The sequence below is a fragment of the Marinifilum sp. genome, from assembly GCF_965230805.1.
GTDB lineage: Bacteria > Bacteroidota > Bacteroidia > Bacteroidales > Marinifilaceae > Marinifilum.
Genome location: NZ_OZ246019.1, coordinates 922,744 through 980,414 on the forward strand (window position 1 = coordinate 922,744; position 57,671 = coordinate 980,414).

The window sequence follows — 57,671 nt, forward strand, 5'->3', positions numbered from 1 at the left end:
AAAAAGTAGTTTGATTTGGAACATAGCGATTTTTCAACAAAGGCATATCACTTTCTGTTGTGCTTCCTGCTATTATTACATTGGGCAAGAACAAAGATTCAATTTTTTGTTTCTCCTTCACAGCATTATCTCCTGTAATCACGATTTGGTAAGTTGAATTTGTCAAGCAAAAAAACAATTGTCCCCAATTGGAATGATAGGCCTGAGATTTAACCAATCGATCTTTTACATTGGATATCATCTGCTTTGCTCTTTGCAGATAAAGCTCGTTTTCAAAATAGGTTCCCAACAAATATAAGGACTTCGCCATTGATGAATTGGATGATGGAATTACATTGTCGATCAATTCCATTTTTCTCGCAATTAAATCAGGATCTTCATCGGAAGTGTAAAAGAACATTCCGGATTTTTCATCAGAAAAGTGTTTCATTACCTTCTGTACCAGCTTGTCTGCCTTTAACAGATACTCTTCCTTAAAACCCGCTTGGTACAATGCAATGTATGCTTCAATTGTAAATGAATAATCATCTAAAAACGCATTAATTTTGGAGTTTCCATCCTTATGGTTTCGATACAATTTCGATTCTCCTTTGAACAAATTAGCCTCGATAAAAGCCATGGCTTTTTCGGCTCTTTCGAGATATTTATATTGTCCCAAAGCTTTGTAGGCATCAACATATCCTTTTATCATTAATGCATTCCAGCTGGTAAGGCTTTTATCATCCAAACCTGGTTTAATCCTGCTTTCGCGATATTCCAAAAGCAGGTCTGAACAATGCTTCAATTTGCTCTCAAACTCCTCTTGCGACATTCCATATTTGGCAATCAATTCCAGCCTATCGGCGGATATCATTAAGATATTACCTTCTTCCCAATTTGCTTTTTCTGTTACGCCATAAAACTCACAAAACCATTCTGAGTCCTCTTTTAGCAATTCATCTATTTCTGATTTTTCCCACACATAAAATTTTCCTTCAACACCCTCGCTATCTGCATCCAAAGAAGAAAAGAAACCACCATTTGGCAGACTCAGCTCCCGATCGACAAATTCCAATGTTTCTTCTATCACCTTTTTAAATTCCGGAATTTTGGTCAGGCTGTAAGCGTCGGCATACAAGCTAATCAATTGAGCATTGTCGTAAAGCATTTTTTCGAAGTGTGGAACTTTCCAGATGGCATCTACCGAATACCTGGCAAATCCACCTCCAATCTGATCGTAAATTCCTCCTGCCGCCATTTTATACAGCGTAAGCACCACATGATCCAAACTTGATTGTTCCTTAGTAGCATGGTAATATCGCAGCAAATACTGCAAGGAATTTGGAAGTGGAAACTTTGGAGCTCTTCTATCTCCTCCGTGAACAGCATCAAATTGTTTCTCCCAATCCACATAGCCTTTCCGAAGCTCATCCAAGTCAAAGCCTTTCGCTTCAGATTTACTCTCTATCAACTCATTGGATCGAACACCTTCGGAAATTTGCCTTGCCACTTTCTCTACTTTATCTTTTTCGTTCAGCCAAGCATTCTGAATTCCCTGTAATACCCTAAGCCAATCGTTTGGACGAAAATACGTTCCTCCAAAAAATGGTTTCCCATCGGGCATGGCAAAACAATTTAATGGCCACCCACCACTGCCAGTCATTAATTGCACGGCATCCATATAAATTCGATCGATATCGGGCCGTTCTTCCCTGTCAACCTTTATACAAACAAAAAAACGGTTCATGATCTTGGCAATTTCTTCATTCTCGAAACTCTCGCGTTCCATAACATGACACCAGTGACAAGCTGCATAACCAATACTTACCAAAATTACTTTATTCTCATCGTTTGCTTTTTGCAAAGCCTCTTCTCCCCAGGGATACCAATCAACCGGGTTATGCGCATGCTGCAGTAAATAGGGACTGTTCTCTTTCGACAAACGATTTGTATGTTGTGCTTTCATTTTTTTCTTATTAATCTGAGAGAAAGATTTTATAGAGAACAAACAAGTAACAATAACGAACAAGTAAATAAGCCTATATCTTTCTATCGTTTTTGACATCTATTAAAGATAGAATTTATTCTTAACAATTCTAAATAACGTGAGTTCGACGTTAAATAAAAAAAGCAGCAATACCATAATGTGTACCGCTGCTTTTAAACCAACATTTTTTTCTTTTTATCCACCAAGGCTTGCTGAGATTCCAAACCCGGCAAATATTTTTTGTGCTCTTTCCAGTTCCTCTTCACTTGGCACTTCAAGATCCTCAACCAGGTATTCAGAACCTAATTTTGTGTGCTTGTGTTTTCCCACATCGTGATAAGGCAACAGATTCACTTCCTTGCGTTTCCAAGGAATTGCCGACAAGAAATCCGCCATTCTTATTATTGTTTCTTCATCAGTGTTTACGCCCTTAATAAAGGGAATGCGAATGATAAAATCGATATTGTTTTCTGCCAGGAGCTGAATATTTTGTAATATCAACTCATTGTTCACCCCAGTATATTTTTTGTGAACCTCCGACTCGAAAGCCTTAAAGTCCACCAAAAACAAATTGGTTCGTTTGGCAACCTCCAACACAATTTCAGAATTGGCAAACAAGGTGGTATCCACTACTCTGTGAATGTCCCTCTCTTTGCACTTGTCCAAAATTTCAATCAAACTTTTGTGATGCATTAATGGCTCTCCTCCCGAGAAAGTAACACCACCTTCCGAATGATCAAAGAAAATGGTTTCTCTTTCGATGATTCTCACCAATTCCTCACCCGAGTACACTTTACCCGACATTTCGATGGCCTTGGTAGGACATACCACCGCACACTTTCCACACAATGTACACTTTTCAATATCAGTAACTATACCTTGCTTTGTGAGCTTCAAAGCTGATTCGGGACATACCTCTATGCATTTTACAGAGCCAATGCATTTCGACTCGGCATACATTTTTTGCGCAAATGGTGATATGCTTTCAGGATTATGGCACCATACACAAGATAAGGGACAACCTTTGAAAAAGATTGTCACCCTGATTCCCGGTCCATCGTTAATTGCGTACCTTTTAATATCAAAAATTAAAGTCTGGCTCATTAAAACGATTCATTTTCTGTTCTGTCGATTACTTCCTGCTGCAGATCTTCATTCATATCATTGAAATAATCACTGTATCCTGCCATTCTCACCAATAAATCCTTGTAATCTTCCGGACATTTTTGTGCTGCCAATAAAGTTGCTGTATCAACAATATTAAATTGGATATGATGCCCCCCCAACGAGAAGTAAGATCTAATTAGTTTTGCCAATTTACTGATGTCTTCTTCCCGTTTTAGCAAACTTGGTAAGAAACGCTGATTCAGTAAGGTTCCACCTGATTTTGTATGATCTATCTTGGTAAGCGAGCGAATTACTGCTGATGGTCCATGAGTATCACATCCATGCGATGGAGATGTTCCATCAGATATCGATTTTCCTGCCAGCCTGCCATTTGGTGTGGCTCCCATTACCTTGCCAAAGTAAACATGACAAGTAGTTGACAGCATATTCAGGTGGAAAGCTTCTCCTTTTGTATTTGGTTTTCCATCAATGGCAGCCAATAAATCATTGTACACGCTTACTGCAATATCATCGGCATCATCCTCATCGTTTCCGAAGAATGGCGTATTGTTCAGAATGGTTTGACGCAGCACCTCTTCGCCTTTAAAATTATCAGCTACAGCATCAAGAATGGTATCCATACTAAAATTCTCATCCTCAAAAACATGTTTCTTTAAAGTTGATAAACTATCGGTAACAGTTCCCAATCCGGTACACTGAATGTAGTTGGTATTGTAACGCGGCCCGGCATTGTAATAGTCTCTGCCTTTTGCAATACAATCATCAGTTAATACAGAAAGCAAAGGAGCTGGTGCATATTTGGCAAACATTCTGTCGATGTAATTGCTCACCCTAATTTTCTGATCGACAACAAAATTTAATTGTTTTAAAAATGCGTTGTACAACTCATTGTAGGAAGAAAAAGTCCGTGGATCACCAGTTTCGATACCCACTTTTTTGCCGGTAAGCGGATCGATTCCGTTGTTTAATGTTACTTCCAATATTTTTGGAACATTCAAATAACCAGTCAGTACATAAGCTTCCTTTCCAAAGGCTCCCACTTCGATACAGCCACTGCATCCTCCTTCACGAGCATCTTCAATGCTTTTTCCATGTCCCAACATCTCCATGATGTAAACATCCGGATTGAAAACCGAAGGATAACCATGTCCCTGTCGAATTACATTACAGCCAGCTTTTAGAAATCTTTCCGGAGTACGAGCACTAATATGAATTGAGCTACCCGGCTGCAAAATGTGCAAATCTTCAATAATGTCGAGCATGATATAGGAAACCTCGCTTACACCGTCTGATCCATCTCTTCTTACCCCACCAATATTGATATTGGTAAAATCGTTATATGTGCCACTTTCGCGTGCAGTAATACCCACTTTTGGAGGTGCCGGCTGATTGTTCACTTTAATCCAAAAACAGGAAAGCAACTCTTTGGCTGCCTCTCTGCATAGAGTCCCTTCAGCCGTTTCTTTAATGTAGAAAGGCTCCAAGTGCTGATCGAAGTGACCGGGATTCATTGCATCCCAACCATTCAGTTCAGTAATGGTTCCCAGGTGCATCCACCAATACATCTGAATGGCTTCCCAAAATGTTCGGGGGGCATTGGCAGGAACCCAACGACAAACCTCTGCAATTCTTAACAGCTCAGTCTTTCTTGCCTCATCGTTTTCATTTGCAGCCAATTCTTCAGCCAGTTCGGCATGACGTTCCGATAAGAGAATGGCAGCATCGCAAGAAATTGCCATTGCCTGAAGCTCCTCTAACTTATCGGTAGCTTCGGAATCGTTCATATAATCCAAACGCTTGATGTGATCCTGAATATCCTTTTTAAAATCGAGCAGTCCTTTCTGGTATATCTTTCCATCTAAAGTAGTATGTCCTGGTGCACGTTGTTCCATAAACTCGGTAAACAAGCCGGCTTCATAAGCTGCTTTCCACTCCTGTGGAACATGATTAAAAATACGTTCTCGTTGAGTTCGTCCTTCCCAATAGGGAATTACCTCTTTGGCGTAGGTATCAATATCTTCCTGCGAAATGGTGTAGCGTTGCAATTCACGAGTGTTTAGAACAGTTAAATCATCTACGCTGTGGCAAGTCAGTTCCGGAAAAGTTGGAACCGATTTAGGTGAAGGACCACGTTCTCCAACAATCAATTCTCCATCGCCAATGTATATGGTTTTCTGCTTACAGATTTCAAAAAAGGTTTTGGCACGAAGTACAGGAATGGAGTACTTGCCATAGTTTTCTTTGTAAAATTCAGTCTCGATTAAGGCACGCTCAATGGAAAGGGATGGTTCTGTATCTACACTTATCTTTCTAAGCAGCTCAATTCTATCGTTCATGCCTGGTCTTTCTCCCTTATTTCTGTCGAAGTTACTTAAAGATTTGGCCGTTCTTTGCGGAATACTTTTATCTATTGTCATTGTATTTTCTATTAATCTGTTCTACACAAAGCTTTTAGGTACTGCGTGCTATTTCCCAATCAGAAATTCAGCACTAGCAATTTAAATATAGATTGGATTGGCAATATGTATCAATACATTGCCCGGAAAGGATGAATTGTTTAGGAATAGATGATTAAACAACTAAAAAGTCTGCGGTAACTGTATGTTAAAGTATGATTAAAGCACATGATAACATCTTTTGACTGAACCAAATTTACGAAATATTATCATCTGAGAAACAAATAAAGTAAATTGTTAGCAATCTAAAGTTAATCTATAAACTCCTCCAAAACATTTCGGCACAATACTTGTTTTAAAAGTATGGCAACACTATTAATTCTATTCCAGATGTTAACGAATGCTGACACAAAAGTTTTGGCCGATTTCACCAACTCTTCGAATCTATCGGATTGGTACATTGTAAATGATGTGGTTATGGGTGGCAGGTCGGATTCGGGATTTTTCTTGAATGGTGACAGCTGTGCCGTGTTTAAAGGCTATGTTTCTCTCGAAAACAATGGAGGCTTTGCAATGGTAAAGCATATGTTTGATCCGATTGAAATCGAAAAGCATTCTAAAATCATTATGAAGATAAAGGGAGATGGCAAGCGTTATCAGATTCGATTAAAATCACAGCTTTCTCAAGCTCATTCGCACATCAACTACTTTTCAACAACAGGCGATTGGCAAGTTATTGAGATCCCTTTCAAAGATTTCTATGCCAGTTTTAGAGGCAGACGATTAAGTTATCCAAATTTTTATGCCGCACAATTGTCGGAGCTAGCCTTTTTAATTGTCAACAAAAAAGCAGAAGATTTTAAATTAAAAATCAAGTGGATTGCCTTGAAGTAAAATCAATTGATAATGGAAGATGGTTTTTAATATTTGTCCATTAGCGTCTGGTGAATATTAATTTTCGCTTCTCAAAAACAATCTGATAAATGGCATTTTACATCGGTAGATAGAAATAAATCCCCAAGCCATTGGTAAAAAGAATATTCCCATAAAGAGAATGCTCCAAAAACACCGCATTTAGCGACTTGTTGCGCAAATAAGTGTAAGAGAATATTAAACTTCCTACAAAAGTAAAAATCAGTGCCACCCAGTTACGGAAGATGATGTGAGCCATGGCAAAACAAAGCGCGTTAACCAGTAGCATTACCACAGGATTTGAGAATAATTTCTTGTATCGGTGATAATAGAAAGCCCTAAAAATAAATTCCTGAGTATAAGCCGACCATATGGGATAAGTCACAATTACTGCCAGCCAAATCCAGAAATTGTTACGGGGCAGGTGAAAAAACACATCGGCTCTAAATACATAAACCCAAATGGAGGTAATGATTAAAAGAATCGAGCCTTTAAGCAGAAAGTCCTGCCACGGATAATCTCTTTTGATTCTGAAAATTTCACGATCAAATTTTTTGTCTTTGATAACAATGTAAAGACAATATAAAAAGACAAGCACAAGAGGAATTGCCTTGTGAACCGGAATCATTTCGAAATAATACAATAATGGCAAACCAATAAACAAGAACAACATTTCCGTCCACAAATACAATCTTCTCATATCACCCCCAATTTTAAAACAGAAAACAAAAAAACAATCAGAATAAAAAGATTCTTCTTATTAAGATTCGTTCTATATAATTTACAAAAAAAGAGGCAAATTTGTTTTAAAAATGCCTCTGGAATTTAGGAATGTTATGATTTTATTGACAAACGTAAATCTGTCATAAAATTGCTACTGTTTTTGTGGATTAAATGACCATAAATCCTGATAAAAAATCATCAAATCGAGATGAAATCTGACCATTACCTGATGCGGGTTAAGAATTTCTTTTTTGTGCTCTTCTGGCAGCAACAATCAGTAAATATCCGGCTATAACCGGTCCGTATGCAATAATGTAATATCCTTTAACATCAAACCAATTAAAATGTGTTCCTAAGGTTGCAATTCCACCAAGAATCATTAGTGTCCAACCAATTAGTCTTAATTCTCTTGCCTTTAGTTTTCCTGATTTCTTTACTTCGCCCGAAAGAATTTTATTATCGATTTCTCTAACCACATTTTTAATGGTATCCTCTTCAATACCTTTCTCTTTCATTTCTTTTCGGATTTGAGAGAAATCCATTCCATCAATTTTCTTTTCGTGATAAAAATCGACTAAGTCATTAAAATCTTGTGCCATGATTGTAGTTTTGAATGCTGCAAATCTAATCAGAGAGAAATGATTTTCAAAATCTACTTTATATAAATTGTAAAGGACTGGCAGTGCTGCGCCTCGAACGAATGTATTATTGCAAACATTCCCTTCGCCCTTAGCAATGTATAACTTTTAGCTATCATTGGTCAACTCCTGATGCCCGATGTCAAAGTAAATCCTGTTATTGGTACACTACGAGTTGGCATTTGCATTGTTCTACCTGTCATTGCGTGCGTATTTCCTGCCAACTGCATCGTTCTACCTGCCAAAGGTGTCGAGAGACCTGCGAAATGCATTGCATTTATTAACAAAGAGCGTGCAGATGGTCACCCGAACGATGCGGATAGCAGGTAGAACGAAGAAAAAAATCACTATAACAAACTAAATCTCCTAAATTTTATGAATTGTTAGATACAAGGCAATCTGCGCTCCTGTGTATTTAAAATTAACAAGTTTAGAGTATGAGATATTTATCTCAACAGCTAATAAGTGAGATTAAAAATCTCATCCTCCAAGCTCCTATGATTGCAAATCTTAGGAGCATAAAAAACAGGCTCCTAAATTTAGAAGCCTGCTTGAATAATATTGTTATATCAGAAAATCTATTTGTAAATCTCTTTTTTACTTGCCAATAGAGTGTTTTGAAGCAATGAAACAATTGTCATTGATCCAACACCACCTGGAACAGGAGTAATAAATGATGCTTTAGGTGCTACCTCATCGAAGTTTACATCTCCTTTCAATTTCCATCCCGACTTGGTTTTATCAGACTTCACACGGTGGATACCTACATCAATAATTACAGCACCTTCTTTCACCATATCACCGGTAAGGAATTCCATCATACCTAAAGCCACAATTACGATATCCGCTTGACGGGTAATTTCTGCAATATTTTTGGTTCTGCTGTGACACAAAGTAACGGTGCAATCGCCATAAGCGGCTTTGCGCGACATTAGCACACTCATTGGTGTACCAACAATATTCGAACGACCAATTACCACACAGTTTTTACCTGATGTTTCAACATTGTAACGCTTCAGCAACTCAACGATACCTGCTGGTGTTGCAGGAAGGTAAGTTGGAAGACTAGCTACCATTTTACCTACGTTCATTGGGTGGAATCCATCAACATCTTTTTCGGGACGAATGGTTTCAATCACCTTAGTTTCAGAAATGTGCTTTGGAAGTGGCAACTGAACAATCAAACCGTCGATGTTATCGTTGTTGTTTACCTTACGGATTTCTTCTAAAAGTTGCTCTTCCGTAATGTCATCCTCGAAACGAAATTCTGAAGATTCGAAACCTACCGCATGACAAGCTTTCACTTTAGCTGCAACGTAAGTTTCGCTTGCACCATCGTGTCCAACAATCATAGCAGCAAGATGTGGTGTTTTTCCACCTGCTTTTTTAATTTGTTCTACTTCGGCTGCAATTTCCTGCTTCACCTCGTTCGAAATTTTTTTCCCGTCGATTAATTCCATGTCTGTTAGCTTTGTTGTTAATGTTAGTTCGATCTAAGTTGACACTGCAATTGACTACAATACAATTAGTTTTATCTTATAAAAAAGAAGTATCAAGAATAATATCGTATTTGCCTTTTATCTTGATACTTTGCACTTGATACTTTTTTGATTAATCCAATGTAATAATTAAAAATTTACAAGCTTCAATCAAATTCTTATATCAGGTACAGGTTATTTAAAAAAAATGCCTGACCGCAGAGTCAAGCATTTGGGGTTTTCAATTTATTATCTTCTGCGTCCCATGTTACCCATCGCTTTGGTCATGTTTCCGCCTTTAGACATCATTTTCATTAATTTCCTGGTCTCGTCGAATTGCTTAATCAGTCGGTTCACATCCTGAATGGTAGAACCGGAACCATCGGCAATTCTTTTTCTTCTCGAACCATTAATCAATTTTGGATCTTCACGTTCTGCGGGAGTCATTGAGAAGATAATCGCCTCAACACCTTTAAAGGCATCATCATCGATATCGATATTCTTTAATGCTTTTCCTACACCAGGAATCATAGAAGCCAAATCTTTAAGATTACCCATTTTCTTGATCTGAGAAATCTGAGACAAGAAATCGTTAAAGTTGAATTGGTTTTTGGCAATCTTCCTTTGAAGTTTCTTAGCCTCCTCAGCGTCGAATTGTTCTTGAGCACGCTCTACAAGCGATACGATATCACCCATACCCAAAATACGATCGGCCATACGTTCGGGGTGGAAAACATCAAGAGCCTCCATTTTTTCGCCTGTACCCACAAATTTAATTGGCTTGTTAACTACCGAACGAATTGATAAGGCAGCACCACCACGAGTATCACCGTCTAATTTGGTAAGAACAACACCATCGAAATTCAATCTGTCGTTAAACTCTTTGGCAGTATTAACCGCATCCTGACCAGTCATCGAATCAACTACAAAAAGAGTTTCGCTTGGATCGATTGCTTTTTTAACCGCTTCGATCTCATTCATCATGTCCTCATCGATTGCCAAACGGCCGGCCGTATCGACAATTACAAGATCATTACCCTTTTCTTTGGCTTCTTTAATGGCAGCTTGGGCAATTTTAACCGGATTCTTATTTTCTCTATCAGAAAATACCGGAACGCCGATTTGCTCTCCTAACACATGCAACTGATCAATCGCAGCAGGACGATACACATCACAGGCAACCAGCAAAGGATTCTTAGAGCGTTTTGCTTTTAACAAGTTCGCTAATTTCCCTGAGAATGTGGTTTTACCGGAACCTTGCAATCCGGCAATTAATATAACGGCAGGTTTTCCCTGAGTGTTGATATCAACATGAGTTCCACCCATTAACTCAGCCAGCTCATCGTGAACAATTTTCACCATCACCTGGTTTGGTTTCAGAGCAGTAAGTACGTTTTGTCCTAATGCTTTTTCTTTTACGGTATTGGTAAACGACTTGGCAATTTTAAAGTTCACATCGGCATCCAATAAAGCACGTCTTACATCCTTCAATGTTTCGGCCACATTGATTTCTGTAATTTTTCCTTGTCCTTTTAATATTTTGAACGACCGCTCAAGTCTTTCGTTAAGATTTTCAAACATTATTGTACGTATTTATATTTCCCTGCAAAAATAAAAAAATATGCGTAGAGCTAAAGTGAATCAGATAGAAAAGTCAAGAAAAGTGTAAACAAATTGAAATGTGGAATCTGAAGTCAAATAAATAAAACAAGCACAGGATGACACAGAGAAACATAGAGGTTAATTATTTCTCTGTATTTCTTCGTGTACTCTTTGGTTTATTGAAACCCCTCCTTATTTGAAACGCATCATACAACTAAGTATAAAGAAGCAGGAAGATTGGGTGAGGTAAAGAATACTAAAAAAGCAGATCCTCAATTTGAAGATCTGCTTTGCCATATCCTGTATTATAAAATTACATTCTTTCCGGAACACCAATTCCCAGCAGGCTCATGCCTGATTTAATTATTTCTCCGATTTGCTTAGATAAAACCAAACGGAAAGCTCTTAGGTCGGTATTTTCCTCTTTAGCAATTGGATGATCGTGATAGAATTGATTGTACTCTTTCACCAAATCGTATACATAGTTCGAAATTTGAGCAGGACTGGTTTCTTTACCCGCATCTTTAATCACAGTTGGGTAATTTGCAAGCATCTGAATTAAGAATGATTCCTTTTCGGAGATATTTAAATTAGATGAAGCCGCTTCGGGAATTTCAAAACCAGCATCAACTGCTTTTCTTACCACCGATTGAATTCGAGCGTAAGTATACTGAATAAAAGGCCCTGTATTCCCGTTAAAATCGATAGATTCCTTAGGATTAAACATCATGTTTTTCTTGGGATCAACTTTAAGGATAAAGTATTTTAAAGCACCCATAGCCACTTTCTCGAAAACATCTTCTGCTTCTTCTTCTGAGTATCCTTCGAGCTTACCAAGCTCTTTAGATGTTTCGCGAGCCGTATTTATCATTTCCTGCATTAAATCATCAGCATCCACAACAGTACCTTCACGCGATTTCATTTTACCTTCGGGCAATTCAACCATACCGTATGATAGATGCTGAATTTTATCGTGCCACTGGTATCCTAGCTTGCCAAGAATTAATGACAATACCTGGAAGTGATAATTTTGCTCGTTCCCAACCACATAAATGTGCTCGTCGATATTAAACTCGTCGAAACGTTCGAAAGCGGTTCCAATATCCTGAGTCATGTATACCGATGTTCCGTCATCACGAAGCAGTAGTTTGTGATCCAGTCCATCCGCTTCAAGGTTGGCCCAAACCGAACCAGTATCTTTTTGGTAGAGTACACCATCAGCCAATCCTTTTTCAACAATTGCCTTTCCTTGCTTGTAGGTATCTGATTCGAAATAAACTTTATCGAAATCAACGCCCATTTTCTTGTAAGTAATATCGAAACCTGCCAATACCCAATCGTTCATCTTACGCCAAAGTGCCACAGTTTCTTCATCGCCTGCCTCCCAATTGCGCAACATCTCTTGAGCTTCTAGTAATAATGGAGCTTGTTTCTTGGCTTCATCAGCATCCATTCCATCAGCAATTAAAGCTTCAATTTCTTTCTTATATTCCTGATCGAATTTCACGTAGTATTTACCTACCAAGTGATCACCTTTAATACCTGTTGATTCGGGAGTTTCGCCTTCACCAAAACGCATCCACGCCAGCATCGACTTACAAATATGAATTCCACGGTCGTTTACCAGGTTCACCTTGATTACTTCGTAACCATTTGCTTTTAAAATCTGGGCTACTGAATAACCTAACAGGTTGTTACGAATGTGTCCCAAGTGAAGTGGTTTATTAGTATTAGGAGATGAATATTCAATCATCACCTTCTTGGCACCTTCTTTTAAAGGAGTAAATCCGTAGTTTTCCGTCTTTACAGATTCATTCAGTACAGAAATCCAGTGTGAATTATCAATTACCAAATTCAAGAATCCTTTAACAACATTAAATGTTGATACCGCCTGTATATTTTCAGTTAAAAACTGTCCCAAATCATTTGCTGTTTCCTCTGGCGACTTTTTAGAAAAGCGCAGGAATGGAAAAACAACAACAGTTAAATCACCTTCGAACTCCCGCCGGGTTTTTTGAATCTGAACGGTTTTTTCCTCTATATCTTGTCCGTAACAAGAACTAACGGCTCCAACTACTTTGTCTTTAATAATACTTTCAATACTCATTTGGAAATTCTGTATTTCGAATTCTACTTAAAACTCTTCCTTAAAATAGGACCTATTATCCATTTACCATTCTCAAGCAAATTCAGTCGATATTAAGTCCCTCAATCTGAATCGGCAAAGATAATAGGATTAAAATGAATTGCTATCCGTAATATAAAAAAAGTCATTCACACTAAACATTATTCTGTCTCTCAAAAACAAGAATTTATTTAACATCAATATTAGAGACATTGTTTACCTTTGAAAAGTTATTATTTTCAAGCAATAGGATTGTATTAAATTGCGTTTAAATAATTGTTCCATTACTCTCTTAACCATAGATGGTTATATAATTGAAAAGAATCTAAACATTCAATATGCCCAAACGAATGAAGAAATGGCTCCTTTTGGTGATTTGCATTGCATTTGCGATACATGCTTACTCATTTTCTCACTACGCCCCTTCAGAAACAAAAATCTCCGATCTAAACAAATTGCTTGCTGAAGCTGAATCATTCTATTATAAAAACAATCCCAAAGCCTTACGAAGTGCAAAATTACTAGCCAATAAATCCTTGGAGCTAGAGCAAATGGATAAGTTTGCATTTGCCAACGAACTAATGGGAAGAATTTATATGCACCAAGGCGATCTTGAATTGGCTCAAAGTTGTTTCAATTCCTCATTTGATTACTGGGAAAGCGTAAGAGATACAGCTCGAATGAGCTTTTTATATGGCTATTTTGGCGAATTGAATTTCTTTAAATGCGATTACTCCAAAGCCAATCAGTTTTACAACAAAAGTTTAGATTTAAAAAAGAGCATTAAAGATACCCTTTCCTTTGCTTATAGCTTCAATGCCTTGGGAAATGTTCAATTTGAAACTTGTAATTACGACACAGCCTTAAGTTTTTATCAAAAAGCACTTCAGCTATACGAAAAGTATAATAATCTATCCGGAACGTGTTATTCCTTAAATGCGCTTGGCACCACTTACAAAGAAATAAACAATTCGGATTTGGCAAGCAAATACTTTAAAAAGGCACTAGCCATAGGTGAATCTAATAAGCTGGATAAAAATGTTGCATACAGCTTGAATCAACTGGCTTCGCTTCAAAACAATTTAGGAAACCGAAATACTGCAATTAACTTATACACCAAGTCTTTAAATTTAAATTTTGAACTTGGATCGAAAAATGGAATAGCCTCTGCTTACATGGGAATGGGAGAAGTTTTTCAATCCATGGCTCAAAACGACAAAGCCATTGAGTATCATCACAAAGCTTTGAAGCTTTTTAAAGAGTTGAAAGCAAAGAAAAACATTGCCAAATGCTACGAAAACCTTGGTTTGATTATTTATTCAATGCGAGATTATGCATCAGCAATCGAAAACTATAACCAATCCATAGAAATTTATCACAAAATAGGATATCTGAAAGGTGAAGCGAATGTATTAAGAAAAATAGGAAATGCCTATATTAAAGAGAATAAACTCAGCATGGCGCTCACCAATTACGAAAAATCCTTACAAATTCAAAAAAGCATCAACAACCAAAAGGGTATGGCATCATGTTATACCAATATGGGATTAATTCATGTCAAAAAGAAGAATTTTAATCAGGCAGAATATTATTTCAATCTATCGGTTAGAATTAATAATAACATCAGAAATCTTGGTGGCCTGGGTTCGGTATATAACAACTTGGCTGCACTTTACAAAGCTAAAAATGAAATAACTAATGCCATCCATTATTTGGAAAACAGCTTAAATCTTGCCAAAAAAATCAAGAGAAAAACTTTAATAGCAGAAAACTACAAAAACCTGTCAGAAATTTATGAGCAAACGGGAAAGTTTGATAAATCGCTTAATTATTATAAAGATTACGTAACAGTTTACAATCAATTGTATAATGCCCAAGCTGAAAATAGAATTGGTTGGATCCAAATGCAAAATGAAAAAGAAAAAAGAGAAAATTTAGTTCGCCTTCATGCAAAAGAACAATTTCTGAAAGAAGAAAAACTTAAAAAAGAAAGATTAACCAATACCTTTTTAGTCGTTATCGTTGGGCTAATTGTTATATTCTCGGGCTTTGTATACAGGTTTTATATCATTGTAAAAAAATCCAATATAAATTTAAATAAACAAATAGAAGAACGTAAAAGAGCAGAAGCTCTATTAGCCGATCATCAAAGAAACCTTGAAAGTTTAGTGAAAATTCGAACTCTCGAACTTTTACAAGCCAAAGAAAAGGCAGAACAAGCAGACCGATTAAAGACTGCATTCCTTGCTAATATGTCGCATGAAATTCGCACTCCAATGAATGCGATTATTGGCTTTTCAAAACTAATGTCCTTTACAAGTTCAAAAGCTAAACACGAGTATTATACCAACATGATAAATGATAATGGTCAAATCCTTCTTACATTGGTTAACGACATCATAGACATCTCGATGATCGAATCGAAGCAACTAAAAATTAAAAAGTCTAATTTCTATATATATCCTATATTGGAAGAACTTAGACAGATGTTTGAAGAAGAAAAATGTAAATCTGAGAAATCGGATGTTCAAATTAACCTGCATATACCGAAGCAAATAGAGAATATTTCTATACATTCCGACCAGATTAGGCTAAAACAAATTCTTATCAACTTACTTCGAAATGCCATGAAATTTACCGAAAAAGGTAAAATTGATTTTGGTATTGAGATAGTGGAAAACTATATTCGATTTTTCGTTAAGGATACTGGAATTGGTATACCTTACGAGGATCAGGCGTTGATATATGATCGTTTCAGGCAGGCCAGCAATAATGGGGTTCAGCACGGAGGAACAGGCTTAGGGCTTACCATTTCGAAAAACCTGACCGAACTTTTGGGTGGTAAAATTTGGTTTACCTCCGATCCGGATAAAGGGAGCGAATTTTATTTCGAGTTTTTGATTGATGATGACACGGTAATTCAATCCAAAACAGTAACAGAAGAAAGTAATCCACTTGATTTTTCAGGAAAAAACATACTTGTTGCAGAAGATGTTGAGTCTAATTTCTTATACATTAATGAAGTATTGAAAAAAGTAAATGCCAATGTAACATGGTCGCAAGATGGTATTGAAGCTGTTGAAAAATTTCAAGATGATCATTTCGATTTGGTTTTAATGGATATTCAATTGCCTAGAATAAATGGTTATCAAGCTGCCAAAGAAATCAAAAAACAAAATCCTTCGGTGCCAGTTGTGGCTCAATCGGCTTACGCATTTAGAGATGAAAACAACCAAATGAACGAAACTGCTTGCGATGCATTTATTTCCAAGCCATATACCGAAGAAGAATTATTAACAATCATCAGGAAAAATATGAATCTAAAGTTCTAACTGAACGCTTGTTAAAATATATACCTGTAAAAAACTATTTTTAGTGTCAATCTTATTTTGACACTATTTTTTTATCTAAAACTAACCAAACATGAGAAACCTAAATTTGTTAATGCTACTACTGGCAATTTACTTTGTCTCTTGCAAGACCAATTCGAAAAAACCTGAAAAACTTGACTATGCTCTTTGCATACATGGTGGGGCTGGCACGATTTTAAAGAAAAACATGACAGCTGAAAAAGAAAAACAAATTTACTCTAAGCTTGATGAAGCCTTAAGTATTGGCGATTCTGTATTAAGAAATGGTGGATCGGCTCTGGACGCTGTTGAATTAAGCATTCACGTTTTGGAAGATTCTCCATTGTTTAATGCAGGAAAAGGTGCAGTTTTTACAAACTCAGGTAAAAACGAATTAGATGCTTCCATTATGTGGGGAAAAGATTTAAATGCCGGAGCTGTTGCTGGTGTAGACGATGTAAAAAATCCGATTAGCGCAGCAAGAAAGGTAATGGAAAACTCAGAACATGTTTTATTAAGTGGTAAAGGCGCCTCGAAATTTGCAAAGCAACAAGGATTAAGCATAGTAGATAGCTCTTATTTTTACACAGCAAAAAGATGGGAATATCTACAGAAAATCCGAAGTAAAGAACAACAAATGAAGCAAAGCGATAGATATGGCACTGTAGGTTGTGTAGCACTAGATAAAAATGGCAATTTAGCAGCGGGCACTTCTACGGGTGGGATGACCAATAAAAAGTTCGGACGCATTGGTGATTCTCCGATAATTGGTGCTGGTACCTATGCAAACAATGCTACTTGTGCCGTATCGTGCACTTGTCATGGCGAATATTTTATTAGATTGAGTATTGCCAAAGACATTGCGGCCATGATGGAATATAAAAATATGAGCCTTGATGAGGCCACAAATGCGGTGATTGAAAAACTCAATCAAATTAATGGAACAGGTGGTTTTATATCATTGGATAAATATGGTAAACCAGCCATGAAAATGAACACCCCGGGTATGTATCGAGGCTACATAAACTCTAAAGGTGAAAAAGAAAAATACTTGTACAGGTAAGCGGAAATATTTTGCCGATTAATAATTTCATCCTAAATTAAGTATGGCGTAAATGTTATCAACTTTAAACCTAAAGCAACATGACGATAAATTTAAACGGTAAATGGAAGAATCAGTACAATTCAGAAATGGAGATTGCAATTGTTGACAATAGAGTTAGCGGTACATTTCAAACTGCAATTGGACAACCTAAATTTGAAGAAAAATTCCAGATCAGTGGCAAAATCAATAATAATGTAATTGCCTTTATGGTTGATTTTGGAAAATACGGATCGATTGCCTGTTGGACAGGACGTTTTGAACTTGATGAAATAGGCCCGGTTATACATACCATGTGGCACTTATCTCAAAGTGAAGGTAGCGACGAAGAACAACTCGCAAAAGCCATATTAACAGGTGTAGGAACTTTTAGGAAAGCTTAAAAACAAAAAGAGGAGTTTGGTCATCAAACTCCTTTTCAATTAGTTAATTTCAATATCTAAACTATCAATCTTTTCAAGTAAACCATGAGTAGATTTAAGCAAATCATCATATATTAATTTAAAGTGAGATTTAACCTCTTTGGCACTTTTATCTTTTAATCGATAATTAATCCTGGATATGTAATCATTTCGCTTTGTAACAGCATCATTCATTATTTCAAATACTTGATTTGAATTCTTTTCCCCGAAAAATTCAAGGTGAATCATTCCTCTCATTAAGATCTCATTAGTTAGAAAATTCACATCCTTTTTGAATTCTTTTTTGCTTGCCATAATCTAATTTTTTTTGATATAGGCTAAAATACAAATTATACTTAAAAAGCCATCAACTAATGATTGATTAAATAATGCGAGTTTTATTACGAATAAAATAATTTATAATGACTTTAATACTTAAATTTTGATGCAAACAAAAACTGATGGTTTTATAATTGGAAGCATACTTACAATTGCATAAACTGGCTAAATAAGCTTTATTTGTAAAACCTGAATTCGATAAAAATATTTATCTCAGAAAATCAGATTCATTAAAGCTTTGTTTAAAAAATCTGAAAGAATCCAAGGAAATTTTTAAGAACTTTTAATGTAAGAGTTTGATGAAAATGACCTTTTAAAAGCATATGACTGTCTTTGCATACTGTTACAATGTTTTAATCGAATTAGGCTAATTAATTATTTGATTTAAAGTCATAGAATTATGAACGAATGTTGCCAATATCTTTTCTTGCATAATAATAAACTTAAAGCTGTAGAAAGTTTTAAGGATAGTTATTTAAAGAATGGTACATCATTGTACGAAGTGGTTCGGCTATATAATGGCCGGGCCATTTTTCTATTCGAACATTACTCTCGTCTTTTAAGATCATCACAAAAAGTAGGTTTGAATATTCTTTACGATTTTACTCAAATTGAAGAGAACATTCAGCTTTTGGTTGATAAAAATGATTGTAAAGAAGGTAACATTAAACTGGTTTTTAATTTTAATTCGAAAGAAAAAAATTTCTATGCTTATTTTGTACGCCACTCTTATCCAACAAAACTACAATATCAAAAAGGAGTTAGAACCATTATACATCAGGCAGAACGACCTACACCAACTGCAAAAGTGTACAACCATAGTTTAAGGTCGAAAACCAACAATCTTATTGATGAAGCTAATATGTTTGAAGTACTACTTCTAAATAAACTAGGAAACCTAACCGAAGGCAGTAGGTCTAATTTGTTTTTCATTCAAAACAATGAGCTGTATACAGCACCTAACAATGAAGTACTTAATGGAATTGTTCGTGGAAAAGTTATTGAAATCGCCAATCAACTTTCAATACCAATTCACTTTATTTCCATCCCATACGAAGATCTTCCCAAATACGATGCAGCATTTTTAACGGGGACTTCACCAATGATTCTGCCAATAAAGAGAATTAATTCCTTGAGTTTTTCTGCTGATCATCCTTTACTCTCAAAGATTCTAAGTGAATACAGAAGGGTGGTAAATGAGAATTTAAGTATGGATAGCTAGTACTTGTATTAATTGCAAAACAATGATTTTCTTCTATTTCAGTTTCGGAAATCCAATCTCAGTTATCACTCCGGAAAAGTTAGATTTTGAGTCTATTATCTCATTAATCTTGTATGAATAAGTTCTGCCATTGGTAAGAACTTTATTCAAAAGTTTCATTCTGTCACAAGTAATTTGAAGCGAATTTCCTTTAATCAAGTCCGACACTGAGTTATTTATATCTATCTGTCTATTTACTAATCCATTGTCAATTATTTCGCACTTTAAATATCCATCCTTTTCCAAAACAAAACGAATAACCAACTTTCCTTTTTCCTTTAGTTTACTAATACCATATTTTATTGCATGTTCCAAAAATGGCTGAATCAACATTGGCGGGATTTGAACATCATGATTATTTATATTCTTATCAATGTTGATTTGGAAACTAAATTTATCTTCAAATCGCATTTGTTCCAGCTTTAAATAGATTTTCAGATATGCCAATTCTTCATTTAGAGATATCATGTTTTTATTGGCATTATTAATATTGTTTCTGAGCACCATCGAAAAATCTGATAAGTATTCTAAGGCTTTATCCTCCTCTTCTTCTAAAATATAGCTTTGTATGGCATTCAATGAATTAAAAATAAAGTGAGGATCTAACTGATATTGCAAAGCTTTAATCTTTAGGCCAATTACTCTATTATACTGTTTTGTTCTTTTTTTCTCTTCGAATCGAATTCTACGCTTGTATAACTTAATGCTATAATAAACTAAAAGACATAAAATAAATGATAAGATGAGCCCGAACCAAGTAGTTTTCCACCATGCTGTATCCAGAATTATATCTATTGAATATTTTAAAACCTGCCCGGAACTTAACTTACGCCCCTCTAATTCAAACACGTAATCTCCTCCTCTTAAATTTGAAAAAATTACTTCATTCGATCTTGTCCAATCCGACCAATTTTTATCTAAACCAAGCAACCTACACCTATATTTTACATTCTCCAAGTTATGACAATAAAACATTCCAAAGTGGAAACTTACATTGTTTTCATTATAATTCAGATATATCGGATTATTTGGAATTTTTGTCCACTTGTTTACCTCTGATTTCTTCGATTTCCAGCGATCCTGTCTAATTTTTACTCCAAATAAAGAAGGCTGATAGGATGTTTTATCAGCATCAAAATCCGAAGCTTTAATTTTCATTAAAGAATGATTTGAATGTACCCAAATACAGCCGTATTTATCTATTAACGACTCTTCACCTCGAAATACAACATCTTTAGGAGCATTCCAAAACCTGTATTTCACAACAGAATCAGGATGCCAACTTTCATATTCAAATCGGTGAACTCCTAAATTTGTTCCACACCAAATTGAACCATCCTGCAAATATTGAAAACCATGAATAGTAATACCCTCCAAACCATCGCTATTGTCTAATGAATCCTTAATAACCAATTGATTGCCTTCACTTTTTAATTTATACAGAATTCCATTATTTCCACCTGCAATAATGCTGGAATCAGGCAGAATTAGCATGTCATTAACAACATTATGAATTCCACAGTTATTCCTTCCAAACTTATATACTTTATCCTTATCAAATCTAAAAATCCCCTGATTATCGGTTGAAACCCACACCTTGGAATCAAACTCTATCATATTGGTGATTTCAACTTGCTGTCTTCCCGAAACAGTCTTATAAATCTGCTTTCTTGAATTGAAGCCCAAATCAGAGGTGACAAAATTTCTTCCATCATAATAAAATAGTTTATTATTAGAAAGAAGTATGAAATTTAAGGCTTTTGATATTCCCTTATAGCTTAGTTGAAATGTATTACTATTTATAGTAAAAAACCCATGATTTGTAGCCACCCAAATGATATCTCTATCTATCTCAATATCATTAATAATCACATATTGTTTTTTGGCCAGGGAAGGTAATTTTTCAAAGTCCTTAATGGTTAAAAAACTCTGAATCTTTTCATCTTTTATTCTTGCTACTCCATTACTACCAGCCAAAACAATCGAACCATCAGTTAGAGATATAAAATCTGCAACAGTACCAACTTCAGGCATCTTACTTTCCACACTAAAGATTGAAAAAATTGACTGTTTCAATCGAATCAGCCCATGATTTTTAGTTCCTAACCAAATATCATTTGTATGTTTGTGTTTAAAAATGGATTGCACAAAAACACTTCTTAATCCCCTTTCTTCTTGAATATCTTTACAGAATCCATCCTTTACAGACACTAACGTTCTAGATTCTATGTCATCCTTAAAATATCGCAGCAAAACAAATAACTCATCGTTATTAGACAAACAATTTAATACATCGCATTTGAAATTCTCTTTCTCCCTTTTTAAGATAATTTGATCTCCTATTCTGAGACTACCATTGTATTTCCTATTTACTTCAAGAACATTTTTCTTTTTAAATTCCCGCTTATAAATTCCTTTAAGATCAAAAGAATAGCTTCCCTGTTCTAGTTTTGGAAAAATAATTAAACTCCTACTGCTCAGTGATATTCTTGATACATCGAGACGATTAGAACCATTAACCAATGAGTAATTGAATAATTCGCCATCATTTTCCCTTACGAATACTCCGTTTGAAGCACCAACTACAATCGTTTTTCCGAAAGCTGAAACTGTTTGCATTTCAGCTTGAGAATTATCTTTGAAACCTCCCAACACTTTTAGTTTTTCTCCATCGAATTCACATATGCCAACCCCAGTAGCTGTAATTAGTAGATTACCATTTACATCCTCTGCCAAACATGTAACTTTCTCTCCTTGCAAGCGATCTAATTCTTTTCTGAATCTTATCTCATGTCCATTAAACTCGCATAAACCTACATCGGTTGCTAACCAAATGAGTCCACGAGAATCTTCAAAAATATAATTTACACAATTACTTGGCAATCCATTAACCTGAGTAAAATCATCAGTTCTACTATACCTTGCAAATGAGTTTAGTGCAAAAAATAGAATTAGATAAAAGGCAGTTTGCTTTTTGATTATTAGGCTCATAATGCAATGATACTAATTATCCAAGGAATTTTAAGCTGTCAAATGTGTCAAGTTAAATCAATTCAGTAATCACTACATTAAATAAAACTTAAAATCTTTATAAATCAAGCCCTGTAATAACAAAAACAAATATAACACGTAGACAGTGCTGATGTTCATTAATAATAACCGTTCATTAAAATAGAAGTTTTTACATTAATTTAACTTTGCCAAAATAGTAACCTCAACCAACTAAGTATGCTATTTAAACTCGAAAAAGGAAACATTGAAAAAGCTAGTCAAATATTTGAATACAATCAAAACTTCATCTATTCTGTAAAAGCAAGATTAAAAGTCCTTTATGCAATTAAGAAGGAGTTCAAACATATACCCGAACTCGATTGGCATTTTGAATATGATCACGTAAATGTAAACAAGAACAGACTAATTATAGAGTATAGGCAAGCTAAAAGTCATGATTTTTCATTCTTTTATGAGGTTCCATTATCCACGAATTTTGAGTTAGGTGTGTACTTTGCTAAATCATCGGTTCATTTTATTGATATCTACAATTTCTTATTGTCGAATAACACAATTAACAAAGATCAGTTTCAATTAAAGGCCGAATATCACAGCTTACCTCATCTTATTGTGAATAAAAAAACAAAGCGATATAATACTGGAATCCTTAATAAAATTAATAGTCATAATGATTTAGACACACTGCCTGTGGACCAGGATATAAAGGCTGAATTTGAACTAGGATTCCATTTTTTTAATCCTATTTTCAATCAAATACTAAGTCAATTTAAAATTTGATTTCGTACAACAGCATGAACTCAACCCAAAACAAATCTGTTAAAACCAAGATGAGCATTAGTAGAGCCTACTTTATGCTGTTTTTAGTTCTGACTATTACTTTTTTAGTCGGATTTGGTGGAATATGGATATACACTAAGTTTAATGAATTTAACACAGAATCGGATAACCTAAGAAAAGAATTCATTAAGAAGCAGAAAGACATTTTAGTGCATAAAGCCGATGAATGTGTTAATTTCTTAGACTATCTAAACACACGTGCTGAATCATTATTAAAATATCGACTTGAAAACTTCGTTAATCAAGCACATGCAATAGCAATTCATATTTATAATGAAAACAAAGACAACTTATCAGATCGAGAAATAAAATATCGTATCAAAGAAGCTTTATCAGCCTTAAGAATAAATAATAACAGAGGATATATATTTATAAATAACTTAAGTGGCAAAGGCATACTTTATCCATTTTCAAAACAAAATGAAAATATAAGTTTAATCAACTTAAAGGATATCAATGGAAATTACATTGTCAAAAATGAAATTGAATTAATGAAATACAAGGATAGTGCCTATACCAAATACGAAAATTCCAACCAGCTAAAAAACAAATACAACGCATACACCAAGATTTCTTACATAAAAAAATTCACTCCTTATAATTGGTACTTTGGCAGTTTTGCGTTTTTAGATGATTTGCAGCCTGAAATTCAAAAAGAAGCTCTTATTAGAATTAGCCAAATCAATGCGAATCAAGACAATTACTTTTTTGTGTACAAAAAAGATGGGACTTGTTTATTACATATTGATTCAACAAGTATTGGAAAAAACTATAAGGACTACACAAGCAAATCTCGCAGAGAAAACGTTAAGCAACTAATTCAAGCCGCCGAGCAGGAAGTATCTGGATTTGTGAATTATCAAAATCCATATACAAATGAAAATGATAAAGTTTCCTACGTTAAATTAATTAAAGGATGGGATTGGGTAATAGGCGCAGGACTATTAACTAGTGAAATTGATAAGAATATTGAAATTGCAAGAGCTGAATTAAAAAGTGACGTTAGAAAATACATACTTCAAATTGTATTCCTGATTTTATGCGCAATCATTATTATCTATATAACTTCGAAGATGATTTCTGCAAAAATGAAACAGAACTTCACTTCTTTTAATAATTTCTTTAGGAAAGCATCCACACAATCTTATCAAGTTGACATTAACGAACTTCACTTCTCTGAGTTTCAAGATATGGGAACTACTATTAACCGAATGATTGGCATCCGCTCCCAAAAAGAGAACGAATTGCAAATTGCAAGGGAAAAAGCTGAAGAATCAGATCGATTAAAATCCTCTTTTCTTGCCAACATGTCTCATGAGATTCGCACTCCAATGAATGCAATAATAGGATTCTCAGAATTACTACAAGAAGATGATTTACCTTTTGAAACAAGACAACAATTTTTTACCCATATTAGAAATAGTGGTAATTCTCTATTAAATCTTATCAACGACATTATTGATTTCTCAAAAATAGAATCAGGAAAACTTAAGATTTCAAAAACACATTACAGTTTAAATCAGCTATTTGATGAATTGTATCACACCTTCCAAAAAATTAAAATTAGCAAAGGTAAAGATCATATTGAATTAAAATTCACCAAGGGTCTGGAAGAGTCAGAATCGGTTATCTACACAGATCCCCTAAGATTAAAGCAAATTATTACCAACCTGATTGAGAATGCATTAAAGTTTACAGAAACAGGTAGTATCCATGTTTCCTATCACCTAAATGAAAGCAACTTAATATTTACTGTAGAAGATACAGGTATTGGTATATCTCCCGAAAAACAGAAAATCATATTCAGTAGGTTCCGTCAAGCAGATGATTCTCATGCCAGAAGGTATGGAGGCACTGGTTTAGGTTTATCTATCTCGAAAAAATTAGCAGAATTGTTAAGTGGTGATATGTGGGTGGAGTCTACTGAAGATGTAGGTAGTAGCTTCTTTGTTAGCATTCCCTATTTAATTGATGAAAAAGCGAACATAGCACCAATCAAAAAAGTACGAAAAAGTGGATTCATTAAAGATTTAACCGGCAAAAAAATACTCATCGTTGATGATTACAATGTTAATATTACTCTGATAAAGCAAATGCTTCAGTCCACTGGCGTTACACTATCTTCGGCAGACAATGGAAGGTCAGCAGTAGAAGAATGTAGCACATCTCATTATGACTTGGTATTGTTGGATTTACAAATGCCTGAATTAAATGGATACGACACCTTAAAACTAATCAAAAAAGACAATCCTAATATTAAAATTATTGCTCAAACTGCTTATGCACTAGCAAACGAAAAAGAACAAATCTTGGGTGCCGGATTTGACGGATACATTGCAAAACCAATTCTAAAGAAAAATCTTCTAAGTATTATAAATGAAATGATTTAAAAGTGTGGACACTTTATTCGACCTATCTTTCTTCTACTTCTCAATGCTATTTCCTGACAACTGTTTCTATTCCTTTTGCTATTCTTAAATCTCATTAAAAATGATATTTCATGAGCTCCTGTATTGGTATGAATCAACTTTGAAACAGTTTTATCGTAACTGTAAGCAACCTGCCACCAGTCCCTCATTACTCCCACTTGTAAGATTATTGCATCATATTCTAATTCCAGATTGTCCCTGTACCACATTCCAACAACTAATGATCCTTTAGAAAGGTACAAACCATAATTAAACTGTTTATTAGTTCCCTGCTGTTGATATAAAAAGTTTGGGGCTAATCCAATATCAGACTGATGCAATCCTCTTCTAAAAACTGGAACATTTACCCCACAATGCAAGGTGTATTTTCTTGGTAATTTGGAATAGTCACTTTCATTTTTATACGCTTCATCCGGCTCCGTTAGATGATGAGCTGCAAAACCAATAAACCAATTTTTATGTGAAGCTATCAATCCCGATGAAAAATCAACATAACTTCGATTGAGATGATCAATAGCACTCTCACCTGTAAAAGGGTTGATCAAGCCATTAATATAAAATTCATCAGTTTGATCGGGAAAAGTAAAATTCGAATCATTAAGCCTTCTTTGAATAAACGAAGTTTGAAACCCAGCTTTTACTGCCAAATTCTTAGAAACTCTTAATGTATAGGAATACATCCCACTTACTGTAGTAGTGCTAATCGTCCCATCTCCCTGTTCATCCTGCATCACCTGTAAGCCAATACCGCCACCCAGTTGATTTACATACTGATCGTAAGCTACACTATAAGTTACATATGCAGAACTTATTTCGGGCCATTGGTTTCTATAATTCATAGAAATACGAGTATCAAAATCAGATCCTGCAAAAGCTGGATTTAAGTACACTTTATTTGCATAGAATTGAGAAAACTCGACATCCTGGGCACTCAAATTTAATATATTCATTAATAAAAATAATATGCCTGCTATTCGCCTCTTTCTATTCATTATCTAAATAATGTAACCGTTCCGTGAGCACGTTCTTTTCCTCCATAAAAAATAATCCATACATACACTCCTATTTCGGCGTCTTTGCCTTTGTAAGTTCCATTCCATCCCTCATGCTTCAATTCATTATTGGCAACCATATCCTTCTCCAGTTTAAAGACTTGTTCTCCCCATCGAGTATAAATATACATTTCAAAATCATTAACGATCCCTTTAAAAACAGGATAAAATATTTCATTAGGTCCTTTCCCATTTGGTGTAAACACATTCGGCACAACCATCTTAGGCTCCAACAATTTTACCGTAATTGAAGCTTGAGCCACACAACCATATTCGTTTTCAACTTTAACACTATATTCCCCAACTTCATCAACTTCTATGCTCCTCCAATCTGAACCTGTATTCCAATGATATGAAGAATATCCTGCCCCAGCATCAATGGTTAAACTTTGACCTTTATACATACTAAGTGTATCTACTGACATTTGAATCTTTGGAGATGGATATACCTCTACACTTATAGTATCTGTGCCCATTATGCCAAACATATCCCAAACTTGTACGGTGAAATCACCAGAATTGTTAACTACAATTGTTCTGGTTGTATCTCCTGTATTCCATAAATATTTTTCCCAATTTCCTGCATCCAACATTAAAGATGTTCCTTCGCAAATACCAGCACTAGCTCCTAAATTTATTGTTGGTCTTGGGTTGACAGCAACTTTAACTTTACCATTACCCTTACAACCGTTAACATCAACAACATTTACCGAATACTCACCATCTTTCTCTACTTTTAAGAATTGAGAGTCCTCCTGATTACTCCATTCATATTCTACATAACCACTACCTGCATCTAGAATTATGGAGCTCCCTTCTGCAATAACTGTATCTCTTCCTAGATAAACATCTGGGTTTTCATGGATGAAAATACTGATATCATCTTCTCCTGTACAACCAAACTCGTCGGTTGTTCTCAATGTAAAATCGCCCTTTTCATAAACATAAATTGATTGCCTTATCCCTCCTGGAATCCATTCGGTATAATATCCATCCGGAGCTTCAAGAATTAGCTCTTCTCCCTCACAGATATATAGATCCGGACCTAAATCAACAATAGGTAGATCGTGTACAATTACTTCGACTGAATCGTGCCCAACACATCCATTAATATCCTGAACTCTCACATGATAAATCCCAGCTTCTGTCACTAGCCTGCTTTGAGTTGTAAGGCCATCATTCCAGAAAAATTTTTCTCCTTCTCCGATATCAAGTTTAACGGATTCTCCATAACAAATGTCAACCCTATCGGGTAGAGGGGAGTTGGGTAAGCTTATTACTTCAACTTCAACCTGATCTTTAGCAATACAGCCTTTATTATTTAGAATTTCCAAAGAATATAATCCGGATTCCCCAATCGTAATTGAATATAAATTCTCTCCAATAATATCTACACCATCTTTTTTCCATCGATAAGAATATCCTTGCATGTTTGGGGCTTCAATATAAGTTGAGTCTCCATGACAAACCAAGTTAGTGGAGTAAATCAAGTCAAAATCAAATTCCTGTAAAATATTAATATTTACATCATCTGTTGCCGAACAACCATTCGCATCGGTTACAACCACTGAATAGTTGCCTGAGGCAGAAACTGTAATGCTTTGTGTGCTGGCTCCTGTATTCCAAAGGTAAGTTGATCCTGTATTGCCGGCATCCAAAGTGATACTGCCGCCTGCACAAGTTTCCTGATCCATTCCCAAATCTACTGTTGGATTCGGATGAACCGTAACATTTACATCATCTGTTGCCGAACAACCATTCGCATCGGTTACAACCACTGAATAGTTGCCTGAAGTTGAAACTGCAATGCTTTGTGTGCTGGCTCCTGTATTCCAAAGGTAAGTTGATCCTGTATTGCCGGCATCCAAAGTGATACTGCCGCCTGCACAAGTTTGCTGATCCATTCCCAAATCTACTGTTGGATTCGGATGAACCGTAACATTTACATCATCTGTTGCCGAACAACCATTCGCATCGGTTACAAACACTGAATAGTTGCCTGAGGCAGAAACTGTAATGCTTTGTGTGCTGGCTCCTGTATTCCAAAGGTAAGTTGATCCTGTATTGCCGGCATCCAAAGTGATACTGCCGCCTGCACAAGTTTCCTGATCCATTCCCAAATCTACTGTTGGATTCGGATGAACCGTAACATTTACATCATCTGTTGCCGAACAACCATTCGCATCGGTTACAACCACTGAATAGTTGCCTGAAGTTGAAACTGTAATGCTTTGTGTGCTGGCTCCTGTATTCCACAAGGTAAGTTGATCCTGTATTGCCGGCATCCAAAGTGATACTGCCGCCTGCACAAGTTTCCTGATCCATTCCCAAATCTACTGTTGGATTCGGATGAACCGTAACATTTACATCATCTGTTGCCGAACAACCATTCGCATCGGTTACAACCACTGAATAGTTGCCTGAAGTTGAAACTGCAATGCTTTGTGTGCTGGCTCCTGTATTCCAAAGGTAAGTTGATCCTGTATTGCCGGCATCCAAAGTGATACTGCCGCCTGCACAAGTTTCCTGATCCATTCCCAAATCTACTGTTGGATTCGGATGAACCGTAACATTTACATCATCTGTTGCCGAACAACCATTCGCATCGGTTACAAACACTGAATAGTTGCCTGAAGTTGAAACTGTAATACTTTGACTTGTTGATCCGTTTGACCACAAATAGGTTGATCCTGTATTGCCGGCATCCAAAGTGATACTTCCACCTGCACAAGTTTCCTGATCCATTCCCAAATCTACTGTTGGATTCGGATGAACCGTAACATTTACATCATCTGTTGCCGAACAACCATTCGCATCGGTTACAACCACTGAATAGTTGCCTGAAGTTGAAACTGCAATGCTTTGTGTGCTGGCTCCTGTATTCCAAAGGTAAGTTGATCCTGTATTGCCGGCATCCAAAGTGATACTGCCGCCTGCACAAGTTTCCTGATCCATTCCCAAATCTACTGTTGGATTCGGATGAACCGTAACATTTACATCATCTGTTGCCGAACAACCATTCGCATCGGTTACAAACACTGAATAGTTGCCTGAAGTTGAAACTGTAATGCTTTGACTTGTTGATCCGTTTGACCACAAATAAGTTGATCCTGTATTGCCGGCATCCAAAGTGATACTGCCGCCTGCACAAGTTTCCTGATCCATTCCTGTAACATTTACATCATTGCCGGCATGTGTGCCTGTAAATTGCCGGCATCCAAAGTGATACTGCCGCCTGCACAAGTTTCCTGATCCATTCCCAAATCTACTGTTGGATTCGGATGAACCGTAACATTTACATCATCTGTTGCCGAACAACCATTCGCATCGGTTACAAACACTGAATAGTTGCCTGAAGTTGAAACTGCAATGCTTTGTGTGCTGGTCCAAAGGTAAGTTGATCCATTGCCGGCATCCAAAGTGATACTGCCGCCTGCACAAGTTTCCTGATCCATTCCCAAATCTACTGTTGGATTCGGATGAACCGTAACATTTACATCATCTGTTGCCGAACAACCATTCGCATCGGTTACAACCACTGAATAGTTGCCTGAGGCAGAAACTGTAATGCTTTGTGTGCTGGCTCCTGTATTCCAAAGGTAAGTTGATCCTGTATTGCCGGCATCCAAAGTGATACTGCCGCCTGCACAAGTTTCCTGATCCATTCCCAAATCTACTGTTGGATTCGGATGAACCGTAACATTTACATCATCTGTTGCCGAACAACCATTCGCATCGGTTACAACCACTGAATAGTTGCCTGAAGTTGAAACTGTAATGCTTTGTGTGCTGGATCCTGTATTCCAAAGGTAAGTTGATCCTGTATTGCCGGCATCCAAAGTGATACTGCCGCCTGCACAAGTTTGCTGATCCATTAATCAAATCTACTGTTGGATTCGGATGAACCGTAACATTTACATCATCTGTTGCCGAACAACCATTCGCATCGGTTACAAACACTGAATAGTTGCCTGAGGTTGAAACTGTAATGCTTTGTGTGCTGGCTCCTGTATTCCAAAGGTAAGTTGATCCTGTATTGCCGGCATCCAAAGTGATACTGCCGCCTGCACAAGTTTCCTGATCCATTCCCAAATCTACTGTTGGATTCGGATGAACCGTAACATTTACATCATCTGTTGCCGAACAACCATTCGCATCGGTTACAACCACTGAATAGTTGCCTGAAGTTGAAACTGCAATGCTTTGTGTGCTGGCTCCTGTATTCCAAAGGTAAGTTGATCCTGTATTGCCGGCATCCAAAGTGATACTGCCGCCTGCACAAGTTTCCTGATCCATTCCCAAATCTACTGTTGGATTCGGATGAACCGTAACATTTACATCATCTGTTGCCGAACAACCATTCGCATCGACAAACACTGAATAGTTGCCTGAAGTTGAAACTGTAATGCTTTGTGTGCTGGCTCCGTATTGACCACAAATAAGTTGATCCTGTATTGCCGGCATCCAAAGTGATACTGCCGCCTGCACAAGTTTCCTGATCCATTCCCAAATCTACTGTTGGATTCGGATGAACCGTAACATTTACATCATCTGTTGCCGAACAACCATTCGCATCGGTTACAACCACTGAATAGTTGCCTGAACCTTTGTGTGCTGGCTCCTGTATTCCAAAGGTAAGTTGATCCTGTATTGCCGGCATCCAAAGTGATACTGCCGCCTGCACAAGTTTCCTGATCCATTCCCAAATCTACTGTTGGATTCGGATGAACCGTAACATTTACATCATCTGTTGCCGAACAACCATTCGCATCGGTTACAAACACTGAATAGTTGCCTGAGGCAGAAACTGTAATGCTTTGTGTGCTGGCTCCTGTATTCCAAAGGTAAGTTGATCCTGTATTGCCGGCATCCAAAGTGATACTGCCGCCTGCACAAGTTTCCTGATCCATTCCCAAATCTACTGTTGGATTCGGATGAACCGTAACATTTACATCATCTGTTGCCGAACAACCATTCGCATCGGTTACAACCACTGAATAGTTGCCTGAAGTTGAAACTGTAATACTTTGACTTGTTGATCCGTTTGACCACAAATAGGTTGATCCTGTATTGCCGGCATCCAAAGTGATACTGCCGCCTGCACAAGTTTGCTGATCCATTCCCAAATCTACTGTTGGATTCGGATGAACCGTAACATTTACATCATCTGTTGCCGAACAACCATTCGCATCGGTTACAACCACTGAATAGTTGCCTGAAGTTGAAACTGCAATGCTTTGTGTGCTGGCTCCTGTATTCCAATTCGGTAATGATCCTGTATTGCCGAACCACTGCATCGGTTACAAACACTGAATAGTTGCCTGAAGTTGAATCCAAAGTGATACTGCCGCCTGCACAAGTTTCCTGATCCATTCCCAAATCTACTGTTGGATTCGGATGAACCGTAACATTTACATCATCTGTTGCCGAACAACCATTCGCATCGGTTACAACCACTGAATAGTTGCCTGAAGTTGAAACTCCTGTGATTCCAAAGGTAAGTTGATCCTGTATTGCCGGCATCCAAAGTGATACTGCCGCCTGCACAAGTTTCCTGATCCATTCCCAAATCTACTGTTGGATTCGAATGAACCGTAACATTTACATCATCTGTTGCCGAACAACCATTCGCATCGGTTACAACCACTGAATAGTTGCCTGAAGTTGAAACTGTAATACTTTGACTTGTTGATCCGTTTGACCACAAATAGGTTGATCCTGTATTGCCGGCATCCAAAGTGATACTGCCGCCTGCACAAGTTTGCTGATCCATTCCCAAATCTACTGTTGGATTCGGATGAACCGTAACATTTACATCATCTGTTGCCGAACAACCATTCGCATCGGTTACAAACACTGAATAGTTGCCTGAAGTTGAAACTGTAATACTTTGACTTGTTGATCCGTTTGACCACAAATAGGTTGATCCTGTATTGCCGGCATCCAAAGTGATACTTCCACCTGCACAAGTTTCCTGATCCATTCCCAAATCTACTGTTGGATTCGGATGAACCGTAACATTTACATCATCTGTTGCCGAACAACCATTCGCATCGGTTACAACCACTGAATAGTTGCCTGAAGTTGAAACTGCAATGCTTTGTGTGCTGGCTCCTGTATTCCAAAGGTAAGTTGATCCTGTATTGCCGGCATCCAAAGTGATACTGCCGCCTGCACAAGTTTGCTGATCCATTCCCAAATCTACTGTTGGATTCGGATGAACCGTAACATTTACATCATCTGTTGCCGAACAACCATTCGCATCGGTTACAAACACTGAATAGTTGCCTGAGGCAGAAACTGTAATGCTTTGTGTGCTGGCTCCTGTATTCCAAAGGTAAGTTGATCCTGTATTGCCGGCATCCAAAGTGATACTTCCACCTGCACAAGTTTCCTGATCCATTCCCAAATCTACTGTTGGATTCGGATGAACCGTAACATTTACATCATCTGTTGCCGAACAACCATTCGCATCGGTTACAACCACTGAATAGTTGCCTGAAGTTGAAACTGTAATACTTTGACTTGTTGATCCGTTTGACCACAAATAGGTTGATCCTGTATTGCCGGCATCCAAAGTGATACTTCCACCTGCACAAGTTTGCTGATCCATTCCCAAATCTACTGTTGGATTCGGATGAACCGTAACATTTACATCATCTGTTGCCGAACAACCATTCGCATCGGTTACAGCCACTGAATAGTTGCCTGAGACAGAAACTGTAATGCTTTGTGTGCTGGCTCCTGTATTCCAAAGGTAAGTTGATCCTGTATTGTCGGCATCCAAAGTGATACTTCCACCTGCACAAGTTTCCTGATCCATTCCCAAATCTACTGTTGGAGGTAAATTAACAATAATGTTAGCATCATCCATTCCCATACAACCATTCGCATCCGTTACCACAACTGAATAATTACCTGCTATGGGCGTTAAAATGGCTTGAAGAGTTTCACCATTACTCCAGATGTAGGATGAACCCGGATGCCCAGCATCTAGCATTACAGCTAGTCCATCGCAAGTTACCTGATCTGATCCTAAATCAATAATTGGATTAGGGTGAACGGTAACATTTACATCATCGGTACCTGTACAGCCATTGATATCGCTAACAATAACAGAATAATTTCCTGCCGTTTTTACTGTAATCGACTGAGTTGTTTCTCCTGTGTTCCATAAATATGTACCACTGGCAAAATTGGATGTAAGAATAACTGAATCACCCTGACAAAACTCTCTATCTGCACCTAAGTCAATTAACAAATTTGAATTAATATCCACGCGAAGTGTATCACGATCAGGTGCAGTACATGGAGCTATAGGCTGAGCACTTAACTCAAGATCCACAAATCCATTTGCAATATCTGTTAAACCCGGTGTATAATTTGCATTTAAATTATTGGCGTTATCAAAAGTTCCATCACCTAAACTAGTCCATAAAAACGAAGATGCATTTTCAATAGTGCCATTTACAGAAGCTGCACCGGATTCACAAATTGATAAATCAAGACCTGCATTGGCAATTGCATGTTGAATAACTGTTACCGTAACATCTAATGGTATTTCTGCCAATTTAAACATGCTAATTCCATCAAAAGCGAATGCATTGTTGCTTCCTGAAGTTGCCGTATTGTTAATTTTAATATTAAATTGAGAATCAGTTCCCGAATAGACTAATGTTTTATATTCAGTCCAATCACAAGGATTTGCAGTACTAAACTGCATAGCAAGCTGCCCATTAATTACAAGTTCAAAATCATCCGTGCTTGAGTTCTTCAGGTTAGTTACATTAAGCGAGAAAGTATAATAACTATCTGTATCAACATTTATATCCTGCTCCCAGACAGTACTATTAACATTTCCTCCTTCAACCACCAACACATTATCAGGGCTATTACCTGTTACTCCTCCGCAATTACTTTTGTCTGATCCAAATGTATCTGTATCATTGTCAATTATATATTTACTTCTTCTTGAACGACATGACCACCACCATGTTCTGGTACAATAGTAATAGTCACTTTGGAAGCCTATATTCCCAAGAGAAAAATCACCATTATTTACCAACTCCAAAGTTTTATCTACATAAAACACCCTTAAATTATAGGTTGTTGTAGTATCAGGAGTTACAACAACTCTTGAAGACAATCCATCTACATCCCAATTGAATAGAAAATCGCTACCTGCATATAATTCTACCGATTCATCTTTACAAATAATGGTATCATTTAATGTAACTGGCGGTATTGTTCCAGAAGAACTGGTAATATTAACCATGTCCATGGCAGAACAACCATTCATATCCATTACACGAACAGCATACAAACCAGCTTTATCAACATTTAAATATCTCCCTCTTGATCCATCATCCCAAATGTATAGAAAATGGTTGCCTGCGTCCAATGTAATTACATCACCATCGTTTATTACCTGATCGGGTCCTAAATCAACCGTAGGAGGAGGAACAAGATTCACATTCACATTATCGCTTGCATTACAGCCATAAGAATTTGTTACTGTAACAGAATAATTGCCTGCGCTATACACAATAATTTCTTGTGTTGTTTCACCTGTGCTCCACGAGTAAGTTGCACCCGAAATTCCAGCATTCAAGACAACAGGTTCGCCAGTACAAACAGTTCGGTCTGGCCCTAAATCAATAGTCAAATCAGCATAAAATCCAACATGAACTGTATCCGATTCAACGCAACCAAAGGAATTTGTTACCTCTACCCAATAATCTCCATCTGTAGATACGGTGATCGTTTGAGAAGTTTCTCCGGTATTCCACAAATAGGCTGATCCCGGATTTCCTGCATCCAAACTTACATCTCCACCTCCACAGGAAGCCTGATGATCACCAAATCCGATTTCCGGAACAGGATTTAAAGTTAATATTAGGTCATCTGATATTGATCCGCAAGGAGTGTTCGAAACAGCATTAGCTGTAATCACAACCGAACCACTTACTATATCGTTACTTCCAGGAAGATATGTTGCATTTTGATCATTTGAGTTTGAAAAAGTTCCATCCCCTGAGCTCGTCCAAAAAAATCCGGATTGGTTTGTAATCGATGCAGATAGGTTTGCCTGTAAATTACCACAAAGTGTTTGATCGGGTCCTGCATTTACAGTTGCTGGATTTGCAACATTAACCGTTCTTAAATCAGGAACCTCAAGCAAAGGATTAAACGATATTCCATCCAACGCATAGTCATTACCACTTCTGATCAGGTTTTTGTTAACGATCGATATTTCGATGGATGTTTTGCTTCCGGAATACCATAAAGAGTAAAATTCTTCCCAGTTACAGGTTGATCCGGAACTGGGCTCAATGTAATCCCCCATTAAAACACCATCAATCATAAACTCCAAGCGAGCTGGGTTTGTAGGGTGTACATTACATGCCCATGTTGAAAATGCATAATACTGATTTGGATTTACGGTAATGGTCTGACTCCAAACAACCACATTTTCATCAGGAGCGCCATTAACGATTAAATAATTATCCGGATTATTTCCCGTATGACCTCCACAGGCTGAAAAATTTGCATGATACTCATTGGGATTATTATCAACAGCATATCTTCCTTCCTCCCATAACGATTGAGAGTGAGAATGATTGGATGAAGACAATATTGGATCGGGACAATAAACATACTCGCTGTAAAAACCAGTATTCCCCGAATCGAAATCACCATTGCTGATTAACTCGGTTCCCGTATCAGGGATAAAAACACGAAGTGAATACGATGTAGTTGTACTTGGCGAAACAGTAATGGAATTGGATAAATCACCAGTACTCCAATTGTACATATAGGAACCAAGAGCTGCTTGAAGAGTTACGGATTCTCCAACACAAATTGTAGTATCACTAACAGGACTTATTATTTGTCCTGAAACCAAATGATAACCAAACAGAAAAAAGCACGTAGAACAAAACAGTCGTAAAAGTTTTTTCATTTCCTCTCCTCAAATTGTGCAAACCTACGAATCATTCGCAATATGTCGTTTTGACAAATGGCTATTTTAAGTTCTTTAACTACGTAAATTTAGTGATTAATGTTCTATTTGTTTTTATTTATTTGTAAGAATTTTTAAACAAAAATACATGTGTTTGATTTTAAGCACATTTGATGCAAATATGACCTGATATTCAAAATGAAATTGAAATACAAAGAAGGATTAGCTACCTTAAGAAAGTTAAAGTTAAATAAGCCATTCGCTTAAACCCAGTTTGAGCAGGATTAGATCATCACGAATTATCCTGCGTTTTGCTAGAATCTTCACACAAATTCAGGAGTTCTTTAAGCTCTTTTCTGGTAAACGAACGATACTTCCCTGCTTTCAAGCTTCCGAGTTCAATATTCATGATTCGCAAGCGTTTAAGATTTATAACCTCATAACCAAGATATTCGCACATCCTTCTAATCTGGCGATTCAATCCTTGTGTGAGAATAATTTTAAATGTATGATTGTTTACCTTCCAAACCTTACATTTTTTGGTTACAGTATCGAGAATAGGAATTCCATTGCTCATTTTTCGAATAAAATCATTGGTAATTTTTTTATTGACCCTAACAATGTATTCCTTTTCGTGATTGTTTCTCGATCTTAAAATCTTATTTACAATATCGCCATCATTTGTCATGAAAATCAAGCCTTCACTTGGTTTATCCAATCTACCTATCGGAAAAATTCTTTCAGGATAATTGATATAAGAAACGATATTGCCCTTTATCCGAACATCGGTAGTGCAAGTAATGCCAACTGGCTTATGAAAAGCCAGATAAATATTCCGAACCGTCTTCGTAATTAACTGACCTTTAATCGAAATTTCGTCAGTCTTACTTACTTTAGATCCCATTTCGGCTACTTTCCCATTCACTTTTACCTTTCCGGTTTCGATAAGCTTGTCTGCTTCACGACGCGAACAGTATCCTGTTTCAGCAATAGCCTTATTTAATCGGATATATTCCATACACTACTTTTAATTGTTCGAAAACTTAAACAATTGACAAAAGTACAGGAATATTCCCAACTATTATAGCAGTTTTATTATGAAACAGCATGATTGAAATGATTATTAAACATACAGGCTAATGATTATTTTGATCCAACTCCTTTCATGGTAATTACTTGTATTATCACTGAATCAGATAAATTATATTTTTAAAATGATACATTATACCAGCTTAAACTTTAATGGATGGATGTAAAATCTACATTTTTTATGCTTCACCTGCTGTTGAAAAGATCTATTTTCATGATAAAACGAGCGTCGCCAAAAAATTGAAAGGGGTAAAATGGGTATTTTGGTATTTCAAAAAATCTGATAAATCAGTATGCCTACTGTAATAAATAGGAGTATTAAGCTGAATGCGAAAGAATAACTCTTTAAACAATCAAATAACAACCGTTACCAATTGCTGCACATTTAATCAAAAAATTGATGATTCTGTATAACTGGTAAATTCCTCAAGAAATCGTAGCCCTTTGCTCGAATTTCCTTTTTTATTTAATCGCGGACTCCAAACCACCATGCTATATTTTCCCGGATGAACTACAGCGATACCACCACCAACTCCACTCTTTCCGGGCAAACCAACTTTAAACGAAAATTCTCCTGCTTCGTCATACAAACCACATAACTGCATTACCGCATTTATTCGTTTTGACTTACTCGAACTAATTATCTTTTCTCCATCCAAAGGATTTACTCCATAATTAGCCAAAAACAAGAAAGTTCTTGCTAATTCGCTACAAGTCATCTCAATAGAGCACAAATCAAAATAAAATTCAATTACATCATGAATGTTATTCTCTATATTTCCAAATGACTTCATCAAATTACACAAAGCAGCATTTCTATGTCCTTTAGATTTCTCTGATTTTGCAATACGTTCACAGTAATTTATTTCATTATTGCCTGATAATTTTCTAACAAAATCAATAAATTCTATGTTTGGATTCTTCAGTTTGCTAATCAAAATATCAGCAATAACAATAGCTCCTGCATTAATGAATGGATTACGTGGAATTCCGGCATCGTACTCCAATTGTACCAATGAATTAAATGGATTTCCCGATGGTTCAACCCCCACTCTTTTCCAAAGCTGGTTTTTCTCTATTTCGAATGCCATGCTTAAGGACAAGACTTTTGAAATAGATTGAATGGAGAATTTCTCTTCCGAATCACCAAAACCATAGTTTTCGCCGGTTACAGTACACATGTGCACTCCAAACTTACTTGGTGATACCTTATGCAATTCAGGTATATATGAAGCTACAGTACCATCATCTTTACACGACTTAAGCTTTTTATTTACCTCTATAAAAATCTCTTGGTAATTCATTTTGGTGATTAAATACAAATGCCGACAACTTGCACTTCATATTGATAGAAAAGAGAATCTACCGAAGTAATTTCCCGATTAATCTTCGAAGATATTATACTTGGCTTTACGTTCTTTCCATCTCTCTTTAGCATATTGCTGCATATCCACAATTTTGTCTCGCTCGTCCATAATCTCTAAACCCAGTAAAGCTTCAATTATATCTTCCATAGTCACGATACCATCCATTCCTCCATACTCATCTACCACAAGAGCAATGTGTTCCTTTTCGCTCAGCAGTTTATCCCAAGTATTGAACAAGGTCTGAAATTCAGGAACCACCACAATAGGACGAATCAAATCCTTTAACCTAAGTTCCTTTTTGCCCTCTGCTAGGTTTTCGAATACAGTTTGTCGAAACACGTATCCTGTTATATTATCTTTATTATCCTGATAAACAGGAATTCTTGAATAGTATAAATACTTCTTCTTTCCTAAAAAATCTTTAAGATACATATTCTCATCAGCCACTTCCACAACTACTCTTGGGGTCATTACTTCAGTAACAATCAAACTCTTAAGCCTTATTAAATTTTGAATTATTCTATTTTCTTTCTCTTCAAAGACACCTTCCTCTGTTCCAATTTTTGCCATAGCAGAAATCTCTTCCCTACTTACCGATACCTCATCTTCACCACGAGAAAATATCTTCGAAATATAACCTGTAAATACAACCAAGGGATAGGTTAAAAAAACCATTCCGTTTATAATTAATCCCGAAGCAATTGAAAGATTTCTCCAGTACAAGGCACCAATGGTTTTAGGAATGATTTCAGAAAATATTAATATCAATAGCGTTAATACAGCCGAAATTACACCAAAATATACTTCCCCAAAAAGTTTTGTAGCTTCGGCTCCCACTCCGGCCGCTCCAATGGTATGTGCAATGGTATTTAATGAAAGAATTGCAGACAATGGCCTCTCAATATTTTCTTTTAAGCGAATAAATGTGTTCGCTGACTTTACACCATTTTCTTTTTTAACATTTAAAAATGATACTGGTGTGGATAGGAGAACAGATTCCATAACCGAACAAAGAAACGAAACGAACAAAGCCAAAAAGAGGTAGAAAAACAGAAGAAACATATATTTGAATGTTATAGATTATATCGCCACAAATTACTTCTTTTTACTGATTTTCAATCAGCCCTAAGCTTAATTTTAGTCATTAATTTGATGTTCTTGTTTTCCTACAACTTCAAAATGCTTTGTCAACGAATTTCCTTCATCATCCACAAAAGTAATCAGATGTTTTCCTTCTCCCGGATTTAATTCTTGTTGATGACTGCCACAAGTAATTCCAATAAACTCACCATCCAAGTGCCAATATACATTTGCATCGGGATTATGGTGCACAATTTCAAAAACAACTTTTCCTCTCTGACCATTCAATTGTATTGGAACAAATATCCTATCATTCGATTTTGGATAAATCAATTCCATAGCCTGATTCTCATCAACCCCCGTACAGTCATCCCGATAAGGAGGCAGAGGCCTGTAAAGTGGATTTCTTTTCTTGTAGTACCATTCGATTGCAGGTGGCAATACAAACCAGGATTTGTGAATCATATTTCCTACCTTTTCGCAATTAGAATTTACCCTGTACTTACCTGTTGCATCAAGATGAATCTGTTTGTGATATGGACAAACACTACTCTCCAAACCTGATTTGCCAATCCAAACGGTATCTATATGCGTGCACCATCTGCCAGCTCGGTGACCACTTTCCCGACAAATAGGAACCAATTCCATTTCATCCACTGGCTTTTGAAACCATTCAGATTTCGGAAGCAAATCAAACACATCAAACATTACTGGAGCTGCAGCTCCCACCCCTGTTAATCCAGGTCTTCCCTCACCGTCGGCATTGCCAACCCATACACCAACAACGTAATCTGTGCTTACTCCCACCGCCCAAGCATCTCTAAATCCAAAACTTGTACCTGTTTTCCATGCAATTTTTTGCGATGAAGAGAATGATTTCCATCCACTTTCGCCATCCGGACGATTAACCTCCAGTAAAGCTTCCAATGTTTGATAAACCGAGGAAGCCTTTAAAAATGCCTGCGAATCAGGATTTTTCCATTCAATGCAATCTTGTGTATATCGAAGAGACTGAAATTCGTTGGAAAAATACGCACCATCCTTTGTATTGTAATGATTTAAAATACCAACCATACTGGCATACATTCCACAAATATCCCACAAACTGCCTTCTGCTCCTCCCAAGATTAAGGATAAGCCATAATGACTGGCCGGGCGGTTCAAACTCTTCATTCCCATTTTTTTTAGAAAGAAGTGAAACCGTTCTACACCATAATCGCGCAGCATTCTTACTGCAGGCACGTTTAATGATCGAGCCAAAGCTTTTTGCGCAGGAACCGCACCATTGTAGCGCAGATCAAAATTTTTAGGCGAATAACCAGCAATTTGAGTTGGAATATCAGGAACCAGTGTATTTGGTAGAATTTCCCCCTCGTTTAGCATACTGGCATACAAAAAAGGCTTTAAAACACTCCCGGTACTTCTTAAAGAGCGAATGATGTCAACCTGGTTTCCATGATTCAAATCACCGTTTTTTTCCGTATTTCCAACATAAGCCAGTGTTTCCCTGGTTTTCGCATTCACAAGCAAAACAGCCATATTGTAAATCTGGTTGGCTTCAATATTTTTCCGATGCCTTCTTACGATTTCGTTTACACGATTCTGCAGATCAAAACGAATGGAGGACCTAAGCCTTTCTCCTTTATTTTTCCTGTGAACCTGATCTAATAAATGTGGCGCAAGTCTTGGTAATGGATAAATTTTTTGCGGCACCTCTTCTAATTTGGCCAACTCACAGGTAGTAGAATCAATTTCTCCAATAAGCATTAATTTATTCAGCAGGCGATTCCTCTTCTTTAATAATTTCTCAATATTCTTTCCAGGATAAATTAAAGAAGGAGCATTTGGCAAAACGGCCAGAGTAGCTGCTTCTGCCCAAGATAAATCATCCGGTGTTCTGCCAAAAAAGCGCCAGGCCGCAGCCTCCAGTCCAACCACATTCCCGCCAAAAGGTGCGTGAGAGGAATACAATGCCAAAATCTCTTTCTTCGAGTATCTTAATTCAAGACGCATTGCCAAAAGTATCTCCTGAATTTTTCGAAGTACCGTTCGCGATTTTCCTTTTTGCGAAATTCTGATGAGCTGCATGCTTATGGTACTTCCACCACTTACCACCTTACCAGCTTTAATGTTCTGAAGAAAAGCTCTTCCTATCGATACAGGATTAACCCCAGGATGAGAATAAAAATATTGATCTTCGAATGCAAGTAAGGATCTTTCGAATTTTATTGGTACTGATTTTGATTCCGGGAATCTCCACTGACCATCATCTGCAATTCTTGCTCCCAACAGTTTATGTTCCGAAGAGTATAGAATGGTTGAGCTGGGATCATGAAAAAGCTGCTTTGGCAAAGAGAACCAAAACACGATTAATAATAGAAAAAATGCCAACACTAGCATGCGGCATTTTTTTGTTTTATAATACTTGATTAATTGAATTCTCATTGTGTTTATACCTGACAGGTTTTAAAAACTTGTCAGGTATCATTTAATCTTTAATTATTTTACTACTTCAACCCACTGACCTGGCTTTCGAGCATTAATATTATTATCGTACATCGCCTCGCAAGAAATGGTTGGCAAATAATATTTACCTACATAAGCAGCAGTTAATGAAATGCTAAAAGTTTTGCCCTTGTATTTGCCCAAATCAAAATATGAATATACACGATCATCACGTATATCCTGATAATCGGGCATATCATGCTCATTTACCTGATCCACCTCACCAAATCGAGTATTCAAAATCTCCCAACCCGATGGAAAGATCTGTGTCAAGGCCATTTGCTCATACTTGTTAACTCCAGGATTTTCAATGGTAACCTCTGCTTTAAAATCGGTTCCTTGTTGTAGCTTACTTACATCAATTTTATTACCCTGCATATCCTTGTAAACAATTCTTAGCTTCAGATTCCTTTCAACTGCTGTGCTATCGCCGACAACAGGAATTCCACTGGCAATTACCCTTGCATAAAGAACTCCGTCTGATAAGTTTTCGACTTTCACATTCGGTTTTCCTGATTGCAGATCAATTGGAACTTGTTTTATCGGGCTGTAACTAATCATTTCCTCCGATTTTCCATTTATAGTGTAAGAGAATGACATTTGTCCGGGTGTTTCACCACCTGCAAACTCAGCCATGGCCACCAAACAGTAGGCTGTTGTCTGAGTACTCATCCAGGAATCGCCCGAGAGTCTTTCTGATATCTCTTTCACCAACGGAAAGGCTTTTGTTCTTTGATCCATTACACTTAGAGTCTCTAAAATCATGGCTTTATCTCGTAACGAAGAACCAAAACTACCCGAATGCTCACGGTATTCTTTTACTTCAGTACTTAAACCTGCAATCAATTCTTCGGCAACTTCCTTTTTACCAATAATTCTGTAGGCTGCTGCCAATCTCCATTTAGCATCCTCCGATAAACTACTTTGTTCTCTTAATCTGTTCATCGATGCCAAATCCGGAACATCGGCCAAAGCTAAGGTGTATAATCTATATGCTTGCAACAAATCATTTCTGCGATAATAATATCCATTGTAAGTAGATTTCTTCCATGATTTTGCAGCAGATTTCTGATACCTTAACCACGACGATTTTAAACCAATAGGCAAAGTGTAGCCTTTCTCCTCAGCCATCAACATAAAATGACCCGCGTAACTTGTTCCCCAAGAGCTTACATAATCTCCTCCCGGCCAATAGCTAAATCCACCATTTGCCAACTGAAACTTTAATAACCTGCTCAATCCCGCACGAACATTCTCTTCAATTCTTACTTTCTGATCTGCCGTAAGCTCCACAATACCATCCAGGTACATTTGTGGAAATACCGAAGAAGTTGTCTGCTCAATACAACCATGCGGATAATCAATCAGGTACTCTAATCTCCTTCCAAAATCGATTGGTGGAATATTTGAAAGTTCCAATACTGCTTTGTTGGCTCCCGGCATTCCCGGCAAGTTGACCGACATTTCGAAGCTTTCCCCTTTATTAAGTAGTGTATCAGTTACATTAACCACTCTAGGATTTGGATTTCGAACATCCAATTCAATATCGTAAGTTGCCTTTAAGCTGCCACTTTCTGCAACAATTTTAACCCTTGCAATGCCCAATTTTGCAGCTACTTTCAAATCAAAATTAACAACTTGCTCGCCTGTTTTCTCAAACATTATTGTTTGTTCATTGCCATCCTGAGGAATTAAAAATTCGTTGGGCTCAATTCTCACTTTTACATTTTTAACTTTTGGATCCATGGCAAAAACAGTAACCGGTAATTTCACCCTTTCCTCAGGCCCCACAACTCTTGGCAAAGTAGCCAATACCATTAATGGCTTGCGAACTTTCAAAGTTTTCTCAGCACTTCCATAAGCACCCTTATTACCTGCCACAAGCATTGTCCTTACCGATCCAACATAGTTTGGCATTTCAATTCTGTGCTTTTTGGAATCACCAGAGTGCAAAGTGAATGGTCCATAAAACATCACAACCGGTTTAAACCTGTTTGCTTTAGCCTGTTTTTTGCCTTTTAGATCCTCATCACCACCAATGGCAAATGCATTCTCTAAACGAGCTCCGAAAGCACCCATTACCATATCAAACATATCCCAGGTTTTAACCCCAAGAGCTTCGCGAGCATAGAAAGTATACCAAGGATTCGGAGTCCTGAACCTAGTTAAATCGAGCAAACCATCATCAACTACAGCAATGGTATAAGTCATAGGCTTACCGTCTTTTTCCGATACATTCACCACAAATTCCTTTTCAGGTTCCAACACTTCCGGCATATCAATTTGTGGGTTCAATTTTGTATTCGGATCTTCCACCTTAATAGGAATAACACCATACATTCGAATTGGCAAATCATTCTCTACATTGGCATGCGGCTGAATCAAACTCACATGAACATATGCATTTGGAGCCATTTCAGGGGTGATATCAAAACTAAATTTTGACTCTCTTGAATCTGTTTCAACCCAAAATGCATCCAAAACTTTTGCACCGGTTTCGATACTTACCAAGGCTTTACCAGTTTTTGATGACGGAATGGTCACCACTGCCTCTTCGCCAACCTCGTACTTGTCTTTATCGGAAACAAAAGAAAGCAGACTGGCATTTCCGGGCATTCCTTGGGGCGATCTTCCATAGTATTTCGAAAAATAAGCTGTAGTTCCTGCCGAGTGTCCACTCTCCTTGTCGAATACTTGAATCAAGTATCGACCATAGTCCGACCAGGTTCTGTATTTTATATTCAGCTTATAAATAGCCTGTCCATTTTTCGTAGAAATGGTTTTGTGATCAACCATACGGGCAGATGACCTTCTGATGTATGATGCAAGATTTTCCCTACTGGAATCCCACCACCAACGCCAGCCAATCTTGTAAACTTTTATTTCAATCTTTTTCTTGTCTACAGGATTTCCTTCTGCATCAACAGTAGCAATTTTAAGCTCATGATCCCGATCCGTTAAATACCAACCTCTATCAGACTTTGGCATCTGCATACCTACAAAGGAATTGTAAGGAGCAAATTTCACCTTCTGCATATCAATACTAAAATCACCACCTTCTTCGAACACTTTCGTGATAAAATTCGCATTCAACATGCCTGGTGCCGATTTGTTTCCTTTCAATTTAAGAGGAACCACTGCTTTCCCGTTCTGATCAATCTTGCCATCGAATACAATTTGTTCGTCGGCATCAAACTCTTTGGCAGGATCATCGAAAATATATGATTTGTAATTCTTAAAAGATGTTTTTGTGGTAGAGAATTTAAGGATCACATTCGATTTCAAATTGCGAGCAGTTGCTCCATGCAACCATTTCACCTCCATATCAAGATTTTGACCTGAAGCTTTCGATTTCAAAATTTCCGTTCCAAAATCAAGCTTTATTTTCAGGCGGTTTGGTTTTACGGTCTCAATCTTAACCCTTTTGGTAAAACTAGCGCCACCTACTTTCACTTTGGCCATCCAGTTACCTGTAGGAGCTTCAGCATCGGTTTCACAATTAAAGGAATAAAATCCATTTACACCACTTGTGCTCACCCTGTGCACCAGCGTCTGCCCTTCCGGGTTGATCAATTCAAAAATCACAGGATGATTTTCGGGAAGAGTTTTACCCGCATCTTCTAAAACAAAAGTGAGGTACAACTTATCTCCTGGCCGCCAAACACCACGCTCTCCATAAATAAACCCTTTAATTCCTTTTTGCACTCTCGCCCCTCCAACATCAAAATTACTTAGCGATAAGGCCGATCCATCATCCAATCGAAGGTATCCGCATTGCTTTCCTTTTTTGGCAACCAACAAGAATGGCTTTCTATCCAATTGCACACTGGCAAAACCCTGATCATCTGATTTAATCCTAGCCATCAATTGCTTTTGAAAGTTATAAACTTCCAAATCAACACCCGATTCAGGCTGTGCAGTAAGCAGGTTCGTCACTGCAAAAGTGATGGTTTTATCCTTTCCTGCTTTTGCAATTAAGCCCAGATCCGAAGCAAAAATATTTCGCTTAACAAATCTGTTCGATCGATAATAGGAAACATGACAAGGGTTCTCTCTTTCTCTCCAATTATAGCCTGACGGATAATAATTACTGCTATACCAACCAGGTTCGTCCCAATCCTGCATTTCTTTTTCAAGTTCCTGCTCAGCAATCATTTCATCAACAGAAGTCAGATTATCATCTTGTTCTTCCTCATCTTCACAACCATATAAAGAATATTCTTTTCTAAATCGAAGTTCCAAACGATATATTGCACCAGGATCTACATTTATAAAATTGGAAACATCAATGGTATGTGCATTCCATTTTCTTAAATCGATGGCTTCATTCTTCCCCAAATCGATTTTCTTTTGCATGATTAATCGACCAACTGTCTTTAGGTACTCATCTCCATCGAATCTGTTGTTCTGAAAGAACTGATGAACATTATTTTCAAAGATTTCGATTACCCGCAAATCAACTGCTTTCAGGCTAACCGCTTCGAAAGGTAAAATTAAGCCTTGCGAGGATGGCGAAATAATCCCCTTGCCTAACAATCGAACCGTTGGCTTAATATTTTCAAAAATCAACTCCAGCTTCTTGCTCTTTGTTAAGGAATAATCCAAAGCATTTTTAATTCCTTCTTCTATTTCAATGGTTCTTCTTCCCGCCAATCGATACTTTGGGTAGGCTCTCACTTCATTTCCATCAACAATAAACCTGAAGGTTGATTGAGCATCAATTCGAATTAAGCCTTTTAAATTTTGATCCTTTTTTAACGGATCGGAAAAGCGCAACGAAACATACTGCTCGGGTTGTTGAATCACTTTAGCACTCATCAGTTTAAACACATTCAAAGCAGGAATCTCAATCTCTTTTTTTCCACTTTCGTCAACCCCTATTTTTTTCCCATTCCATCTAACAATCAATTTCCTTTTATCTTCGGTTCTTTGTAAGCTATCTACCACAAAATGATGAAGCTTACCATCTCCTGAGTGAGTCCAACTAATTGGTTTCTCTTCACCATCCAAGCTAGCCGTCAATACCGATTCTATTTCATCATCGTTGATAATATCTGCTGTAGTGATATATCCTTTGTATTTCTGAGAAATCATATCCGATTTATCGTAGGATTGCAAACCTTCGCCCGTAAAGCTGAAACTTTGCTTAATCACCTGAAAGGTAAACTTCAAGTTGCTATACTTTTCAGGCACTTCCAACAACTTCCCAATTTTTACATTCACATGATACACCCCGCCTGATTTCATTCTCGAATCAGCTCTAAACTCAATGGTTCTAACATCTTTCCAGTAAGCTTTGCCACTCACCTTTGGCGAAATACTAAATATACCAGCTTCCAGTTCTTGTCCTGGCTCAATCTTATTTTTGTAGTCTTTTACCAAACGGATCTCAATTACCGATTCGGCTGACACAATTCCCGAGGTAAATGCTGCAATGTATTGCCCAAATCCGGGATCAACTTTTCGCTTTGCTACTTTTTTGTTTTTACATGAGTTCACTGCCGTAAGCAGAATTAACGGCACAATTAGAAGGTAGGCAAATTTTCTCATTTTGGATTTTTGATTGAATTAGTTATATCAGCATAATGTTAACTATTGAAAACGAATAATCAAACTAATAAAGAATCATATTGATTCTAAATAAACTGCAAAAAAAATCGAACAGACTATTCTATTCGATCTCATTAAAAGCACTTTGCGCTTTATCTTATACTTTTCATTGATAGCTATTTCTTCTTAATCTTCGTCAGTTCCATTTTTCGAATACGAGCACGAATTGCACCTTTAGTTCTTTTCAGTTTTATTGCCATTTCACCAACTGGCACACCATCAAAAAACAAGTTGATTAATTCATCATCATCTCCCCTATTCCATGGTTTGTAAGCTTCTTTATGCTCTTTCTTTATCGTCTTGATTTTATCAAAATCTTTCTGATCCATGACTTACTTTTTAAATGATCTTTTCCTTCTTCTTCCGTTTGATCCATTTCCATTCGAAGCGCCCGACCTGCGTCTTCTCCAATCCTTTTTACCTGAATTATTTGGCTTACCAGTACGCGATTGAGATTTTTTCTTCTCCGTTTTCTTTTCTATTTGGCTATCATCCTTAGGCATATCCGGCATTTGCTCAGCAAGAAAAGGATGGTCTTTCACCACCGGAATGTTTTTTTTGATCAAGCTTTGAATATCCTTTAAGTATGGCATTTCATCCTGACTACAAAACGAGATGGCCTCTCCGCTAGCATTGGCTCTGCCCGTTCTACCAATTCTATGAACGTATGATTCAGGAATATTTGGCAAATCGTAATTTACAACCAATGCCAAACCAGCAACATCAATTCCACGAGCCGCAATATCGGTTGCTACCAATACTTTGGTAGTGCCCTCCTTAAAATTGTTTAGTGCTTTTTGTCGGGAATTCTGCGTTTTATTACCATGAATGGCCTCTGTATTAATATCAGCCTTCTTCAAAATTCGCACAATCTTATCTGCTCCATACTTGGTTCGCGAAAACACCAAGGTAGAACCCAACTCTCTTGACTTTAACAAGTGAGTTAGGAGTTTCGATTTAGCACTTTTGCTAGTAAAATAGATTGACTGTTCTACACGCTCGGCAGTAGTTTGCTGTGGTTGAATCGTAACCTTTTCAGGATTTCCCAGAATCTGTTTCGACAGGCTCACAATTTTAGGAGGCATTGTTGCTGAAAAGAACAATGACTGTCGGCGCTTTGGCAGCTGATCAATAATTCTTCGGATATCATAAATAAAACCCATATCCAGCATCTGATCGGCTTCATCCAACACAAAATACCTGATATCTCGCAAGGAAATAAATCCCTGATTGATCAGATCCAATAATCTTCCGGGAGTTGCAACCAACACATCAACACCCTTAGCCAAAGCTTGGGTTTGAGCTCCTTGCTTTACTCCACCAAAAATTACGGTATTCTTAATATTGGTATATTGTCCGTATTCGGTAAAACTATCTTTTATCTGAATTGCCAGCTCCCTTGTTGGAGTAACAACCAAAGCTTTAATTTTTCTCTTTCCTTTACCTGGTCCATCCTCCAATAAATTTTGAAGTATCGGAATGGCAAAAGCAGCAGTTTTTCCGGTTCCTGTTTGGGCACAACCCAAAAGATCTTTTTTTCTTAATAAAATAGGAATAGCCTTTGCCTGAATTGGAGTTGGATTTACATAACCTTTAGTCTCAATCGCTTTTAATATTGGTTCTGCAATATCTAATTTGTCAAATGTCATATAATTGTATAAATGAGCGGCAAAGGTAAACGAATAGTTTGGATTAAAAGCACATTATTAGTATTAGTTCTAAATCAAAGCATTAGAAATAAGAAAGCCACAATTACTTGCGGCTTCAATTTGTATCTGATTACGGTTCATTGAGAGCTGTTAGCTAATCAATGCGGTTCCAACTGAAAACTCACCATCCATTGAATTCCAAACTTATCGGTAAGCATTCCAAAATATGCCCCCCAAAAAGTATTATCCATTGGCATGATTACATTTCCACCCGCCGATAGTTCAGTAAAAATACGATCTGCTTCCCCTTTCGATTCTGTATCGAGCGATAGTGAAAAATTATTCCCCTGTGTTGGAAAAGGGCCAAAAGCTTCGGAAGAATCGCTTCCCATAAGCACTGTTTCTTTACTAATTGGCAATGAAACGTGCATAATCAAATTCTTGTCTTCTTCGGGAACAGGCGGACAGTTATCTGATTGCGGCATTTCTCCGAATCGGGACAGATAAGAAAACTCGCCACCCAAAACCAATTTATAAAAGGCAAAAGCCTCTTCGCAATTTCTTTTAAAATTCAAATAAACATTAAGTGTTGCCATGATTTTTATAATTAAGCTTAGTACTAATTTTAACGATGTACTCAAATTACGTAAGATCCAATCCAAAATCAATATCATATCTCTATTTAGAATATAATTTTGGCTTCCGTAACTGCCTGTGAGGAAAGTTTTTATTTCTTTACTTATAACAGCCACTCCTGTAAACTCGCTCCTGTAAATTTGCAATTTACAGGCTCTGAGCATAGGATTTACAATCCGCTTGCATCTCAAAAGAATATATATTCTCAACTCGCTCCTGTAAATTTGCAATTTACAGGTTCAGAGCCCAGGATTTATAATCCGCTTGCATTACTCAAGAATATAAATTCTTAACTCATTCATCCCTGATTGCAAATCAGGCATAGCAGAATTAAAGTCAAGCATTATCATTTTGTATAAGTATAATGCCCAATAATGGTATACTTATTCAATAAATCTTCCACTACCTGACCAGCACCAATATTGTGAACAAATAAGGGTCTTTTTCCATCTCTTGATTTTAGATCTATAACAACACCAATGTGAGTAATTCCTCCTCCTAAATCCCAACAAACAATATCACCCGGTTGATAATCTTTAGGATTTCGTGTCTTTACTTTTATGATTCCATGGCGTTCAAAAAACTTCATCAGGTTGGGCACTCTTCGATGATCGATATTTTTGTCGGTAGTCTTCAAACCCCAATTGTTGGGATACAAAGAAAAGTTAGTTTTCATATCCTCATGAACTTCCTTTTGTAAATCAATACCCAACAAACGGTAGGCTCTAATCACCACATCGGTACAAACTCCTCGGTTTGACGGAACATCACCATTGGGGTAATCAATAGCAAAATAAGATGGATCGTAAACCACATGTTGTTTGGTGAGTTCTTTTGCCGCATCTGATAGTTTTTGACTAAAATCTTGAGCAAACGCAAGAGTAGAAAATAATAGAATGGAAAGACTTAGTATTATTTTTTTCATCTGTATATGTTTTTTTCATTTATCACTCGCTCCTGTAAATTTGCAATTTAGAGGTTCAGAGCCCAGGATTTATAATCCGCTTGCATTACTCAAGAATAAATATTCTTAACTCGCTCCTGTAAATTTGAAATTTACAGGCTCTGAGCCCAGGATTTACAATCCGCTTGCATCTCAAAAGAATATAAATTCTTAACTCATTCATCCCTGATTGCAAATCAGGGATAGCGCGCTAATGTGCATTTACATTATAAACTTAAATCCTTTAATTACACCATAATCACATCAATCAAGCCCTTTTCACCGGCATAATCGCAAGCAGAGCTGTACTTATAACACATTGCCTCATCAACAATCTCAGCTACTACCGGATTATTATGGATATAATCAATTTTCTGTAATAAAAATTGCTCAGAATGGATCTCCTTAGATTCATTTCCTTCTTGCCAAAACTTGAATTCTACATGCTTCATAAATTTAGCCTTAAACTGAAATCTATCCAACATCCACTCTCTCCTACTTTCAGGGTTTTCCTGAATTGCTTTAACAATTTCCTTACTTGTAAATTTCTTAAAATCGCGTAAAATATCCGGTAAATATTTATTGTCATCAGCACCAGCAATCATGTGTAAATGATTACTCATAAGACACCAAGCGTAAATATTCAAGCCTTTATTCTTACAACAGTAATTTAGCGAATCAACAAGAATGTGCTTATACAATGAACGTGTAAAAACATCAACCCAATCAGTCACCGTACAGGTTAAAAAATAGATATTTCCCTTAACCATAGGATTTCTCTTACTCATATGTTATTCTATTTTTTGGTTTAATTAGCCATAGCTCCTGTAAATTACAGGCTCAGAGCATAGGATTTGTAATCCACTTACATCTCAAAAGAATCTAAATTCGTAACTCGCTCCTGCAAATTTGAAATTTACAGGCTCTGAGCCCAGGATTTACAATCCGCTTGCATCTCAAAAGAATAAATATTCTTAACTCATTCATCCCTGATTGCAAATCAGGCATAGCTCGCTCCTGTAAATTTGAAATTTACAGGCTCTGAGCCCAGGATTTATAATCCGCTTGCATTACTCAAGAATATAAATTCTTAACTCATTCATCCCTGATTGCAAATCAGGCATAGCAATTTAGCAAAACAATTTACTTCCTTCGCTCTGCAATCTAAAATTTATTGCTAAATTCATTTTTTTATTTTCTAAACCATAATACCTACAATAATAAAATGTCAGACACAAAATACCTTGAGCAACTGATGCCGGAAATTAATTCCATTCTTGATGCCGACATCAAAAAACCATCGATACCTTATGAGATTTACATTTACGAAGCTGAACGATTGCATACAAGGGCAACGGAAGATTTGCCGGCACTTCTTGCCATAAATATGCCTAAAGAATTACTTGATGAATTATATGCCAGAACCATGGCTTTTCGTCGTGCTCAGCTCGATTGGACAGAAAAAAGCAACGAGAAGAAAGAAGTGAGAGCAGCATGGAAAAAGGCTTTACCCGAATTCAAAAAACTCCGCTTAGATTTGATAAGGACTTTTCAATTTGCTTTTAGAAAGGATAAAAACTTAAGCGAGTTTATAGCTAAAATCAAAAAAGATCAATCGCATGCAGACATAAGCATGAATTTATACCAGTTGGCTAAATTAGGAGAACACAATTCACAGCTCCTGGAAGCCATCAATTTCGATTTTTCTATACTTGAACATACCAAAAAAGAACATAAGCGAATGTCAAACCTATTATCTGAGGTTCACAGCTTAATGCATGTTGACAATAGTAAATTATCTGTTCGAAACAAGGCTTTTAGTTTACTAAAAGAGTGTGTTGATGAAGTGCGATGCTATGGCAGGTTTGCTTTTGCCAACCAAAGTAATCTGGCTAAAGCATATAGTAGCGAATACAGAAGGGAAAAGCAAAGAGAGTATCAAAAAAGTAAAAAACAAAACAATGCTAATTAAAAAATAAAACCTCCACTATTCAAATTAACTATGCCACGTATGGCAAAAATATTGCCACATATCAATAAATTATCACCACAGCATAAAATAATATTCACACATATTAAACACAAAACTCCACATTCTATACACATACTACCACAGCAGGTGGAATTTTACAATTTGAATGTGGATATACTTTTATATAATGTGTAGATATTGCTTTAACATGTGGGCGATATAAAATCATACGAGGCGATCATTTAAATTTATGTGGAAAAATGATCTTAATATGTGGCATAATTACTATGGCAACAGGAAGCTAATAATTCTTACTCATTTGACTTGCTATAAGATATAGAATTGTATAAAGAAGGTATTTTAATGGAACAATGTCAGGTATGTTGGAGCAATCAACAAAAAAGGGCAGCCATTTGCTACCCTTTCGTGATCCAGCCAGGATTCGAACCTGGGACCCACAGCTTAGAAGGCTGTTGCTCTAATCCAACTGAGCTACTGGACCGGCCTTCTAGAAACATAAAACTAAAAACTTTTTTTTGAGAAAGTCTTTTGTGATCCAGCCAGGATTCGAACCTGGGACCCACAGCTTAGAAGGCTGTTGCTCTAATCCAACTGAGCTACTGGACCATTCCTTAAAAGGCGATGCAAATATAGTGATTTATTGTTTTCCTAAACAAATAGTTTATCGTTTTTTTTCAGTAAAACTCGGGCGCAGCGAACTAAACGCTTAGCATTCAGTAAAAATACAGCTTACAAAACTATTACAATCCGAAAAGATAAATACTCGAAAGATATTTTTCGATTTCGAGGGAGAAATTATCTTTGCAGTTCAATTGAAAAGTATGACACGCACTTACGCCGGAAATATTCCCAAACTGTATGCTATTAAAATTGGTAAATGGTTTATGCTTACCATGCCTATTATTGTACTGTTCTATCAGGAAAACGGATTAAGCATGCAAGATGTTTTAACCCTTAAAGGGATATACTCGGTAGCCGTAGTGATTCTTGAGATTCCTTCGGGATATTTGGCTGATGTTTGGGGGCGCAAAAAATCTCTTATTCTGGGAAGCATTCTTGGCTGTTTGGGCTTTGTTGTATACTCATTCAGTTATGGATTTACTGGTTTTCTTGCTGCTGAATTAATCTTAGGAATTGGCAGTAGTTTTATTTCCGGCTCCGATTCGGCCATGCTTTACGATAGTCTGCAGAAAATGAAAAGGGAAAAAGAATATTTAAAGCAAGAAAGTCGCGTAATGTCTGTAGGTAATTTTGCCGAAGCCATTGCAGGAATTGCTGGTGGCAGTTTGGCACTAATCAGTTTGCGAACCCCCTTTATTTTTCAATCTTTTATTGCATTTATTGCCATTCCGGCTGCATTTTTACTTCTCGATCCAAACCAGGAATCCAAGCAGTCAAAAGCCGGATTCAAACACATCCTATCCATTGTAAAATTCTCTCTTTGGGATAGTGCCAAACTGCGCTGGAACATCATTTTATCCTCGGTTATTGGTTGCGCTACACTAAGCTTGGCGTGGTTTATTCAGCCCTATTTAAAAGATCTGAATATGGAGGTTAGCACCATTGGTGTGATATGGACCATGCTGAATTTAACTGTTGGCTTTGTTGCATTACTGGCTTACAAAGTGGAAGGCTGCCTTGGAAAAATCGGAACATCCGTTTTTATCGTAATCGGAATTTCGGGTGGTTTTATTTTAAGTGGTTGGTTTCATTCCTTAATTGGCGTTGGCGTTTTGTTCTTCTTTTATTTTGTAAGAGGTATCGCCACTCCGGTTTTAAAAGATTACATCAACCGAATTACCGAATCGGATATGCGTGCAACGGTACTGTCGGTGCGCAATTTTATTATTCGAATTTGTTTTGCTGCAATCGGGCCATTCCTGGGTTGGTATACCGATCATTACAGCATTTCGTCTGCCCTAATGCTGGCCGGAACAATTTTCCTGGTATTGGGTGGTGTGAGTGTGGTCTTTATTCGTAAAGTAGAAAAGTAAAGAGTTAGTTCACAATCTCAACTTTTAAATTTTCAGATAGCCTTCTCATCTCCCTTAAAGGGATAAAATCGTTTAGTACAATTTCGAATGGCCTAGTGTAAAGAATGCTAATTCCCCGAACTAATTTTTTGACCTATTTTCCTTTCTACTGCGTTAAGCTTTTTCGCCGTAGCTACGGCTATGCCTGTAAACCTTGCCTTGTAAAAAGAAAAATATTTTCAAAAACTTTAATTCGTTTTATTAACACTCTTCACACTAGCCTAAAATCCTTGATCAACACTAAGCTTAAAGACTATTGGACTATTGGGCTGTCAGACTATTGGACTGTTAGACTTCAATCATCAACTCATCGTAAGCCAAAAAAACATTTTCAGGAAGTTCTGACTGCACCTCATCATGAAAGCCCATTTGATGGCTAATATGGGTAAAATAGGCTCTATCGGGTTTAATTTCTTCGACCAATTGCAAGGCTTCGGCCAAATTGTAATGCGATATGTGCTTCTCTTTGCGAAGAGCATTTACAACCAAAATTTTGGCACCCTTTATTTTCTCTTTCTCTTCCTCCGAAATGTAATTCACATCGGTAATGTAAACCAAATCGCCAATGCGATATCCGTAAACAGGCAATTTTAAATGCATTGCCCGAATCGGTTGTATTGTGGTTCCATTAATCTTGAATGGCTGATTGTTTACCTCAATCAAATTCATTTGAGGTATTCCGGGGTATTTAAACTCAGCAAATACATAGGCAAATTCCTTTTTTAGTGATTCCTGAACTCGTTTTTCGGCATATATATTTACGGCAGTTTTATTCACCCAGTTAAAAGCACGAATATCATCCAAACCAGCTGTATGATCTTTATGCTCGTGCGTAAAAAGTATTGCCGAAATATTTTCAACTCCGGCACGAAGCATCTGGTATCTAAAATCCGGACCACTATCAATCACAATATTTTGATTATCGACATGAATTAAAACCGAAGTCCGCAAACGCTTATCCTTTTTGTTTTTAGACTGACAAACAGGGCATTTACATGCTATAATGGGCACACCTTGAGAAGTTCCGGTACCAAGAAAAGTTAGTTTTACCATACTTTATTCAAATCAGGATTCAACTCTTGCCTGCCTCGGTCTTTTTCGAATCTCTAAGTTCTTTTCGGATGGAAAGAAACAGCAAGTAGGCCAGCACAAATACAGCCAACACCGCCGATGGAATGGCTGCCCTTTCGCCAAATAAAGTTAATGCTGTAACAACCGCAAAACCCGAGCTTTTAACAGTAAGCAATAAGTTTTGAGTTATGGCAACAGGAGCCGCAACTCCCAACTTTTTACATCCCTTTTCAAAGGTCCACCCCAATCCGAAAATCCCCAGAAATAAAACCAGAGAAACCTGCAAGAGTATCTCAAAATTAGAAAAAAATACTTGTCGGTTTAAACCTACTGCCGTAAAAATTATCAGTGCAAAGCCCCAATCCACAATTCGTCCTCTCACTTTCTCGATAGTTGGTTTTATGGGTCTCCAAAGCAATAATCGGGAAATCAGTAAAGGAATTATTACCAATTGAACCATGGCAATAAACAAGTCCTCTGGTTTAATTGCTCCCTCAACATTCGAAAATAATCCAACGATTAAAGGCGCAAAGAACAGAGACGAGATAAAAGCACCCAAAGTGCCCACAATTGCATACTTTAAATCACCATCCAGAATATGCGCAAATGGAATTACCGCAACACCTGGCGGAGTGGATGCAATCACTACAAAACCAAGAAACAACTCAGGCGTTGGCATAATAAAATAGGAAAGGGTAATCACTACCGCCCCAAAAACCACATAATTTAAGAACGACCCCATCAACATTGGCTTAATCATTTCCTTTAATGGAAACATTGCCTTGGTTGAAATCCCTGTGGTCGAAAATGTCATAACCACAGCCAATACATAAAAAGTATAATTCTTGAATAGGGATGCATGCTGACCAATCGCTAAGCCAAGAATTACCGCCAACACCAATATAAAGTTTCTATTTAATATGATTTTAGTAACAATCTCTTTCATTTTGTAATGCAATTCAGTGATTTTGATGTAAAGATGA

The 57,671-nt window shown here is 37.0% G+C and carries 39 protein-coding genes and 2 tRNA genes (1 of these 41 running past the window's edge); 9 read left to right on the forward strand and 32 right to left on the reverse strand.

What is annotated here, in order from left to right:
- The 3 genes from ACO05S_RS03495 to hypD form a co-directional block, all read right to left on the reverse strand.
- Positions 1-1,945: the 5' portion of a thioredoxin domain-containing protein gene (locus ACO05S_RS03495; protein WP_421920161.1), read on the reverse strand. It extends 104 nt beyond the left edge of the window; the window shows 1,945 of its 2,049 coding nt (coding positions 1-1,945); the start codon lies at positions 1,943-1,945; its stop codon lies beyond the left edge, outside the window.
- A 216-nt stretch (positions 1,946-2,161) separates the two neighbouring features.
- The gene (locus ACO05S_RS03500) at positions 2,162-3,070 is read right to left on the reverse strand and encodes a glycyl-radical enzyme activating protein (protein WP_421920162.1); all 909 of its coding nucleotides are present in this window, start codon (positions 3,068-3,070) and stop codon (positions 2,162-2,164) included.
- Positions 3,070-5,511: a trans-4-hydroxy-L-proline dehydratase gene (gene hypD, locus ACO05S_RS03505; protein WP_421920163.1), complete on the reverse strand. Its 2,442-nt coding sequence runs from the start codon at positions 5,509-5,511 to the stop codon at positions 3,070-3,072. The genes ACO05S_RS03500 and hypD overlap by 1 nt, the downstream gene beginning before the upstream one ends.
- 342 nt (positions 5,512-5,853) lie before the next feature.
- Here hypD and ACO05S_RS03510 point away from each other — a divergent pair, with 342 nt between their 5' ends.
- Positions 5,854-6,384 carry a CIA30 family protein gene (locus ACO05S_RS03510; RefSeq protein ID WP_421920164.1) on the forward strand — a complete coding sequence of 177 codons (531 nt, stop codon included), beginning with the start codon at positions 5,854-5,856 and terminating at the stop codon, positions 6,382-6,384.
- 97 nt (positions 6,385-6,481) lie between these two features.
- Here the strand turns inward: ACO05S_RS03510 and ACO05S_RS03515 are convergent, their stop codons facing one another.
- The 5 genes from ACO05S_RS03515 to argS form a co-directional block, all read right to left on the reverse strand.
- Positions 6,482-7,102: a CPBP family intramembrane glutamic endopeptidase gene (locus ACO05S_RS03515; RefSeq protein ID WP_421920165.1), complete on the reverse strand. Its 621-nt coding sequence runs from the start codon at positions 7,100-7,102 to the stop codon at positions 6,482-6,484.
- A 259-nt stretch (positions 7,103-7,361) separates the two neighbouring features.
- Positions 7,362-7,724: a hypothetical protein gene (locus ACO05S_RS03520; protein ID WP_421920166.1), complete on the reverse strand. Its 363-nt coding sequence runs from the start codon at positions 7,722-7,724 to the stop codon at positions 7,362-7,364.
- Between the two features lie 617 nt (positions 7,725-8,341).
- Complete coding sequence (locus tag ACO05S_RS03525) at positions 8,342-9,223, reverse strand: bifunctional 5,10-methylenetetrahydrofolate dehydrogenase/5,10-methenyltetrahydrofolate cyclohydrolase (RefSeq protein ID WP_421920167.1); 882 nt, start codon at positions 9,221-9,223, stop codon at positions 8,342-8,344.
- A 267-nt stretch (positions 9,224-9,490) separates the two neighbouring features.
- The gene (gene ffh, locus ACO05S_RS03530; protein ID WP_421920168.1) at positions 9,491-10,822 is read right to left on the reverse strand and encodes a signal recognition particle protein; all 1,332 of its coding nucleotides are present in this window, start codon (positions 10,820-10,822) and stop codon (positions 9,491-9,493) included.
- A gap of 334 nt (positions 10,823-11,156) precedes the next feature.
- Entirely contained in the window at positions 11,157-12,950 is a 1,794-nt protein-coding gene (gene argS, locus ACO05S_RS03535; RefSeq protein WP_421920169.1) for an arginine--tRNA ligase, read from the reverse strand.
- A 368-nt stretch (positions 12,951-13,318) separates the two neighbouring features.
- Here argS and ACO05S_RS03540 point away from each other — a divergent pair, with 368 nt between their 5' ends.
- The 3 genes from ACO05S_RS03540 to ACO05S_RS03550 all read left to right on the forward strand — a co-directional run bounded on the left by ACO05S_RS03540 (position 13,319) and on the right by ACO05S_RS03550 (position 17,803).
- Positions 13,319-16,300: a tetratricopeptide repeat protein gene (locus ACO05S_RS03540; RefSeq protein WP_421920170.1), complete on the forward strand. Its 2,982-nt coding sequence runs from the start codon at positions 13,319-13,321 to the stop codon at positions 16,298-16,300.
- A gap of 91 nt (positions 16,301-16,391) precedes the next feature.
- The gene (locus ACO05S_RS03545) at positions 16,392-17,381 is read left to right on the forward strand and encodes an isoaspartyl peptidase/L-asparaginase family protein (protein ID WP_421920171.1); all 990 of its coding nucleotides are present in this window, start codon (positions 16,392-16,394) and stop codon (positions 17,379-17,381) included.
- 80 nt (positions 17,382-17,461) lie between these two features.
- Positions 17,462-17,803: an avidin/streptavidin family protein gene (locus ACO05S_RS03550; protein WP_421920172.1), complete on the forward strand. Its 342-nt coding sequence runs from the start codon at positions 17,462-17,464 to the stop codon at positions 17,801-17,803.
- A gap of 39 nt (positions 17,804-17,842) precedes the next feature.
- On the opposite strand, the gene ACO05S_RS03555 is transcribed toward ACO05S_RS03550, so the two are convergent.
- Positions 17,843-18,136: a hypothetical protein gene (locus ACO05S_RS03555; protein ID WP_421920173.1), complete on the reverse strand. Its 294-nt coding sequence runs from the start codon at positions 18,134-18,136 to the stop codon at positions 17,843-17,845.
- A gap of 424 nt (positions 18,137-18,560) precedes the next feature.
- On the opposite strand from ACO05S_RS03555, the gene ACO05S_RS03560 reads away from it, so the two are divergent.
- Positions 18,561-19,382, forward strand: a complete 822-nt coding sequence (locus ACO05S_RS03560) for an aminotransferase class IV (RefSeq protein ID WP_421920174.1) — start codon at positions 18,561-18,563, stop codon at positions 19,380-19,382.
- Between the two features lie 33 nt (positions 19,383-19,415).
- On the opposite strand, the gene ACO05S_RS03565 is transcribed toward ACO05S_RS03560, so the two are convergent.
- Positions 19,416-22,412, reverse strand: a complete 2,997-nt coding sequence (locus ACO05S_RS03565) for a sensor histidine kinase (protein ID WP_421920175.1) — start codon at positions 22,410-22,412, stop codon at positions 19,416-19,418.
- Positions 22,413-22,649: 237 nt separating this feature from the next.
- Here ACO05S_RS03565 and ACO05S_RS03570 point away from each other — a divergent pair, with 237 nt between their 5' ends.
- Complete coding sequence (locus ACO05S_RS03570) at positions 22,650-23,210, forward strand: hypothetical protein (RefSeq protein ID WP_421920176.1); 561 nt, start codon at positions 22,650-22,652, stop codon at positions 23,208-23,210.
- A 50-nt stretch (positions 23,211-23,260) separates the two neighbouring features.
- On the forward strand, positions 23,261-25,660 hold the full coding sequence (locus ACO05S_RS03575; RefSeq protein ID WP_421920177.1) for a cache domain-containing protein: 2,400 nt from the start codon (positions 23,261-23,263) through the stop codon (positions 25,658-25,660).
- Here the strand turns inward: ACO05S_RS03575 and ACO05S_RS03580 are convergent.
- The 18 genes from ACO05S_RS03580 to ACO05S_RS03665 all read right to left on the reverse strand — a co-directional run bounded on the left by ACO05S_RS03580 (position 25,657) and on the right by ACO05S_RS03665 (position 52,379).
- Positions 25,657-26,691 carry a type IX secretion system membrane protein PorP/SprF gene (locus ACO05S_RS03580; RefSeq protein WP_421920178.1) on the reverse strand — a complete coding sequence of 345 codons (1,035 nt, stop codon included), beginning with the start codon at positions 26,689-26,691 and terminating at the stop codon, positions 25,657-25,659. The two genes, ACO05S_RS03575 and ACO05S_RS03580, sit on opposite strands and share 4 nt — an antisense overlap.
- Complete coding sequence (locus ACO05S_RS03585) at positions 26,691-29,027, reverse strand: gliding motility-associated C-terminal domain-containing protein (RefSeq protein WP_421921273.1); 2,337 nt, start codon at positions 29,025-29,027, stop codon at positions 26,691-26,693. Before ACO05S_RS03585 ends, ACO05S_RS03580 begins: the two co-directional genes overlap by 1 nt.
- Positions 28,909-29,916: a hypothetical protein gene (locus ACO05S_RS03590; protein WP_421920179.1), complete on the reverse strand. Its 1,008-nt coding sequence runs from the start codon at positions 29,914-29,916 to the stop codon at positions 28,909-28,911. Before ACO05S_RS03590 ends, ACO05S_RS03585 begins: the two co-directional genes overlap by 119 nt.
- A gap of 11 nt (positions 29,917-29,927) precedes the next feature.
- Positions 29,928-30,500: a hypothetical protein gene (locus ACO05S_RS03595; RefSeq protein ID WP_421920180.1), complete on the reverse strand. Its 573-nt coding sequence runs from the start codon at positions 30,498-30,500 to the stop codon at positions 29,928-29,930.
- Positions 30,460-31,215, reverse strand: a complete 756-nt coding sequence (locus ACO05S_RS03600) for a hypothetical protein (RefSeq protein WP_421920181.1) — start codon at positions 31,213-31,215, stop codon at positions 30,460-30,462. The genes ACO05S_RS03595 and ACO05S_RS03600 overlap by 41 nt, the downstream gene beginning before the upstream one ends.
- A gap of 83 nt (positions 31,216-31,298) precedes the next feature.
- Positions 31,299-31,955 (reverse strand): hypothetical protein, encoded by a 657-nt coding sequence (locus ACO05S_RS03605; protein ID WP_421920182.1) that lies wholly within the window; start codon positions 31,953-31,955, stop codon positions 31,299-31,301.
- On the reverse strand, positions 31,915-32,274 hold the full coding sequence (locus ACO05S_RS03610) for a hypothetical protein (protein ID WP_421920183.1): 360 nt from the start codon (positions 32,272-32,274) through the stop codon (positions 31,915-31,917). Before ACO05S_RS03610 ends, ACO05S_RS03605 begins: the two co-directional genes overlap by 41 nt.
- The gene (locus tag ACO05S_RS03615) at positions 32,168-36,712 is read right to left on the reverse strand and encodes a hypothetical protein (RefSeq protein ID WP_421920184.1); all 4,545 of its coding nucleotides are present in this window, start codon (positions 36,710-36,712) and stop codon (positions 32,168-32,170) included. The genes ACO05S_RS03610 and ACO05S_RS03615 overlap by 107 nt, the downstream gene beginning before the upstream one ends.
- Positions 36,713-37,004: 292 nt before the next feature.
- On the reverse strand, positions 37,005-37,730 hold the full coding sequence (locus ACO05S_RS03620) for a pseudouridine synthase (protein WP_421920185.1): 726 nt from the start codon (positions 37,728-37,730) through the stop codon (positions 37,005-37,007).
- Between the two features lie 460 nt (positions 37,731-38,190).
- Positions 38,191-39,105, reverse strand: coding sequence for a glutaminase (locus tag ACO05S_RS03625; RefSeq protein WP_421920186.1), 915 nt, complete (start codon positions 39,103-39,105; stop codon positions 38,191-38,193).
- Between the two features lie 78 nt (positions 39,106-39,183).
- The gene (locus ACO05S_RS03630) at positions 39,184-40,230 is read right to left on the reverse strand and encodes a CNNM domain-containing protein (RefSeq protein ID WP_421920187.1); all 1,047 of its coding nucleotides are present in this window, start codon (positions 40,228-40,230) and stop codon (positions 39,184-39,186) included.
- Between the two features lie 75 nt (positions 40,231-40,305).
- Complete coding sequence (gene pbpC, locus ACO05S_RS03635) at positions 40,306-42,693, reverse strand: penicillin-binding protein 1C (protein WP_421920188.1); 2,388 nt, start codon at positions 42,691-42,693, stop codon at positions 40,306-40,308.
- Positions 42,694-42,747: 54 nt separating this feature from the next.
- Positions 42,748-48,303: an alpha-2-macroglobulin family protein gene (locus ACO05S_RS03640; protein ID WP_421920189.1), complete on the reverse strand. Its 5,556-nt coding sequence runs from the start codon at positions 48,301-48,303 to the stop codon at positions 42,748-42,750.
- A gap of 176 nt (positions 48,304-48,479) precedes the next feature.
- On the reverse strand, positions 48,480-48,692 hold the full coding sequence (locus ACO05S_RS03645) for a hypothetical protein (protein ID WP_421920190.1): 213 nt from the start codon (positions 48,690-48,692) through the stop codon (positions 48,480-48,482).
- A gap of 3 nt (positions 48,693-48,695) precedes the next feature.
- A complete protein-coding gene (locus ACO05S_RS03650; protein ID WP_421920191.1) occupies positions 48,696-50,012 on the reverse strand; it encodes a DEAD/DEAH box helicase in 1,317 nt (438 codons plus the stop codon).
- A gap of 158 nt (positions 50,013-50,170) precedes the next feature.
- Positions 50,171-50,608: a VOC family protein gene (locus ACO05S_RS03655; RefSeq protein WP_421920192.1), complete on the reverse strand. Its 438-nt coding sequence runs from the start codon at positions 50,606-50,608 to the stop codon at positions 50,171-50,173.
- 386 nt (positions 50,609-50,994) lie between these two features.
- Positions 50,995-51,573: a DUF1287 domain-containing protein gene (locus ACO05S_RS03660; RefSeq protein WP_421920193.1), complete on the reverse strand. Its 579-nt coding sequence runs from the start codon at positions 51,571-51,573 to the stop codon at positions 50,995-50,997.
- Between the two features lie 266 nt (positions 51,574-51,839).
- A complete protein-coding gene (locus ACO05S_RS03665; RefSeq protein WP_421920194.1) occupies positions 51,840-52,379 on the reverse strand; it encodes an REP-associated tyrosine transposase in 540 nt (179 codons plus the stop codon).
- Positions 52,380-52,816: 437 nt separating this feature from the next.
- Between ACO05S_RS03665 and ACO05S_RS03670 the strand changes: the two genes are divergently transcribed.
- A complete protein-coding gene (locus tag ACO05S_RS03670; protein ID WP_421920195.1) occupies positions 52,817-53,563 on the forward strand; it encodes a hypothetical protein in 747 nt (248 codons plus the stop codon).
- Between the two features lie 427 nt (positions 53,564-53,990).
- Here the strand turns inward: ACO05S_RS03670 and ACO05S_RS03675 are convergent.
- Positions 53,991-54,065: transfer RNA gene (locus ACO05S_RS03675), tRNA-Arg, on the reverse strand.
- Between the two features lie 50 nt (positions 54,066-54,115).
- Positions 54,116-54,190, reverse strand: a tRNA-Arg gene (locus ACO05S_RS03680).
- Positions 54,191-54,405: 215 nt separating this feature from the next.
- On the opposite strand from ACO05S_RS03680, the gene ACO05S_RS03685 reads away from it, so the two are divergent.
- Positions 54,406-55,578: an MFS transporter gene (locus tag ACO05S_RS03685; RefSeq protein WP_421920196.1), complete on the forward strand. Its 1,173-nt coding sequence runs from the start codon at positions 54,406-54,408 to the stop codon at positions 55,576-55,578.
- Positions 55,579-55,905: 327 nt separating this feature from the next.
- Here ACO05S_RS03685 and ACO05S_RS03690 read toward each other — a convergent pair whose 3' ends face one another.
- Positions 55,906-56,670 carry an MBL fold metallo-hydrolase gene (locus ACO05S_RS03690; RefSeq protein WP_421920197.1) on the reverse strand — a complete coding sequence of 255 codons (765 nt, stop codon included), beginning with the start codon at positions 56,668-56,670 and terminating at the stop codon, positions 55,906-55,908.
- Positions 56,671-56,689: 19 nt separating this feature from the next.
- Entirely contained in the window at positions 56,690-57,634 is a 945-nt protein-coding gene (locus ACO05S_RS03695; RefSeq protein ID WP_421920198.1) for a bile acid:sodium symporter family protein, read from the reverse strand.
- Between the last annotated feature and the right edge of the window lie 37 nt (positions 57,635-57,671).

Bases quoted from the DNA above. Each gene is read 5' to 3' on its own strand.
- ACO05S_RS03685 (WP_421920196.1), top strand. From the start codon at position 54,406: ATGACACGCACTTACGCCGGAAATATTCCCAAACTGTATGCTATTAAA.
- ACO05S_RS03545 (WP_421920171.1), top strand. From the start codon at position 16,392: ATGAGAAACCTAAATTTGTTAATGCTACTACTGGCAATTTACTTTGTC.
- ACO05S_RS03560 (WP_421920174.1), top strand. From the start codon at position 18,561: ATGAACGAATGTTGCCAATATCTTTTCTTGCATAATAATAAACTTAAA.
- ACO05S_RS03610 (WP_421920183.1), bottom strand. From the start codon at position 32,274: ATGCCGGCAATACAGGATCAACTTACCTTTGGAATCACAGGAGTTTCA.
- ACO05S_RS03575 (WP_421920177.1), top strand. From the start codon at position 23,261: ATGAGCATTAGTAGAGCCTACTTTATGCTGTTTTTAGTTCTGACTATT.
- ACO05S_RS03630 (WP_421920187.1), bottom strand. From the start codon at position 40,230: ATGTTTCTTCTGTTTTTCTACCTCTTTTTGGCTTTGTTCGTTTCGTTT.
- ACO05S_RS03625 (WP_421920186.1), bottom strand. From the start codon at position 39,105: ATGAATTACCAAGAGATTTTTATAGAGGTAAATAAAAAGCTTAAGTCG.
- ACO05S_RS03550 (WP_421920172.1), top strand. From the start codon at position 17,462: ATGACGATAAATTTAAACGGTAAATGGAAGAATCAGTACAATTCAGAA.
- argS (WP_421920169.1), bottom strand. From the start codon at position 12,950: ATGAGTATTGAAAGTATTATTAAAGACAAAGTAGTTGGAGCCGTTAGT.
- ACO05S_RS03615 (WP_421920184.1), bottom strand. From the start codon at position 36,712: ATGAAAAAACTTTTACGACTGTTTTGTTCTACGTGCTTTTTTCTGTTT.
- ACO05S_RS03600 (WP_421920181.1), bottom strand. From the start codon at position 31,215: ATGCCGGCAATACAGGATCAACTTATTTGTGGTCAATACGGAGCCAGC.
- ACO05S_RS03665 (WP_421920194.1), bottom strand. From the start codon at position 52,379: ATGAGTAAGAGAAATCCTATGGTTAAGGGAAATATCTATTTTTTAACC.
- ACO05S_RS03650 (WP_421920191.1), bottom strand. From the start codon at position 50,012: ATGACATTTGACAAATTAGATATTGCAGAACCAATATTAAAAGCGATT.
- pbpC (WP_421920188.1), bottom strand. From the start codon at position 42,693: ATGAGAATTCAATTAATCAAGTATTATAAAACAAAAAAATGCCGCATG.
- ACO05S_RS03670 (WP_421920195.1), top strand. From the start codon at position 52,817: ATGTCAGACACAAAATACCTTGAGCAACTGATGCCGGAAATTAATTCC.
- ACO05S_RS03655 (WP_421920192.1), bottom strand. From the start codon at position 50,608: ATGGCAACACTTAATGTTTATTTGAATTTTAAAAGAAATTGCGAAGAG.
- ACO05S_RS03525 (WP_421920167.1), bottom strand. From the start codon at position 9,223: ATGGAATTAATCGACGGGAAAAAAATTTCGAACGAGGTGAAGCAGGAA.
- ACO05S_RS03695 (WP_421920198.1), bottom strand. From the start codon at position 57,634: ATGAAAGAGATTGTTACTAAAATCATATTAAATAGAAACTTTATATTG.
- ffh (WP_421920168.1), bottom strand. From the start codon at position 10,822: ATGTTTGAAAATCTTAACGAAAGACTTGAGCGGTCGTTCAAAATATTA.
- ACO05S_RS03555 (WP_421920173.1), bottom strand. From the start codon at position 18,136: ATGGCAAGCAAAAAAGAATTCAAAAAGGATGTGAATTTTCTAACTAAT.
- ACO05S_RS03540 (WP_421920170.1), top strand. From the start codon at position 13,319: ATGAAGAAATGGCTCCTTTTGGTGATTTGCATTGCATTTGCGATACAT.
- ACO05S_RS03570 (WP_421920176.1), top strand. From the start codon at position 22,650: ATGCTATTTAAACTCGAAAAAGGAAACATTGAAAAAGCTAGTCAAATA.
- ACO05S_RS03565 (WP_421920175.1), bottom strand. From the start codon at position 22,412: ATGAGCCTAATAATCAAAAAGCAAACTGCCTTTTATCTAATTCTATTT.
- ACO05S_RS03645 (WP_421920190.1), bottom strand. From the start codon at position 48,692: ATGGATCAGAAAGATTTTGATAAAATCAAGACGATAAAGAAAGAGCAT.
- ACO05S_RS03660 (WP_421920193.1), bottom strand. From the start codon at position 51,573: ATGAAAAAAATAATACTAAGTCTTTCCATTCTATTATTTTCTACTCTT.
- hypD (WP_421920163.1), bottom strand. From the start codon at position 5,511: ATGACAATAGATAAAAGTATTCCGCAAAGAACGGCCAAATCTTTAAGT.
- ACO05S_RS03520 (WP_421920166.1), bottom strand. From the start codon at position 7,724: ATGGCACAAGATTTTAATGACTTAGTCGATTTTTATCACGAAAAGAAA.
- ACO05S_RS03510 (WP_421920164.1), top strand. From the start codon at position 5,854: ATGGCAACACTATTAATTCTATTCCAGATGTTAACGAATGCTGACACA.
- ACO05S_RS03500 (WP_421920162.1), bottom strand. From the start codon at position 3,070: ATGAGCCAGACTTTAATTTTTGATATTAAAAGGTACGCAATTAACGAT.
- ACO05S_RS03580 (WP_421920178.1), bottom strand. From the start codon at position 26,691: ATGAATAGAAAGAGGCGAATAGCAGGCATATTATTTTTATTAATGAAT.
- ACO05S_RS03515 (WP_421920165.1), bottom strand. From the start codon at position 7,102: ATGAGAAGATTGTATTTGTGGACGGAAATGTTGTTCTTGTTTATTGGT.
- ACO05S_RS03640 (WP_421920189.1), bottom strand. From the start codon at position 48,303: ATGAGAAAATTTGCCTACCTTCTAATTGTGCCGTTAATTCTGCTTACG.
- ACO05S_RS03690 (WP_421920197.1), bottom strand. From the start codon at position 56,670: ATGGTAAAACTAACTTTTCTTGGTACCGGAACTTCTCAAGGTGTGCCC.
- ACO05S_RS03620 (WP_421920185.1), bottom strand. From the start codon at position 37,730: ATGGAATATATCCGATTAAATAAGGCTATTGCTGAAACAGGATACTGT.
- ACO05S_RS03590 (WP_421920179.1), bottom strand. From the start codon at position 29,916: ATGGATCAGGAAACTTGTGCAGGCGGCAGTATCACTTTGGATGCCGGC.